This window comes from Sorangium sp. So ce145 (assembly GCF_051525985.1).
Taxonomy (GTDB): domain Bacteria; phylum Myxococcota_A; class Polyangia; order Polyangiales; family Polyangiaceae; genus Sorangium; species Sorangium cellulosum_B.
In genome coordinates, this window is the sequence record NZ_CP150315.1 from 11150521 (window position 1) to 11205898 (window position 55378).

Annotated in this window: 56 protein-coding genes, 1 tRNA gene and 1 pseudogene (2 of these 58 running past the window's edge); 21 read left to right on the plus strand and 37 right to left on the minus strand. The window is 70.2% G+C overall.

The window, feature by feature from the left end:
- On the minus strand, positions 1 to 424 hold the 5' portion of the coding sequence (locus WMF34_RS41470) for an ABC transporter ATP-binding protein (RefSeq protein WP_437991234.1). Its footprint begins 233 nt before the window's first position; only the first 424 of its 657 coding nucleotides appear in the window; it begins with the start codon at positions 422 to 424; its stop codon lies off the left edge, out of view.
- Positions 425 to 448: 24 nt separating this feature from the next.
- Entirely contained in the window at positions 449 to 1621 is a 1173-nt protein-coding gene (locus WMF34_RS41475; RefSeq protein WP_437991235.1) for a serine/threonine-protein kinase, read from the minus strand.
- Between the two features lie 755 nt (positions 1622 to 2376).
- On the opposite strand from WMF34_RS41475, the gene dnaN reads away from it, so the two are divergent.
- The 4 genes from dnaN (at position 2377) to clpB (ending at position 10516) form a co-directional block, all read left to right on the plus strand.
- Entirely contained in the window at positions 2377 to 3507 is a 1131-nt protein-coding gene (gene dnaN / locus WMF34_RS41480) for a DNA polymerase III subunit beta (protein WP_012240773.1), read from the plus strand.
- Positions 3504 to 4655: a DNA replication/repair protein RecF gene (gene recF / locus WMF34_RS41485; protein ID WP_437991236.1), complete on the plus strand. Its 1152-nt coding sequence runs from the start codon at positions 3504 to 3506 to the stop codon at positions 4653 to 4655. The genes dnaN and recF overlap by 4 nt, the downstream gene beginning before the upstream one ends.
- 437 nt (positions 4656 to 5092) lie before the next feature.
- The gene (gene gyrB / locus WMF34_RS41490; RefSeq protein ID WP_012240775.1) at positions 5093 to 7591 is read left to right on the plus strand and encodes a DNA topoisomerase (ATP-hydrolyzing) subunit B; all 2499 of its coding nucleotides are present in this window, start codon (positions 5093 to 5095) and stop codon (positions 7589 to 7591) included.
- Between the two features lie 315 nt (positions 7592 to 7906).
- Positions 7907 to 10516: an ATP-dependent chaperone ClpB gene (gene clpB / locus WMF34_RS41495; protein ID WP_012240776.1), complete on the plus strand. Its 2610-nt coding sequence runs from the start codon at positions 7907 to 7909 to the stop codon at positions 10514 to 10516.
- A gap of 33 nt (positions 10517 to 10549) precedes the next feature.
- Here the strand turns inward: clpB and WMF34_RS41500 are convergent, their stop codons facing one another.
- The 6 genes from WMF34_RS41500 to WMF34_RS41525 all read right to left on the minus strand — a co-directional run bounded on the left by WMF34_RS41500 (position 10550) and on the right by WMF34_RS41525 (position 18029).
- Complete coding sequence (locus WMF34_RS41500) at positions 10550 to 11791, minus strand: CinA family nicotinamide mononucleotide deamidase-related protein (RefSeq protein ID WP_437991237.1); 1242 nt, start codon at positions 11789 to 11791, stop codon at positions 10550 to 10552.
- 181 nt (positions 11792 to 11972) lie between these two features.
- Complete coding sequence (locus tag WMF34_RS41505; protein WP_437991238.1) at positions 11973 to 12845, minus strand: formylglycine-generating enzyme family protein; 873 nt, start codon at positions 12843 to 12845, stop codon at positions 11973 to 11975.
- A 30-nt stretch (positions 12846 to 12875) separates the two neighbouring features.
- Positions 12876 to 14369: a hypothetical protein gene (locus WMF34_RS41510; RefSeq protein ID WP_157907281.1), complete on the minus strand. Its 1494-nt coding sequence runs from the start codon at positions 14367 to 14369 to the stop codon at positions 12876 to 12878.
- Positions 14366 to 15169 carry a hypothetical protein gene (locus WMF34_RS41515; protein WP_437991239.1) on the minus strand — a complete coding sequence of 268 codons (804 nt, stop codon included), beginning with the start codon at positions 15167 to 15169 and terminating at the stop codon, positions 14366 to 14368. Before WMF34_RS41515 ends, WMF34_RS41510 begins: the two co-directional genes overlap by 4 nt.
- Positions 15166 to 15738 carry a cytochrome c-type biogenesis protein gene (locus WMF34_RS41520; protein ID WP_012240781.1) on the minus strand — a complete coding sequence of 191 codons (573 nt, stop codon included), beginning with the start codon at positions 15736 to 15738 and terminating at the stop codon, positions 15166 to 15168. Before WMF34_RS41520 ends, WMF34_RS41515 begins: the two co-directional genes overlap by 4 nt.
- Positions 15735 to 18029 (minus strand): heme lyase CcmF/NrfE family subunit, encoded by a 2295-nt coding sequence (locus tag WMF34_RS41525; protein WP_044967077.1) that lies wholly within the window; start codon positions 18027 to 18029, stop codon positions 15735 to 15737. Before WMF34_RS41525 ends, WMF34_RS41520 begins: the two co-directional genes overlap by 4 nt.
- 158 nt (positions 18030 to 18187) lie before the next feature.
- Between WMF34_RS41525 and WMF34_RS41530 the strand changes: the two genes are divergently transcribed.
- Positions 18188 to 19450: a LeuA family protein gene (locus tag WMF34_RS41530; RefSeq protein WP_012240783.1), complete on the plus strand. Its 1263-nt coding sequence runs from the start codon at positions 18188 to 18190 to the stop codon at positions 19448 to 19450.
- 88 nt (positions 19451 to 19538) lie between these two features.
- Positions 19539 to 22538 carry a carboxypeptidase regulatory-like domain-containing protein gene (locus tag WMF34_RS41535; protein ID WP_437991240.1) on the plus strand — a complete coding sequence of 1000 codons (3000 nt, stop codon included), beginning with the start codon at positions 19539 to 19541 and terminating at the stop codon, positions 22536 to 22538.
- A 39-nt stretch (positions 22539 to 22577) separates the two neighbouring features.
- Here the strand turns inward: WMF34_RS41535 and WMF34_RS41540 are convergent, their stop codons facing one another.
- Positions 22578 to 22970: a hypothetical protein gene (locus tag WMF34_RS41540; protein WP_157907282.1), complete on the minus strand. Its 393-nt coding sequence runs from the start codon at positions 22968 to 22970 to the stop codon at positions 22578 to 22580.
- Positions 22971 to 23187: 217 nt separating this feature from the next.
- On the opposite strand from WMF34_RS41540, the gene WMF34_RS41545 reads away from it, so the two are divergent.
- Both WMF34_RS41545 and WMF34_RS41550 read left to right on the plus strand, forming a co-directional pair.
- The gene (locus WMF34_RS41545) at positions 23188 to 23943 is read left to right on the plus strand and encodes an HAD family hydrolase (RefSeq protein ID WP_157907283.1); all 756 of its coding nucleotides are present in this window, start codon (positions 23188 to 23190) and stop codon (positions 23941 to 23943) included.
- Positions 23940 to 25244, plus strand: coding sequence for a hypothetical protein (locus WMF34_RS41550; protein ID WP_437991241.1), 1305 nt, complete (start codon positions 23940 to 23942; stop codon positions 25242 to 25244). Before WMF34_RS41545 ends, WMF34_RS41550 begins: the two co-directional genes overlap by 4 nt.
- A 36-nt stretch (positions 25245 to 25280) precedes the next feature.
- Here the strand turns inward: WMF34_RS41550 and WMF34_RS41555 are convergent, their stop codons facing one another.
- The gene (locus WMF34_RS41555; RefSeq protein ID WP_437991242.1) at positions 25281 to 25727 is read right to left on the minus strand and encodes an acyl-CoA thioesterase; all 447 of its coding nucleotides are present in this window, start codon (positions 25725 to 25727) and stop codon (positions 25281 to 25283) included.
- A gap of 151 nt (positions 25728 to 25878) precedes the next feature.
- Between WMF34_RS41555 and hpt the strand changes: the two genes are divergently transcribed.
- Positions 25879 to 26400 (plus strand): hypoxanthine phosphoribosyltransferase, encoded by a 522-nt coding sequence (gene hpt, locus WMF34_RS41560; RefSeq protein ID WP_157907284.1) that lies wholly within the window; start codon positions 25879 to 25881, stop codon positions 26398 to 26400.
- Positions 26397 to 26729 (plus strand): tetratricopeptide repeat protein, encoded by a 333-nt coding sequence (locus WMF34_RS41565; protein ID WP_437991243.1) that lies wholly within the window; start codon positions 26397 to 26399, stop codon positions 26727 to 26729. Before hpt ends, WMF34_RS41565 begins: the two co-directional genes overlap by 4 nt.
- 29 nt (positions 26730 to 26758) lie before the next feature.
- On the opposite strand, the gene WMF34_RS41570 is transcribed toward WMF34_RS41565, so the two are convergent.
- The 3 genes from WMF34_RS41570 to WMF34_RS41580 are packed head-to-tail and all read right to left on the minus strand — an operon-like array spanning position 26759 to position 29423.
- Entirely contained in the window at positions 26759 to 28147 is a 1389-nt protein-coding gene (locus WMF34_RS41570) for a replication-associated recombination protein A (RefSeq protein ID WP_437991244.1), read from the minus strand.
- The gene (locus WMF34_RS41575; RefSeq protein WP_012240792.1) at positions 28144 to 28728 is read right to left on the minus strand and encodes a TlpA family protein disulfide reductase; all 585 of its coding nucleotides are present in this window, start codon (positions 28726 to 28728) and stop codon (positions 28144 to 28146) included. Before WMF34_RS41575 ends, WMF34_RS41570 begins: the two co-directional genes overlap by 4 nt.
- Positions 28725 to 29423 (minus strand): YggS family pyridoxal phosphate-dependent enzyme, encoded by a 699-nt coding sequence (locus tag WMF34_RS41580; protein WP_080599161.1) that lies wholly within the window; start codon positions 29421 to 29423, stop codon positions 28725 to 28727. Before WMF34_RS41580 ends, WMF34_RS41575 begins: the two co-directional genes overlap by 4 nt.
- A gap of 213 nt (positions 29424 to 29636) precedes the next feature.
- On the opposite strand from WMF34_RS41580, the gene WMF34_RS41585 reads away from it, so the two are divergent.
- The gene (locus tag WMF34_RS41585) at positions 29637 to 30092 is read left to right on the plus strand and encodes a hypothetical protein (RefSeq protein WP_044967082.1); all 456 of its coding nucleotides are present in this window, start codon (positions 29637 to 29639) and stop codon (positions 30090 to 30092) included.
- A gap of 155 nt (positions 30093 to 30247) precedes the next feature.
- On the plus strand, positions 30248 to 30718 hold the full coding sequence (locus tag WMF34_RS41590) for a hypothetical protein (protein WP_012240795.1): 471 nt from the start codon (positions 30248 to 30250) through the stop codon (positions 30716 to 30718).
- Between the two features lie 65 nt (positions 30719 to 30783).
- Here the strand turns inward: WMF34_RS41590 and WMF34_RS41595 are convergent, their stop codons facing one another.
- Positions 30784 to 31287, minus strand: a complete 504-nt coding sequence (locus WMF34_RS41595) for a cyclic nucleotide-binding domain-containing protein (protein WP_012240796.1) — start codon at positions 31285 to 31287, stop codon at positions 30784 to 30786.
- Positions 31288 to 31459: 172 nt separating this feature from the next.
- Positions 31460 to 31894, minus strand: a complete 435-nt coding sequence (locus WMF34_RS41600) for a GNAT family N-acetyltransferase (RefSeq protein ID WP_012240797.1) — start codon at positions 31892 to 31894, stop codon at positions 31460 to 31462.
- A 175-nt stretch (positions 31895 to 32069) separates the two neighbouring features.
- On the opposite strand from WMF34_RS41600, the gene rpe reads away from it, so the two are divergent.
- The 3 genes from rpe to WMF34_RS41615 all read left to right on the plus strand — a co-directional run bounded on the left by rpe (position 32070) and on the right by WMF34_RS41615 (position 34623).
- Entirely contained in the window at positions 32070 to 32783 is a 714-nt protein-coding gene (gene rpe / locus WMF34_RS41605; protein ID WP_012240798.1) for a ribulose-phosphate 3-epimerase, read from the plus strand.
- Positions 32784 to 32848: 65 nt separating this feature from the next.
- A complete protein-coding gene (locus WMF34_RS41610; RefSeq protein WP_437991245.1) occupies positions 32849 to 34363 on the plus strand; it encodes a hypothetical protein in 1515 nt (504 codons plus the stop codon).
- Positions 34364 to 34536: 173 nt separating this feature from the next.
- Positions 34537 to 34623 (plus strand) — tRNA-Ser (locus WMF34_RS41615).
- 93 nt (positions 34624 to 34716) lie between these two features.
- Here the strand turns inward: WMF34_RS41615 and WMF34_RS41620 are convergent.
- The 4 genes from WMF34_RS41620 to WMF34_RS41635 form a co-directional block, all read right to left on the minus strand.
- A complete protein-coding gene (locus WMF34_RS41620) occupies positions 34717 to 35814 on the minus strand; it encodes a tyrosine-type recombinase/integrase (RefSeq protein ID WP_437991246.1) in 1098 nt (365 codons plus the stop codon).
- Positions 35815 to 35819: 5 nt separating this feature from the next.
- Positions 35820 to 36134, minus strand: coding sequence for a hypothetical protein (locus WMF34_RS41625; protein WP_437763438.1), 315 nt, complete (start codon positions 36132 to 36134; stop codon positions 35820 to 35822).
- Positions 36131 to 36454 (minus strand): hypothetical protein, encoded by a 324-nt coding sequence (locus WMF34_RS41630; RefSeq protein WP_437763437.1) that lies wholly within the window; start codon positions 36452 to 36454, stop codon positions 36131 to 36133. Before WMF34_RS41630 ends, WMF34_RS41625 begins: the two co-directional genes overlap by 4 nt.
- A gap of 91 nt (positions 36455 to 36545) precedes the next feature.
- Entirely contained in the window at positions 36546 to 37235 is a 690-nt protein-coding gene (locus WMF34_RS41635) for a hypothetical protein (protein ID WP_437994722.1), read from the minus strand.
- 425 nt (positions 37236 to 37660) lie between these two features.
- On the opposite strand from WMF34_RS41635, the gene WMF34_RS41640 reads away from it, so the two are divergent.
- Positions 37661 to 38083 (plus strand): hypothetical protein, encoded by a 423-nt coding sequence (locus tag WMF34_RS41640; RefSeq protein WP_437991247.1) that lies wholly within the window; start codon positions 37661 to 37663, stop codon positions 38081 to 38083.
- 89 nt (positions 38084 to 38172) lie between these two features.
- Here WMF34_RS41640 and WMF34_RS41645 read toward each other — a convergent pair whose 3' ends face one another.
- Positions 38173 to 38442, minus strand: coding sequence for a hypothetical protein (locus WMF34_RS41645; RefSeq protein WP_437991248.1), 270 nt, complete (start codon positions 38440 to 38442; stop codon positions 38173 to 38175).
- A 43-nt stretch (positions 38443 to 38485) separates the two neighbouring features.
- Between WMF34_RS41645 and WMF34_RS41650 the strand changes: the two genes are divergently transcribed.
- The 4 genes from WMF34_RS41650 (at position 38486) to WMF34_RS41665 (ending at position 40325) form a co-directional block, all read left to right on the plus strand.
- Positions 38486 to 38782: a hypothetical protein gene (locus WMF34_RS41650; protein ID WP_437991249.1), complete on the plus strand. Its 297-nt coding sequence runs from the start codon at positions 38486 to 38488 to the stop codon at positions 38780 to 38782.
- Positions 38772 to 39272, plus strand: a complete 501-nt coding sequence (locus WMF34_RS41655) for a hypothetical protein (protein WP_437991250.1) — start codon at positions 38772 to 38774, stop codon at positions 39270 to 39272. Before WMF34_RS41650 ends, WMF34_RS41655 begins: the two co-directional genes overlap by 11 nt.
- Positions 39273 to 39430: 158 nt before the next feature.
- Entirely contained in the window at positions 39431 to 39802 is a 372-nt protein-coding gene (locus WMF34_RS41660; protein WP_437991251.1) for a hypothetical protein, read from the plus strand.
- Between the two features lie 187 nt (positions 39803 to 39989).
- Positions 39990 to 40325, plus strand: coding sequence for a hypothetical protein (locus WMF34_RS41665; protein ID WP_437991252.1), 336 nt, complete (start codon positions 39990 to 39992; stop codon positions 40323 to 40325).
- 141 nt (positions 40326 to 40466) lie between these two features.
- On the opposite strand, the gene WMF34_RS41670 is transcribed toward WMF34_RS41665, so the two are convergent.
- The 10 genes from WMF34_RS41670 to WMF34_RS41715 all read right to left on the minus strand — a co-directional run bounded on the left by WMF34_RS41670 (position 40467) and on the right by WMF34_RS41715 (position 47209).
- Positions 40467 to 41072 (minus strand): LexA family protein, encoded by a 606-nt coding sequence (locus WMF34_RS41670; protein WP_437991253.1) that lies wholly within the window; start codon positions 41070 to 41072, stop codon positions 40467 to 40469.
- A gap of 92 nt (positions 41073 to 41164) precedes the next feature.
- Positions 41165 to 41404 carry a hypothetical protein gene (locus WMF34_RS41675; RefSeq protein WP_437991254.1) on the minus strand — a complete coding sequence of 80 codons (240 nt, stop codon included), beginning with the start codon at positions 41402 to 41404 and terminating at the stop codon, positions 41165 to 41167.
- A 9-nt stretch (positions 41405 to 41413) separates the two neighbouring features.
- Positions 41414 to 41932: a calcium-binding protein gene (locus tag WMF34_RS41680; protein ID WP_437991255.1), complete on the minus strand. Its 519-nt coding sequence runs from the start codon at positions 41930 to 41932 to the stop codon at positions 41414 to 41416.
- Positions 41933 to 42106: 174 nt separating this feature from the next.
- Positions 42107 to 43519, minus strand: coding sequence for a YecA family protein (locus WMF34_RS41685; RefSeq protein WP_437991256.1), 1413 nt, complete (start codon positions 43517 to 43519; stop codon positions 42107 to 42109).
- Between the two features lie 365 nt (positions 43520 to 43884).
- Positions 43885 to 44367: a hypothetical protein gene (locus tag WMF34_RS41690; protein WP_437991257.1), complete on the minus strand. Its 483-nt coding sequence runs from the start codon at positions 44365 to 44367 to the stop codon at positions 43885 to 43887.
- A gap of 860 nt (positions 44368 to 45227) precedes the next feature.
- Complete coding sequence (locus WMF34_RS41695) at positions 45228 to 45449, minus strand: hypothetical protein (protein WP_437991258.1); 222 nt, start codon at positions 45447 to 45449, stop codon at positions 45228 to 45230.
- An 88-nt stretch (positions 45450 to 45537) separates the two neighbouring features.
- Positions 45538 to 46119: a DNA sulfur modification protein DndB gene (locus WMF34_RS41700; RefSeq protein WP_437991259.1), complete on the minus strand. Its 582-nt coding sequence runs from the start codon at positions 46117 to 46119 to the stop codon at positions 45538 to 45540.
- Between the two features lie 75 nt (positions 46120 to 46194).
- Positions 46195 to 46428: a hypothetical protein gene (locus WMF34_RS41705; protein WP_437991260.1), complete on the minus strand. Its 234-nt coding sequence runs from the start codon at positions 46426 to 46428 to the stop codon at positions 46195 to 46197.
- Positions 46425 to 46724, minus strand: a complete 300-nt coding sequence (locus WMF34_RS41710) for a hypothetical protein (protein WP_437991261.1) — start codon at positions 46722 to 46724, stop codon at positions 46425 to 46427. The genes WMF34_RS41705 and WMF34_RS41710 overlap by 4 nt, the downstream gene beginning before the upstream one ends.
- Positions 46721 to 47209, minus strand: a complete 489-nt coding sequence (locus WMF34_RS41715; protein WP_437991262.1) for a DUF6884 domain-containing protein — start codon at positions 47207 to 47209, stop codon at positions 46721 to 46723. Before WMF34_RS41715 ends, WMF34_RS41710 begins: the two co-directional genes overlap by 4 nt.
- Positions 47210 to 47522: 313 nt before the next feature.
- Here WMF34_RS41715 and WMF34_RS41720 point away from each other — a divergent pair.
- Positions 47523 to 49075 (plus strand): IS3 family transposase gene (locus WMF34_RS41720; protein WP_437991263.1). Its coding sequence is split into 2 segments (ribosomal slippage): positions 47523 to 47991 and positions 47991 to 49075, totalling 1554 coding nucleotides; the frame shifts between segments, so codons are not numbered across the junction.
- A 37-nt stretch (positions 49076 to 49112) separates the two neighbouring features.
- On the opposite strand, the pseudogene WMF34_RS41725 reads toward WMF34_RS41720, so the two are convergent.
- The 7 genes and pseudogenes from WMF34_RS41725 to WMF34_RS41755 form a co-directional block, all read right to left on the minus strand.
- A pseudogene (locus WMF34_RS41725) lies at positions 49113 to 49915 on the minus strand (IS5 family transposase).
- 158 nt (positions 49916 to 50073) lie between these two features.
- Positions 50074 to 50361: a hypothetical protein gene (locus tag WMF34_RS41730; protein ID WP_437991264.1), complete on the minus strand. Its 288-nt coding sequence runs from the start codon at positions 50359 to 50361 to the stop codon at positions 50074 to 50076.
- A complete protein-coding gene (locus WMF34_RS41735; protein ID WP_437991265.1) occupies positions 50358 to 50756 on the minus strand; it encodes a hypothetical protein in 399 nt (132 codons plus the stop codon). The genes WMF34_RS41730 and WMF34_RS41735 overlap by 4 nt, the downstream gene beginning before the upstream one ends.
- Positions 50757 to 50894: 138 nt before the next feature.
- Entirely contained in the window at positions 50895 to 52460 is a 1566-nt protein-coding gene (locus WMF34_RS41740) for a YifB family Mg chelatase-like AAA ATPase (RefSeq protein ID WP_437991266.1), read from the minus strand.
- A gap of 153 nt (positions 52461 to 52613) precedes the next feature.
- A complete protein-coding gene (locus WMF34_RS41745) occupies positions 52614 to 52772 on the minus strand; it encodes a hypothetical protein (RefSeq protein ID WP_437796438.1) in 159 nt (52 codons plus the stop codon).
- Between the two features lie 1556 nt (positions 52773 to 54328).
- Positions 54329 to 54577 (minus strand): hypothetical protein, encoded by a 249-nt coding sequence (locus WMF34_RS41750; protein ID WP_437796437.1) that lies wholly within the window; start codon positions 54575 to 54577, stop codon positions 54329 to 54331.
- A gap of 4 nt (positions 54578 to 54581) precedes the next feature.
- On the minus strand, positions 54582 to 55378 hold the final stretch of the coding sequence (locus tag WMF34_RS41755) for a SpvB/TcaC N-terminal domain-containing protein (protein ID WP_437991267.1). 6316 nt of this gene lie beyond the right edge of the window; 797 of the gene's 7113 nt are visible here — the last part of the coding sequence; its start codon lies beyond the right edge, outside the window; its stop codon occupies positions 54582 to 54584.

Sequence of the window (55378 nt, forward strand, 5' to 3'; positions counted from 1 at the left end):
GTCGCTGGCCGCGCGAACACGTGCGGAGCGGCCTCAGCGCAAAGCTCCCGAGCTCGAAGCGCTCCTCCGCATGACGCCACGCCTCGTGCGCGTCGAGCCCGTGGAAGCCGGCCGCCAGCTCGACGTTCTGCCGACCGGAGAGGTCCGGGTACGCCAGCGACTCGTGGGACAGCCAGCCGATGGTGCCTCGCGCCGTCCCGACATCGTCGCCGAGCGGCTCGTAGTCCAGCGAGCCCGACGTGGGTCGGATCACGGTCCCGAGGATCCCGAGCAGCGTCGACTTGCCCGACCCGTTCGCCCCCTCGATGAGCGTCAATCGCCCCGCCTCGATCGTCGCGTTCACCCCACGCAACGCCGCCGTCGCTCCGTAGGTCTTCACGACGCCACGGGCCACCACGCGCTCGATCGTCCTCACAGCGCTCACCTCGCTCCTGCGCTCGCGTTCCCGTCAGCCCTTGTCGCCGCCTCGAGCGCGACCTTCGCCCTGGACGACCGTGGTGATGTCCTCCGGGAACGCTGGCGGATCAACGACAGTCGCCTCGGAATCGTCGGAGAGCTCCGCTTCCGCTTCGAGCGGGCTCAATGACGGAATCGTCGGTCGATCTTCCGACTCATCGTCCCGAGGCTGCCCGTCATCCGTCTCCGCGACCGGCTCGCTCGGTCTACGCGCAGCGCCGCCGCCGGACCGTTCGTCGACGACCTGCTGAACGGCAGCGCGCTCCAGTCGGCGCTTCTGTGCCACAGGCACCTGGTTCTTGAATCGCCGCAGCCCTTCCAGGAACTCCCGCGCGCTCTGGAATCGTTCATCCCGCGCCTTCGCCAGGGCGCGATCCACGAGGCGCGAGAGGCCGGGCGGAATCGTCGGATCGAGCTCCGTCACCGGCCGGTGCCACAGCGTGAGGATCTGGACGAGCAACGCATTGTGATTGCGGGCCACGAACGGGCGCTGGCCCGTCAGCGCCTCGTACAGGATCACGCCCGCAGCCCACAGATCGAGCCGGCGGTCAAGCTCCACGTCCCCCCGTGCCTGCTCGGGCGCCATGTAGTACGGCGTGCCCATCACCATGCCGGTGCGGATCGGATCCACCACCGACCCATCCATGCCCGAGGCCTGGGAGATGCCGAAATCGAGCAGCTTGGCCACCGGCAACATGCCGGCGCGCTCCGAGAGGAAGATGTTCTCTGGCTTCAGATCACGGTGGACGACCCCGCGATCATGTGCCGTCACCAGCGCCGAGAGCACCTGAAGCATGATGTCGACGAGCTCGTTCGGCGGAACGACACCACAGCGCTCGATCCGCTGCGCCAGCGTCTCCCCGTGGAGACGTTCCATGACGAGGTAGGGGCTGCCGTCAGGGAGCCACCCCATGTCGTACACTTCGCAGATGTTGGGATGACCGATCCGCCCGGCGACCCGCGCCTCGTGCTCCAGCCTCGAGATGGCCTCGCGCTTCTGGGTCTCCCGCGGATGCATCACCTTGACAGCGACCAGCCGCCCGATCTGGAGGTGCTCCGCCTCGTACACCGCGCCCATGCCGCCCTCCCCGATGATGGCGGTGACCGCGTACTTGTCGCCGATCACGTGGCCGAGCAGCGAGCGCCCGGAAGAGGTCGGGCTCACGCCGCGGCTCCCGGGCCACGGCGGCGTCCGCGAGCCCGCCACGGCAGACGACGGAGCGCGTGACGCGGAGGCCCGCTGCTCCGCGCCTGGCGCCAGCGCGCCGCGCACCGATGAGCTCGGCGCCATGCCCGCCGGCCACCTCAGCAGCGGCGGCGCCACCCTCGACGGAGGATGCGCCGGTGGCCGATGGATCGGCTGCAACGGAGCCACGCCAGCGCGAGCGCCCGCGCGGGAGGACGGCGGATCGCTCGGAGCCACGACCAGCCCGGTCGCGGGACATACGACCACCGCGAGATCGTGGTGGCTACCGCAGTGGATGCAGCGCACCGAACTCAAGTCCGTACAATTTGAAAACCTCCATCCAGGTGCTGCTCGAAACTGCACAGCGTATCGGGGAAGAGCACGCAGGCAACGCTCGGTTCCACATCACCCCGCACGCCCCCTGGGGGATCCTTGGGGATAACCCCGCCGGCAACCCTGGGGGCAAACCGGGGGAGATCGGCCATCCGCCAGCTCTCCCCTGTCCACCTACCCCTGAGGACGGTCCATTTACCCCAGGGCGTCCGCTTCTAACTCATTGGATTCGTTGCGCATTCTGAGTTATCCCCGCCCTCCACAGCGCCTACGACGAAGACGATGTCTTTATCTATCTATTTCATGGAAAGAAGAGGCGTTGCGCAAGGTCACGCGAGCGCTCATTTCCAGCGCACCCCCGGGCGATAACCCTGCTAAAGGGAGCAGCTCCGGAGTCGGCTATGGACCTTGTGATCCCCAAGAAAGATCTGCTTCGCCTCGTCGCGCGCTGCCAAGGCGTGGCGGACAAGAAGAGCGCGATGCCCGCGCTCGCCAACGTCCTGCTCGCCGCCGAGGGCAACGCGGTCCGCGTCGCCGCGACCGACCTGTACCTCGGCGTCACCGGCCAGACCCACGCGGACATCAAGACCGGCGGCACCGTCGCCGTCCCGGCCAGGGACCTGCTGGAGCGCGTGAAGGCCATGCCCGATGGCCCGATCCAGATCACCACCACCGAGGGCGCGCACACGTCGCTCAAGGCCGTGGGATCACCCCGGCGCTACACGCTCCCCGGGCTCCCCGGCTCGGAGTTCCCGCAGCTGCCCGCCCCGGCCGTGGACGCGCCCTCGCTGGAGCTCCCCGTCGAGCAGCTCGCGCTCCTGATCACCCGGACCCACTTCTCGATCTCCACCGACGAGACCCGCGCCCACGTGAACAGCGCCCTGTTCGAGTGGGCCGGCGATCGGGTCAGGATGGTGACCACCGACGGCCATCGCCTCTCCAAGATGGAGGCGACCGTGTCGGGGAGCTCCGCGACGGCCACCATGCTCATCCCGCTCAAGGCGATCACGGAGCTCCGCCGCCTCGCCGAGGAGGCGCGCGCCGAGAAGGAGACCCCGATGGTCGCCATCACCCAGAGCGGGCCGAACGCCTTCTTCAACATCGCCGGGATGCAGTTCTCGGTGAAGCTCGTCGACGCGCAGTTCCCGCCCTACCAGCAGGTCATCCCGTCCGTCACCGAGCGCTCGGTCCGCGCCCCCCGCGTGGCGTTCGCCGAGGCCCTGCGCGCCATCGCGCTCGCCGCCAACGACCGCACCGGCGGCGTCAAGCTGTCGATCGCGCCGGGGACGCTCCGGATCACCAGCGAGAGCCCCGACACCGGCGCCGGCTTCGACGAGGTGGCCGTCGACTACAGCGGACCCGAGGTCACCATCGGCTTCAACGCGAAGTACTTCCTCGACGTGCTCGCCTCGATCGACGACGAGGAGGTCATCCTCGGCATCTCCGGCGAGCTCGACCCCGCCGTGATCCGACCCGGTAGCGAGTCGAACCAGCAGAGCTACGTCGCCGTCATCATGCCGATGCGGATTTGAGCGCGCCCTCCGACGAGCCCGAGGGGTCCTCCCCGAGCCTCCTCCTCGAGCGGCTCCACATCCGCGAGTTCCGGAACCTCGGCCGCGTCGACGTCGAGCCCGCGCCCCGCATCAACGTGATCGCAGGCAACAACGGGCAGGGCAAGACGAGCCTGCTCGAGGCGATCTACTTCGCCGCGACCTCGAGGAGCTTCCGCACCCACCGGCTGGCCGAGCTGGTCCGCCACGGCGCCCCCATCGCGAGCGCGCGGGCGCGCTTCGTGGAGCGCCGGGACGCGCTGCAGCCGCTCGCGCGCGAGCAGACGGCCGCCGTGGAGCACAAGCGGTGCGTCGTGCGCATCGACGGCAACCGGCCCCCGAGCCTGGCGAGCTTCGCGACGCGATCGCCGGTCGTCGCCTTCCACGCGGAGGAGCTCGCGCTGTCCACCGGGCCCGCGAGCGCGCGGCGCACGCTGCTCGATCGCCTGGCGCTCTTCATGGACCCGCAGAGCGCCGACCACCGGGCCCGCTACGCGCAGGCGCTCCGCGCGCGCCACGAGCTGCTCCACCGCGGCGGGGGCGCGCAGGCCCAGGCGAGCGCCGAGCTCGACGCATTCGAGGCGCTCTGCGCCCTCCATGGCGCGGCGCTGACCCGCGCCCGCGAGGCCGCCGTCCAGGCGCTGGCGCCGGAGCTCACGCACGCCTTCGCCCGCATCGCCGCGCCCGACCTGACGCTGGCCGCGCGGTACGCGCCGGGCGGCGGCGGCGACGCCGAGCAGGCGCGCGAGGCCTTGCGCGAGCAGCGCCGCCGCGACGCGCACCGGCCGAGCGCGGGCTACGGCCCCCACCGAGACGACCTGCTGCTCGAGCTCGACGGCCACCCCGCCCGCGTGGTCGCCTCCCAGGGCCAGCACAGGGCCCTCACGCTCGCGCTCAAAGCGGCAGAAACCGCCGCCATCGCTTCCGTCCGGGGCGTAGAGCCCATCCTTTTGCTCGACGACGTGTCGAGCGAGCTCGATCCCGACCGGACCGCGGCGCTGTTCATGTTCCTCGGAATGGCGCGCGGACAGGTATTCCTGACGACCACGCGGCGCGATCTCATCGTCACGCCGGGCGTACCTTCCTCGGAGCGGCGCGATTTCCACGTCGAAGGCGGCGCGGTCGGCTGACATTCGTCGCGGGCGCGCCGGCTGCCGGACGCTGCGGCGCGCGGCGCTCGCGATGGACGAACGTCCGCCGACCGCGCCGCGACCGCCGTCAAACGCGTTGATCCCGGCCCCGGAGCGCGCGAGTTGGGATGCTCCGGACGCGCCCGCGACGGGCGCCGAAAATACGGTGTTACGAGCCTTCCGGACCCGGCGAAACGCTTGCCCGAGCCCCTGATTTCGGCTACATTTCCGCAGTCTTTACGGGGCATCGACGAGCGGTCCGCGCGTGAACGCTCATGGCCCCGGAATCGATCCGGCGCCGCGGCCGCGGCGCCCGGGTCTCACCAGACGAGCTGCCATCGAGCCGGCCCCTCCACTGCAAGAACTCCGGCAATCCGAGCGGCCTCCGCCGCTCTGCGCCCCCGGTGAGAGGCGGCGGGCGCGCCACCAGGACCGAGATGACGGAACCCACCCTGAGCCAGCCGACCGACCTCACCAAGGCGTCGTATGACGCCCACAGCATCACGGCGCTCGAAGGCCTTGAAGCGGTGCGAAAGCGACCCGGCATGTACATCGGCGATGTGCACGACGGATCGGGGCTCCACCACCTGGTCTGGGAGGCCGTCGACAACGCGGTCGACGAGCACCTCGCCGGCGCCTGCACGGAGATCAGGGTCACCGTCCACTTCGACGGCTCGGTGTCGATCGAGGACAACGGCCGCGGGATCCCGGTCGGAATGCACGCCAAGGGCGTGAGCGCGGCAGAGGTCGTCATGACCGTCCTCCACGCCGGCGGCAAGTTCGACAACTCCAGCTACAAGGTCTCTGCGGGCTTGCACGGCGTCGGCGTGAGCGCCGTGAACGCCGTCTCCGAGTGGCTGAAGCTCGAGATCAAGCGCGAAGGGAAGCTCTGGTTTCAGGAGTACGCCCGGGGCGTGCCGAAGGCGCCGCTCAAGGGGATCGGCGTGACGGACAAGACGGGGACGAAGCTCACCTTCAAGCCCGATCCGGTCGTCTTCAGCACGGTCGAGTTCAGCTTCGACGTGCTCGCGAGCCGCCTGCGCGAGCTCGCGTTCCTGAACGCCGGGCTCATCATCCACCTCCACGACCAGCGCCCCGACGGGAGAGCGGAGATCTACGAGTACAAGGGGGGCATCTCCGAGTTCGTGTCGCTGCTCAACAAGACCAAGGAGCCGATTCACGACGACGTGATCAGCTTCGTGTCGCAGCACGAGGTCGGCGCCGCAGGCGACGGCGCGAACGGCCGCGGCAGCGCCGCGACTCCGCCGGTCGGCGTGGAGGTCGCGCTGCAGTGGAATGGCTCCTATACGGAAGCCATCTTCTGTTACACGAACAACGTCCACAACAAGGATGGCGGCACCCACCTCACCGGGCTCCGCGCCGCGCTCACGAAGACGATCAACAACTACGGGAGCGCGCACAACCTCTTCAAGGAGCTGAAGCAGGGCCTGCAGGGCGAGGACGCGCGTGAGGGCCTGACGTGCGTGCTCAGCATCAAGCACCCGGACCCGTCGTTCGACTCGCAGACGAAATCCAAGCTCGTGTCGAGCGAGGTCAAGGGCATCGTCGAGGCCGCCGTCAGCGACAAGCTCGGGCAGTACTTCGAGGAGAACCCCCAGAGCGCGAAGAAGATCATCGAGAAGGCGGTCGTCGCGGCGAAGGCGCGCGAGGCGGCCCGCAAGGCCCGCGAGGTGATCCGCAAGGGCTCGCTCGACGTGACCTCGCTCTCCGGCAAGCTCGCCGACTGCCAGTCCAAGGACCCGGAGAAGAGCGAGATCTACATCGTCGAGGGCGAGAGCGCCGGCGGCAGCGCCAAGATGGGGCGCGACCGGCACTTCCAGGCGATCCTCCCGCTGAAGGGGAAGATCCTGAACGTCGAGCGTGCGCGGCTCGACCGCATGCTGAGCTCCGCCGAGGTCGGCACGCTGATCACCGCCCTCGGCTGCGGGATCAACGACGCCGGCGGCTTCGAGATCGACAAGCTCCGCTACCAGAAGATCATCCTGATGACGGACGCCGACGTCGACGGCTCCCACATCCGCACGCTGCTGCTGACCTTCTTCTTCCGGCAGATGCCGGAGATCATGGAGAAGGGGTACCTGTTCATCGCGCAGCCGCCGCTCTACCGCGTGCGCAAGGGCAAGCGGGACCTGTACCTGAAGGACCAGGGCGCCCTGGACGAGTTCCTCGTGGGCAACGCCGTGGACGGGCTCGAGATCGTCGCCAGCGGCGCCCAGTCGGGCATCGCGGGCCAGCCGCTCTACCGGCTGGCGCAGCGGCTGAAGCGGTTCCGCGCCGTGCTCTCCAACATCGACAAGCGCTGTGACGCGCGGATCGTGGCGGCGCTGCTGCGGTCCAGCGGGCTCGGGCGCGACGACCTGCGCGAGACCAAGAAGGTCGCCGCGGCCGCCGACGAGCTCCGCGCCTACCTGAAGCAGCGCTATCCGGACCTGTTCCCGCTCACGCTGTCGACGCCGCGGGACACGGAGCACGGGACGAGCCGGATCGAGGTCGTGCCGCGCCCGGGCGCGAGCGCGCGAAAGAGCGTCATCGACTGGGATCTCGTGAACTCGCCGGAGTACCAGGAAGCCTGGTCGATCGAGCAGGACCTCCGGTCCATCGGCGCGCCCCCGTACCGGGCGCGCACCTCGAGCGGCGAGGAGACCATCGAGAACGGAGAGTCGCTCGTCGATTACATCGAGGAGCGCGGCAAGAAGGGCATCTCGATCAGCCGCTACAAGGGCCTCGGCGAGATGAACGCCGACGAGCTCTGGGAGACGACGATGAACCCGGACGCTCGGACTCTCCTCCAGGTCCGCATCGACGATGCGGTGAAGACGGACGAGCTCTTCACGATCCTGATGGGGGATCAGGTCGAGCCGCGGCGCAACTTCATCGAGCAGAACGCGCTCAACGTGAAGAACCTCGATATCTGAGCCCGCGTCGCCCCGTCGCCGGCGCGCGGCTCCTGCGCGCCCGGCGCGGCTCCTGCGCCCGGGGGCGCGGCGCCCCGGCTCCGCGCCCGGGCGTGCGGTGCGTCGAGCTCCCCGCTCGAGGCGCACGGTCGGGGGTTGACACGGCGCTGCCGCTGCATCGCTCACCTGCCCTGTTCGCTCGGCACCCCTTCAGCGCCTCTTCGACGTCCCTTCAGCGTCCTTCAGCGCCCTTCAGCGCCCTTCTGCATTTTTGGCAAGCCGCTTGCCTGGCTGTCCCCTTGCTAGGCGGGTCACCCGCCTTAGCTTCGAGGGGCCATGAAAATCGAGCGAATGACGACGAAGGCCCAAGAGGCCATACGAGACGCTGTCGATTTCGGCAGTCGTCGGGGAAACCCCGAGCTCTATCCCGAGCACCTTGTGCGGGCGATCGTCAGCCAGGACGGCGGCGTCGGCGCGCCTCTGGTGCAGAAGGCAGGCGCCGATCCGGCGGGCGTGCTGCGCCTCCTCGACGCGAAGATCGACACCTATCCTCGCGTCAGCGGCGGCGCCGAGCCGAACCTGTCGAGGCGCGCGCTCACCGTCCTGCAGAAGGCCGAAGACGAGGCGAAGGCGCTCAAGGACGAGTACATCTCGACAGAGCACGTCCTGCTCGCCGGCATCAAGGCCGACAAGGAGATCCAATCGATCTTCGAGCGAGCGGGGCTCTCGTACGACAAGCTCCTCTCGTCGCTCGCGGCCGTGCGCGGCAATCAGCGCGTGACGGACCGGGACCCCGAGGGGAAGTTCCAGGCGCTCGAGAAGTACACACGGGATCTCACGAAGCTCGCTCGACAGGGCAAGATCGATCCGGTGATCGGCCGAGACGAGGAGATCCGGCGCGTCATCCAGGTGCTCTCGCGGCGCACCAAGAACAATCCGGTGCTCATCGGCGAGCCCGGCGTCGGCAAGACGGCGATCGTCGAGGGCATCGCGCAGCGCATCGTCGCGGGCGACGTGCCGGAGTCGCTCAAGGACAAGACCATCGCGGCGCTCGATCTCGCGGCCATGGTCGCAGGCTCGAAGTTCCGCGGGGAGTTCGAGGATCGGCTGAAGGCCGTGCTCAAGGAGATCGAGGGCTCGAACGGCCGCATCATCCTGTTCATCGACGAGCTCCACACGCTGGTGGGCGCCGGCGCGGCCGAGGGCGCCATGGACGCGGCCAACATGCTGAAGCCGGCGCTCGCGCGCGGCGAGCTCCGGTGCATCGGCGCGACCACGCTCGACGAGTACCGCAAGCGGATCGAGAAGGACGCGGCGCTGGAGCGGCGGTTCCAGCAGGTGCTCGTCACCCAGCCGAGCGTCGAGGACACGATCGCCATCCTGCGAGGCCTCAAGGAGAAGTACGAGGTCCACCACGGGATCCGCATCCAGGACGCGGCGCTCGTCGGGGCCGCCGTCCTGTCGAACCGGTACATCACCGAGCGCTTCTTGCCCGACAAGGCGATCGATCTGGTCGACGAGGCGGCGTCGAAGATCCGCATGGAGATCGACAGCCTGCCCACGCCGATCGATCAGGTCGAGCGCGATCTGCTCAAGCTGCAGATGGAGGAGCAGGCGCTCAAGCGCGAGAGCGACAAGGCGAGCAAGGTCCGCCTCGACGAGGTGCGGCGCGAGATCGCCGACCTCCAGGGGCAGCGCGACGCGATGCGGGCGCAGTGGATGCGCGAGAAGGAGCTGATCTCCGAGCTGCGCCGGCTCAAGCCGCAGATCGAGGAGCTCCGGCTCGAGGAGGAGCGGCTGAAGCGCGCCGGCGATCTCGGGCGCGCCGCGGAGATCCATTACGGCAAGATCCCGGAGATCGAGAAGAAGCTCGAGTCGATCCGCGCCACCCTCTCCCAGGTGCAGTCGAAGCAGAGCTACCTGAAGGAGGAGGTCACCGACGAGGACATCGCCGCGGTCGTCTCGAAATGGACCGGGATCCCCGTCTCCAAGATGCTCGAGAGCGAGATGCAGAAGCTGCTGCGCCTCGAGGAGGAGCTGCGCCGGCGCGTCGTCGGTCAGGAGGACGCGCTCCGCGCGGTGTCGAACGCCATCCGGCGCTCGAGGGCCGGCCTCGGCGACGAGCGCAGGCCGATCGGATCGTTCCTGTTCCTCGGGCCGACCGGCGTCGGCAAGACCGAGCTCGCGCGCGCGCTCGCCGAGATCCTCTTCGACGACGAGCGGGCCATGGTGCGGCTCGATATGAGCGAGTACGGGGAGCGCCACGCGGTGGCCCGGCTGATTGGCGCGCCGCCCGGGTACGTCGGCTACGAGGAGGGAGGCCAGCTCACGGAGCCGGTGCGCCGGCGGCCCTACAGCGTGGTGCTGTTCGACGAGATCGAGAAGGCCCACCCGGACATCTGGAACACGCTCCTCCAGGTGCTCGATGACGGACGCCTGACCGACGGCCAGGGGCACACGGTCGATTTCAAGAACACGATCATCATCCTGACGTCGAACCTCGGGACGCCGGCGGCCGCGGCGATCGAGGAGCGAGCGAACCTGCCGGCGGACGAGAAGGCCGAGCTCGTGAGGAGGGCCGTCATCGAGGAGGTGCGGAAGCACTTCCGCCCGGAGTTCTTGAATCGCCTCGACGATCTCATCGTGTTCCGGCGGCTGGCGCGCGAGCAGATGGAGCAGATCGTCGATATCCAGCTCGATCTGCTGCGAAAGCGCCTGGATCGACGCGGGCTGCTCTTCACCATCTCGTCGGAGGCGAAGGGCTACCTCATCGAGCAGGGGTGGGATCCGCAGTACGGCGCGAGGCCGCTGAAGCGCGCCATCCAGCGGAGCATCGAGGACGAGCTCGCGAAGCGGATCCTCGCCGGCGAGTTCAAGCAGGGAGACACGGTGCGGATCGAGCGCGGGGCCGGAGGGCTCACCTTCACGCGCGCAGCGCCGAACTGACGCTCGCCAGCCCGCGTCAGCGCTCGGCCTGCGTCAGCGCTCAGGGAGATTGCCGGCGATGCGGCGGAGGAGGTCCAGGACGGCGTAGGCGGCGCCGAGCTGGACCTCCTCGCGATCCCCCGAGAACACGCGGTCGCGCACGACGAGGCCGCCGGGGTGCGACACAGCCCAGTAGCAGAGGCCCACCGGCTTGGTCGCCGTGCCGCCCGTCGGGCCGGCGATGCCCGTCACGGAGATGGCGACGTCGACCTCGCAGAGGCGGCGGACGCCCTGCGCCATCTCGGCGGCGACCTCGGCCGATACGGCGCCGTGGCCACGCAAGGTGTCCTCCGCGACGCCGAGCAGCCGCGTCTTGGCGCTGTTCGCGTAGGTGACCGCGGCGCCAACCAGGTAGTCGCTCGCCGGATAACTGGTGAGCAGGTGGGAGATCAGACCGCCGGTGCACGACTCCGACACGGCGAGCCTCCAGCCACGGGCGCGCACGGAACGCCCGACCATCTCCGGGAAGGCGTCGCCCCCCTCCCCGTACACGGCGGTGCCGAGCCGCTCACGGACATCGGCCGTCGCCTTCAAGGCCAGATCGTGCGCCATCGACTGCGTGGCGGCGCGGGCGTGGACCTTCAGGTCGACCTCCGGGTAGTGCACCCGGTAGCCGAGCGTGATGCCGGGATGGGTCTCCTCCACGCCCTTCAGGAGCTCGCCCAGCGTGGACTCGGGAAGACCGTAGGTGCGGAGGCGGACCTGAAAGGTGTTGTTCGGCGCAGCCGGCCGCACGCGCGGCAGCACCTGCTCGGCGAACATGCTCTTCATCTCCCGCGGCACACCCGGGAGGAAGAACACGGTGGACTCGCCCAGGTGGATGCCGAAGCCGGGCGCGCTGCCGGAGGAGTTCGGGAGGATCTCCGACCCGGCGGGGACCTCGGCCTGCTTCTCGTGGCCCGCGTTCATCGTCTTGCCCCGGCTCTCGACGCGCCGGCGAATGGCGAGCAGCGTGCTCTCGTCGCGCACGAGGTCGGTGCCCATCGCACGGGCCGCGGCCTTCGCGGTGAGGTCGTCGGTCGTGGGGCCGAGGCCGCCGGTGGCGATCACCAGGCGGTGCGCGCTCGCGAGCTGGCGGACCGCGGCGACGATGCGATCGACGTCATCGTCGACGGTGCTGGATTCGCTGACCGTGAAGCCCGCTGCGGTGAGCTCGGCAGCGAGCCAGGCCTCGTTGGTGTTGATGATCTCGCCGCGGGTGAGCTCGGTCCCGATCGAGAGAAGCGCGACAGCCATTGGGACTTGGGACTCTAACTCCATCCGGCGCCGCCGGAGCGCGTTTCCGGATTGTTTTGCGGTCGGAAAGCGGGGTGGTTTTGTCCCCCTACCCCGTTTGTCCCCTCACGCCATTTGTCTCCCCATGCCATCCCTTCCCCCACCCGACCGCCCGCCGCCGAGCGGGGCGCGCTTGCGAGCGCTACGGTGGATAGACACACCGGAAGCCGAGATCCGGCGCTCGGGTGGATACCGGGACAAGGCGACGATTCCAGGTGCGGAGCGCCGCCGCGGCCCCATCCGTCCAGGATCCGCCGTGAGTTCCCGAGAGCTCGCCCTCGAGCGGATCAGCGGCCACCCACTCGGCAACATTGCCGGCCAGATCGAACACCCGACCGCCCGCGTGCACGGCGGCGCCGTCGGGGCGCGAGCCGGCGAGCTCGGGGCCCGTCGCGCCCCAGCCGCACGGGCCCGCTCGCAGGCCAAAGGCGGCGCGCCGGCAGACCGCGCCGGTGTCTCCCCACGGGTACCGCCGGCCCGCGTCGCCCGCCGCGGCGAAGGCGAGCTGATCGCGCGAGGGGAGCGCCCCGCCCGCGAAGGCGCAATACCGAGCCGACTCGGCCAGGGTGACGCCCGTGACGGGGACGCCGGGCTCGCCGCGCAGCGGGAGCGGGGCGCACGCGCCGGCCTCGACGCAAGCGGCGTAGCGCTGCTCGGTGATCTCGAACGCGTCGAGCGAGAACGCCGGGACGAAGACCGCGCGCGGGTCGACGATGCCCTGCGCCTCCCAGTCGCTTGGCCCGAGGCGCAGCGTCCCGGAGGTGATGCGGACGGCCGCGCCCGGCGCGACACAGCCAGCGGCGGTCACCGTGAGGCCGGCGCTGCATCGCCTCGGCGCGCCTGCGCAGCGGCCGGCGTCATCGAGGCGCTGGCCGTCGCCGCAACACCTCGGGCCGAGCGCGACCATCCCCGGCGCGCAGCGCGCCGGCGGCTCCGCGCGATGGAGCGCGAGCGCGACGATGGCGCCGATCAGGAGGGCCGCGCCCGCGGCGAGGCCGGCCTTCCACAGCGGCATCCGCCCGACGTCCGGTGCCGCCGCCACCCCTCAGGAGCGCGGCGATCCAGCGGCGTCGGCCTTGAGCGCGCCGGCCGCCTCGCGCGCGCCAGCGGCCTTCCCGCGCGCCGGCCTGGCCTCGATCATGGCCACGATGCGCGCGAGCGCGTCGAGGAGCGCCGCACGGACGCGATCGTACGTCTTCGGGCCGACGTCGCCCCGCTTCCGCGCGCGCTCGAGCTCGACGAACTCGTCGAGGAGCGCGTTCCGCGCCTCGAGCAGCTCCCGCCGCTCCTCGTCGTCGGGCCCGCGGTCCTGGTCGCGCCGCCGGACCAGGTTCAGCGCGGCCCCGCCGATCACGGTCGCGCCGGCCAGCACCAGCGCGATCCACCGGCCCACGCCGGGCGTGGGCAGACCGCCGAGCGTGATCTCGATGACCTTCATCCCGCCCTCCGTGCGGGTGCCCTGCATCTCGGTGATCAGGATCTTCTTCCCGTCCCGGTTCTGGGTGCGCTGGGCCGCGGGGAAGCCGGCGACGTTCAGCGTCATCGACTTCGACGCCTCGGCCATCACCCGCATCTGGGCGATGCGCGGCGGCAGCTCGATGCGGATCGTCTGGCGCTCTTCGTTATGGAGCGGGACCTGCCAGCGGAACTGCCCTTCGTGCCGGCCAGGGCTCACGGTGCCGCGCAGCGCCACGCCGGTGCCCTTGACCTCGTCGAAGCGCATCTCCTCGCCCATGCCTTCGGTCTTGTTGAAGGCCTTGTAGTCGCGCGGGAGCGCGAACGTCTCGTTGGGCAGCCAGGCGACGCGGCCGAGGTTGAAGACCTGGAACAGCTGCTCCACCGAGATCGAGTCTTGCTTGAGCTGGAGGTAGACGATGCCCTGCGTCCCGACCATCAGGCCGCTCACGTTCGGCGTGGCGTCGTAGATGTGGAGCACGGCCCGCTTCCCGGCCTCGGCGCTGAGCCCGAAATGCGGGATCGAGAACGTTCCGCCGTCGCGCTTGACCGAGATGCCGTAGCTCGTGCCGCCGGCGATCGCGAGGTTCTCGAGCCGGACGGTGCCCGCGTCGTCCGTCTCTCGGCTGATGCGCTCGCGCGAGTCGCCCTTCGCCACCGAGCTCTGCACGATGTCGACGTCGACGGAGATGCGAGGGACGGGGTTCCCATCCGCGTCCTGCACGGTGAGCACGAGGACGCCGGGCGGGAGCCCTCTGTCTTCCTGGACGGTGTCATCGGGCGCGTCGAACAGGCCCGTCAGCTGCTCCGAGGCGCGCCGGGAGGCCGCATCTGCCGCGGGAGGCTTCCCCACCGGCGGATGGCCCGAAGGCAGCCCCTGCCCCACCTCGGGATGCCCCGGCGGAAGCTCGCTCGCAGCGTCGGGCGCGCCCGCGTCCGCCGCCCCCGCGGCGGGCTGCGCCGGAGCGGCCTTGTCCGCCGTGGGCTGCGCCGACGCCGCCGGCTGCGCCTGCACCGCCTGCGCGGCGGTGATGCTCAGCGAGGCGATCGCGGCGAGCGCGGTACACCCGGTCCAGCGCATCACGAGGCCCTCCTGCGGTCGTTCTCATCCTCATCGACGGTGGCCGCGGCGTCGTCCGTCGCAGCCGGGTCGTCCTGAGGCGCGGCGAGCGCGCGCTTCGTCCCGCACTTCTTGCAAAACACCGCGTCTTCGTCGTTCAGCGTGCCGCACTCCCCGCACGCCACGCCCTGCGTCGCCGCGGGCTCCGCCGTCGCCGCGGGCTCCGCCGTCGCCGCGGGTTCCGCCGTCGCCGCGGGCTCCGCCGTCGCCGCGGCCTCGTCCGGCTCCCTGGGCGCGCCGTCGTCCTGGAGCCCGGCGCGCCGGAGGTGCCTCGCCACGAGCGCCGCGACCTGCTCGCGCCGCGGCTGCGCGTCGGCGTCCAGCAGGCGGAGAAGCCGCTTCGCCTCGGCGCGGTACTTCGCGACGAGCTCGGCGTAGTCCTCGTCGCTGATCTTCCCGACGCTCCGCTCGAACTCGAGGTCCTTGAGCGCGCGCAGGACGGCCTGCTTCTGCTCCTCCTCCGCGCGCGGCGCGCCGATCGCGTACGCGTCGGCGCCGCTCAGCGGCGTCTCCCCGATCAGCACGCGGAGGCTCGCCCAGAAGATGGCGATGACGGCGACGAGCGCGCCGCCCGCGAGCACGAGGATCGCCGCGGGTGGCCCGGCGACGAGCCCCGCGACGCCGGCGCCGACGAGCGCCGCGAGCGGCGCCCCGAAGCGGGCGTAGTGCACGATCTGCCGCTCCAGCGGCGAGTCAGTACCCCGGGTCACGGTCTCGTCGGCCGTGGCCGAGGTGGCGCTTTTGGCGGGCTGTTCGGCGCTCATTCGCGGTCTTCGCGGTCCAGGCTCTTGAGCTCCTCGTCGAGCTTGTCGTCGTAATCGTCACGGGCGCCGGGGACAACGCCCTTCGGGGATGGCTGCTGGCCGGCGGCGCCCGCCTCGTCGCTGCGCCGCTTCCATCGGCGGAGCGTCGCGACGACGATGCCCGCGCCGACCACGATGGCGCCGAGCGGGAGGAGGTAGAGCAGCCGCTGGCTCCCCTTGTTCGGCGGCACGGCCAGCGCCTCCGCCCCGTAGCGCTCGGCGTAGGCGGCCTGGATGGCCTCGATCGACAGCCCCGACGCGAGCGCCGCGCGGAGCTGGTCGCGGCGCTCGTGCGCGGTGCCGCACGTGCACGTCCCGAGGGTCTCGCGCGGGCAGCCGCACGTGCAGATCAGGCTCCAGAAGAGCTTGCGCTCGATGTCGTTCGCGATGCCGACGACGCCGGAGCGCTGCATCCCCTCGCCGAGCTGCTGCCCGTGGGCGAACTCCGGCGAGCGCAGCAGGACGACGAGGGCGAGGGCGCCCGCGACGAGGAGGGTGATGCCTTGGATGAGTCTTCGCGTGCGGCTCATTCGAACGCTGGCTGCCTCGATTCGGCAGCGGTCGGGAGGATGGCACCGATCGCGGGCGACCGCCCGGAATCAAGCGACGCGCCGGAGCCCGGGGCGCGGACGTCGCCGTCCGCCGCGCCGGGCGCGACCAAGACAGGCCGCCCGAGCCCCTCCTGGACGGGGTGCCCGTAGGCCTGCGACGGGCCGCCGGCGAGCAGGAAGGCGAACACGACCGACGCGGTGACGGACCCCGCCGCCCGCACATAACCGAACGCGCCGGCCTCCTCGAGCGCGATGTCGGGCCACATCGCGACGAGGGCCCCCAGGATGAGGATGCCCGCGCCGAACCACATGAACGAGATCAGGTTGTTCACGTGCATCTGGAACGAAGCGACCTTCGTCTGGGGGTTCGCCATCCCGATGATCACGTAGAGGTCGTTCTTCACGGTGATGTGCCGCGCGACCTCGGTCGAAGGCGCCTCCGGGGACGCTTTGTAGATGAACTTCGCCGGGCTGATCCGGCCGATCGGCGTGCCGTGGCGCTCGACGTCGAGGTCGGCGAAGACCATCCGCTTCTCGCTGTCGACCTCCATGCGCGGGCCCGCGTAGGTGAGGCGGTACTCCTCGATCTGCACGGACTCGCCCGGGTGGAGGCTTATCTCCTTGTCGACGCCCCACGCGCGGCCGGCGAACCCGAGGAACATCACCGAGATGCCGACGTGCACGATGTAGCCGCCGTAGCGGCGCCGCGACCTGGCGATCAGGTTGTAGAAGGAGGTGAAGAGCGGCTCTTTCCCGCGCTTCTGCCGCGCCGCGATGCCGCGGGCGAACTCCTGGACGACCACGGCGATGTTGAACGCGGCGATGGCCACCGTGAAGAAGGGGTAGGTCGACGCGAGCTTCGCGAGCGCGTCGCCGAGCTGGCCGGGGTAGATCGGGTCCACGGCGACGAACGGGGCGAAGCCCACCCTCTTCCCGAGCGTCAGGTGGAGCGCCGCCGTGACGACCGTGACCAGCACCGGCCAGCGGAAGCTCTTCCGGAAGAGCTCCGGCGACGTCTTCCGCCACCCGAGCAGCGGCGCGACGCCCATGAGCAGGAAGACCACGAGCGCGACCGGGGGCAGCCACATGTTGTAGAAGGTCGGCCCGAGCGTCGACTTCTGGTCGAGCAGCCACTCGCTGATGCGCGGCCACACCGTCGCGACCGCGATGAAGATCATGATGCTGAAGAGGCCCCAGTTGTTGAAGAGGAACGCGGCCTCGCGCGACAGCATCGACTCGAACTGCCCGTCGCTGCGCAGCCGCGGCAGGCGGTAGACGATGAGCGCGGTGCACGTGGCCACGATCACGGCCATGAAGCCGACGAACCAGATGCCGATGCCGGACTGGGCGAACGAGTGGACGCTCGCGATGAGGCCGGACCGCGTGAGCCAGGTGCCGAAGATGGTGAGGAAGAACGTCCCGCAGATGAGCGAGACGTTCCACACCTTCAGCATGCCGCGGCGCTCCTGGATCATCGTCGAGTGGACGTAGGCGCTCGCGGTGAGCCACGGGAGGAACGCGGCGTTCTCGACCGGATCCCAGGCCCACGGGCCGCCCCAGCCGAGCTCCTCGTAAGCCCACAGCATGCCGAGCACGTTGCCGATGGAGAGGAACAGCCAGGAGAAGAGCATCCACTTGCGCGTCGCGACGATCCACTCGCTGTCGAGCCGGCCCGTGGCGAGCGCGGCGATCGCGAACGCGAACGGGACCGCCGCGCTCGTGAAGCCGATGTAGAGGCTCGGCGGGTGGATGATCATGTAGAAGTTGCGCAGCTGGTAGTTCAGCCCGTTGCCGTCGAGCGGGGCGCCCGCCACGCTCGTCCGGAACGGGTTCACCGCGAAGATCATCAGCGCGGCGAAGAAGATCAGGACGCTCATCAGCGTCGCGATGACGTAGGGCTGGAGCTCCAGGTACCGGCGCTGCAGCCAGACGACGCAGGCGCCCGAGAAGAGCGCGGTCAGGAACATCCACCAGAGCAGCGAGCCGTCCTGCCCGCCCCAGAGCGCCGCGATGAGGTACGGCGTGCTCATGGAGCGGTCGCTGTACTGCGCGACGTAGGCGATCCGGAAATCGTGGCTGACGAAGGCGTACGCCAGCACGAGCACCGCGAGGCCGACCAGCGCGATCGTGCCGTACGCGCCGAGCCGCGCGGCCTGGAGCAGCCGCGGCCGCCCGCGCGCCGACGCGAGCCCGACGGCGAACGTATACGCCGCGGTCACCAGAATGGCGTAAAGGACGCCGGTCCCGAACTCAGGTAGGGATTGCCACATCGTCGTGGGCGCAAGCTTAGGCTTGCCGGGCGCGCAGGGCCAGCGCACCGCAGCGCGCCACCGATCGCCCGCCTTCACCTGCGCCGTGCGTCATGTCGAGCGCCCCGGAAAAGCTTCGCCTGAGGCCCGGCGTCGAGCGCGGCGCACTATAATAATGCATGGCGATCGCTGCCTCCGGTAACCGCCCGACCGAGCTGATCTACGACTGGAACGAGGTGGGTCGCGTCGGGCGGGTCATCCCGGAGAACATCGGCTTCTTCGACGAGACCCTGCGCGACGGCCTGCAGAACCCCTCGGTCGCCGATCCGAACATCGAGAGCAAGCTCAAGCTGCTCCACCTGATGGCCAAGATCGGTATCCAGATCGCCGACGTCGGCCTGCCCGGCAGCTCGCAGCGGGCGTTCGAGGACGTGCTCCGGATGTGCAGGGAGGTGGCCGACAACAACCTGCCGCTCCGCATCGCCTGCGCAGGCCGCACGGTCGTCTCGGACATCACGCCCATGATCGAGATCTCCCAGCGCGCCGGGATCCCCGTGGAGATCTACGCCTTCATCGGATCGAGCCCGATCCGCCAGCTCGCGGAGGCGTGGGACGTCGAGCTCATCGCGCAGCGGAGCGCCGCGGCGATCGACGCGGGCGTGAAGGCCGGGCTCCCGGTCGCCTACGTCACGGAGGACACGACGCGCTCGCGCCCCGAGGTGCTGGCGACGCTCTTCAAGGTCGCCATCGATCACGGCGCGACCCGGCTGTGCCTGTGCGATACCGTCGGGCACGCGACGCCGGACGGGGTTCGCAACCTCATCAACTTCACGCGGGCCATCGTCGCGGGGGCCGGGGCGTCGGTCGGCATCGACTGGCACGGCCACAACGATCGCGGCCTCGCGCTCGAGAACGCGATCTGGGCGCTCCAGTTCGGCGCGGACCGGGTGCACGGCACCGCCCTCGGGATCGGCGAGCGGGTCGGCAACGCCGCGATGGAGCTCATCCTGCTCAACATGAAGCTCCTCGGCCTCCTCGAGCACCAGGACCTCACCCACCTCCTCGAGTACTGCACGACGGCGGCGCAGGCGGTCGGCTGGGAGGTGCCCATCAATTATCCCCTGGTCGGACGGGACGCCTTCCGCACGGCGACCGGCGTGCACGCGGCGGCCATCATCAAGGCCGAGTCGAAGGGCGACTCCTGGATGGCCGACCGGATCTACTCCGGCGTCCCCGCCGGCATGTTCGGGCGAAAGCAGGAGATCTGCGTGGGCTACATGTCCGGGGCCTCCAACGTGAACTACTGGCTCCGGCAGCGGAAGATCGAGCCCTCGAAGGAGCTCGTCGACGCCATCCTGGCGAAGGCCAAGGCCACGGATCACATCCTGTCCGAGGAGGAGATCCAGGCCGTGATCGAGCTGCACCGCGGCCGCCCGGCCTGATCTCGGGACACCGGCGCGGCGCCGCGGGATCCGGGAACGGCGGCGGGACGTTCGGCGTTTTCACGGATCCGGAGTAGAAATCCAGGCCGTGGCCGAGCAGGACAAGCAACCCGCAGCGGAACAGGACGAGCGACCCGCAGCGGAAGCCGACCGGGCCGATCGCCGGTCGCGGCTCGATGCCGTCCTGGCCGCGATCGCCGCGCTGGTCTGCTTCCTCGCCGCGACCACGCTGCGCGATCTGGGGCCGCGGTTCCTGCCGCGGGCGCCGATCCCGGCGCCGCCGGTGCCCGCGTGGGTGGAAGGGCGCGCGGCAGAGCTCACCGCCACCGTGCGCGACGAGCAGGGGCGCCCGCTGAAGGACGCCGCCGTGCGCGTCTTCGCCATGCGCGAGGACCGCGCCTACTTCGCGGGCGAGCTGAAGACCGATCCCTCGGGCGAGGCTCGCTTCGCCGGGCTGCCGTCCGGGGAGGCATGGATCATGGCGTACGGCGCGGAGCGGGCCCGCGCCTCGACCCGCGTCGCGCTCGAGCCAGGCCCCCGCGCCGTCGAGCTCGTGCTGCGGCCCGCAAAGGTGCTGGACGTGCTGGTCGTCGACGAGGCCGAGCGCCCGATCGACGGCGCCGAGGTGACGGTCGCGACCGCCGATCCCCTCCCCTTCGTGGCGACCACCGCCGAAGGCGGCCGCGCGCGGTTCGATCGGCTCGGGGCGGCGCCCTACGTCGTCCGCGCGTCGGCGCTCGGCTTCGAGGACACCGTGCGGACGGGCATCGTGCCCGGGCCGGCGCCGCTCAGGCTCCGCATGGATCGGCTCGGCGCCCTCACGGTCCGCGTGGTGGACGCGGAGGGGCAGCCGGCCGACGGCGCGACCGTGCTCGCCGCCGGCACCGGGCTCTGGCCAGCGCGCAGCACGACCACCGACGCGACGGGCGCCGCGCGGATCGCCGGGCTCCGCGACGGGGTGTACGACCTCAAGGCCCGGCGCGGCGCCGCCGTGAGCGCGACCGCGCTGGCCGTGCCCGTGAGGCGCGGCGAGGGCAAGGAGGTGAAGCTCGTCCTCGGGCCCGGCCGCCACGTGCGGCTCCTCGTGACCGACGGCGACGGCGAGGACGCGCCGCCCGTGAAGGGCGCGAACGTCGTGCTCGTCGAGCAGGGCCTGTCGGCGTTCCCGCTGCACGGCCGCACGGGCGACGACGGGTCCGTGACGCTCGGGCCCATCGCGCCGGGATACGCGAGCGCCTCGGCCCTTTCGGCCGGCTTCGTGCCGAGGAACGCCGTGCAGGTCGACGCGGGCGCCACCGAGGTGCGCATCCCTCTGCTCCGCGGCGGCGCGCTCGTGGGTGAGGTCGTCGACGACCGCGGCTACCCGGTCCCGGGCGCGACGATCGAGGTCGTGGGCGCCGACGCCGAGGGGATGCCCATCGACGAGACCACCGCGATGTCCGAGTTCAGGGACGAGCACTTCGAGCGCGCCCTGCCCGGCCCGGCGCCGCTGATCCCCGCGGGCGAGCTCGGGGTCATGCCGGGCCCCATCCCGGACCTGCCGCGTGGCGACGCGGTCCTGCCGGCCGCCTCGGTGCGCTCGGGCGAGCCGTGGGTCACGCGCGCCGACGGCACGTTCCGGGCCGAGCCCGTCACCCCCGGGCGCGTCCACGCCATCGTGCGGCACCCGGAGTACGTCGAGACGCCCAGCGAGATCGTGACCCTGCAGCCGGGCGGCGAGGCCCACGTGCGCGTGGTGATGCGCCAGGGCGGCCTGCTCGAGGGCCGCGTCCTCGAGGAGGACCGCAAGCCGGTCGCCGGCGCGCGCGTGGAGCTGGCCGCGACCGCCGGCTCGCTCGAGCGGGTGACGTACTCCGCGGACGACGGCACGTTCGCCTTCGCCGCGGTCCCCGACGAGGTGCTCGTCTCGGTCTCCCGGGCCGAGTCGCCCGGCGACGTCGTGGCGCGGCTCGTCGTCGAGGTGCCGGAGCGCGATCGCAAGGAGATCGAGGTCGTCCTCCCGAAGGTGCGCGAGGCGGTGGCCATCCACGTCGCCGACGATCGCGGCTACCCGCTCGATCGCGTGGAGGTGCGCGTGCTCTCGCTCGACGTGGCCGTCCCGCTCCGCAAGACGCTGTTCACGGACGACGACGGCGACGCGCTGCTGCCCGACGCCGCCGGTTTGCCGCTCCGGCTCAGCCTCGTGCGCTCCGGCAAGTCCCCGCGCGTCGAGCAGGTCGGCGCCGCGCCGAAGGAGCTGCGGCTCGAGATGGGCGCCGCCCTCAAGGCGACCGGCACCGTGACCGGGCGCGGCGGGCGGGAGCGGCTCGAGGGCGCGCGGATCACGCTGTTCTCGACGACCGGGCCGCGCCGCGCCACGAGCGACGCGGAGGGCGCCTTCACGCTCACCGACCTCGCGCCGGGCCAGTTCCGCGTGACGCTGAGCCGCGACGGGTACGCGCCGGCGACGCTGCGGGTCACGATCGCCGGCGATCCCGATCGCCCGACGGACCTCGGGCGCATCGACCTGTCCGAGGCGGGAGAGGTCGCCGGCCAGGTCGTCGATCAGCGCGGGGACGCGGTGGCGGGGGCCCGCGTCGCGCGCGACCGCGTGCCGACGTACCTGCCGCTCGGCCCGCTGCCGCCGGGCGTGGTGACCACCGACCGCGACGGGCGGTTCCAGCTCGGCGGGCTGCCCGAGGGCACGGCGATCATCGAGGCGTACAGCGCGGATCTCGGGCGCGCCGAGTCGCAGCCGGTGCAGGTCCGGGCCGGCAGGACGACCGAGCGCGTGAGGATCGCGCTGCCAGGAGACGGCGCGCGGCAAGACCCGAAGGGCGCAGGGAGCCTGGCGGTGACGCTCGGCGAGGAGCGAAGGACCGTGACCGTGGTGTCGGTGCCCCCGGCGAGCGAGGCCGAGGAAGCCGGCATCGAGCCCGGCGATCGGCTCCTGTCCGTGAACGGCGTCGAGGTGCGCTCCATCGAGGAAGCGCGGCGGCGGCTCACCGGGCCGCTCTCGGAGGATGTCGTGGTGCTGCTCGCGCGGGACGGCGATCGCGGCGAGGCGCGGTGGCTCACGCGGGTGCGGAGGGAGCGGGTGCGGCGATAGACGGCCGGGCGCTCGCTCCAGCCGGGGCGCCGGCCGAGCTCAGTTCTTCGCCTTGGTCAGCACGATGGTGCGGCCGTCGCCGATCTCCCAGCGCAGCGTCTGATCCGAGGCGAAGCGAAACGCCGCCTCATCGAGCCCGCCCTCGGGGCGGAGGAACGCGACGGTCATCTGATCGCCGTCCGCCTTCGTCACCTTGAAGGTGCCGCTGCGCGGCGTCTCCGCGGGCACGGTCACCGTCACCTTGCTGCCGTTGAACTCGAGCGCCGTTCCCTTCACCCATCCGGTTGCCTTGGTGAGCTGATCCACAGGGGCGTTCTCGATGGCATCGCCATACCAGCGCCCCTGCAGGCGATCACGAGGGGTCTTCGAGCAACCCACCACGGCGGTCGTCGCCATCGCCAGGGCCAGAGCGGTCTTGATGCGGTTCTGCATGGGCCTTCCTTCGGAGCCTCGAGGGGTCCCGATTTGGAAAATCCTACGAAGAGCGGAACGAATAGGCCAACAATGTAGGATATTTCGGCACACTTACGCAGGATCGCAGGCTCCGGCGAGGGGGTTGGCGCCGCGGCTTCTGGGGAGGGCGAGTTCGCGCTACGGTTCCGGCCCGAGGAGCCGCGCGGACGGTGCGCGTTTCCGCGGCGCGACGACCTTGAGCACGCTGTTTCACGAGAAGCGCCTCGTCCCTCTCGAGCGGACGCGGCTCCTGAGATCCATCGTCGAGCGCGCGGCCGATCGGTCGGAGGGGCCCCCCGTGATCGTCTTCGATCTGGACGGCACCCTCATGGACAACCGGCCGCGGGTGGTCGCGATCCTCCATGAGCTGGCGGAGGAATGGCGCCGCAAGCACCCGCACGCCGCCGCCCTCCTCGAGTGCGCGTCGCCCGACGGCATCGTGTACGGGTTCCAGGACAACCTGCGGCGGCTCGGCATCGACGACGAGGCGCTCCACCTGCACGCGTTCGATTTCTGGAGGGCCCGCTTCTTCAACGATCCGCACATCCGGCACGACGTCGAGGTGCCGGGCGCGAGCCAGTACGCGCGCGACTGCCACGCGGCGGGGGCGACCCTCGTGTACCTCACCGGCCGCGACCTGCCGAAGATGGCGCTCGGCTCGTTCGCGAGCCTGCGCGACCTCGGCTTCCCCATCGGGGTCATCGGCACGGAGCTCGTCGTGAAGCCGAGGTTCGAGATGCCCGACACCGAGTTCAAGCGGAGCGTCGCGCCGCAGCTCACGCGGCTCGGGCGGGTCATCGCGGTGTTCGACAACGAGGCGGCCAACTGCAACCTGCTCCTCGGCTGCCACCCCCGCTGCACCGCGGTCTTCCTGGACACGCAGTGCGCACCCGACCCGCCGCCGCTCGACGCGCGCGTGCGCGTCATCCACACGTTCGAGCTGGAGCCGTGATCGCCGCGCGCGTCGCCGCGGCCTCCCTGCTGATCGCCGCCGCCGGGTGCGAGCCGTCGCGCCAAGCGCCCGTCGATCCCGTGGACGCCGGCGCGAGCCCGAACGCGAAGATCCTCCCCGCGCCGCTCGCGAACGAGACGCCGGACCTGCTCGACGCCTCCGCCGCCGAGGCGACCGCGAAGATCATCGCCGACGACTACGGCCGGCTCATCATGTCCGAGGCGAGCCCGCAGTCGCCGCTGCCGCTCTCGCCCGCCACCCCCCTGCCGGACGACGCGCTCTCGCCCCGCGAGCTCCCCGGCGTGATGCTCGAGGCGGCGTTCCGCTTCCGTGACGTGCCGCAGCCCCCGAAGGCGCCCGAGGTGGCGGCCTCCGGGATCCACGCGGCGCAGAAGCTCACCGAGCTGACGTGGAAGGTCGAGCTCGCGGAGACGGGCCGGATGCGGGTCCAGTTCACGTCGCGCGCGCTCCCGTTGCCCGCGGGCTCCGAGCTCCGCGCGCGCCACGACGTGTACGGCGAGGTGCTGCTCTGGCCGTCCCTGACCCAGTACCGGGTCGTGCCGCCGGGGGCGCTCCGCACGCTCCTCGGCGAGCGGCGCGTCGACGTGACGCCGCTGTCGACGGGCTCGGCGCGTCCTGTCGGAGACGGCAAGCGGCTCGGGACGGACGTCCGCAAGGTCGAGGTGCACGGCAGCCTCGGCGCGCTGTACGTCGAGCTCGGCAGGGTCCCCGAGGCCGGCGACGGGGGGCCGCTGCTCTGCCGGGCGCTGCTGGAGATCCTCGGCGTGGATCCGAAGTCGCCCGAGTGCGTGGCCGGCGAGGTGCCGCTCTACGCGAGTTATGCCTGGCAAGGCGGCGGCGGCGTCGCGCTCGAGGTCACGTCGATCGCCCGGCGAACGGACCTGATCTCGACCGACATGCTCATGCCGCCCCCGAGCGCCGCGTACGCCGCCGCCGGGCTCCCGTCGGCGCAGGGCGGCGTCTTCCTGACGCGCGACGAGCTCGCGGCCATCCGAGAAGAGCCGCTCCAGCTGCCCGCGAGCGTCGACCCGGGCGCGCCCGGCGAAGGGTTCGTCGCGGTGAACCAGACCGACGAGCTGCTCTACCTGCTCGTCGACGGGATCCCCGCGGTCGCCGTGCCTCCGGCGAGCGAGCGCTACGTGATCGGGCCCCTGCGCGGGCGCTACGTCGTCCAGTGGCGCACGTTCCTGGGCGAGCGCATCGAGCCGCCGCAGACGGTCGAGATGCCGGCGCGCATCGTGCGCAGCGGGGCCGAGGCCGGGGCGGCGGACGGCGGCTGAAGCGGGGCGGCGGAAGCGAGGACGGTGTCCCCTGCCCTAGCGCTCGGCCGTCGTCTCGGGGCTCGCCAGGAGCTGGACGATGTCGTCCGGGATCCGCGTCAGCGTCAGGTTCGAGCCCAGGCACGCGAGGAGGATGTCGCCGTCGCAGATGACGTCCTCGCCCCGGAGGATCCGGTAGCTGAAGCGCGCGGTGACGCGCTGGACCTCGCGGCAGGTCGTCTCGACCACGAGGTCGTCGCCGAACCGCGCGGCCTGGCGGTACTTGATCCGCAGCTCCGCGACGGCGAGGTGAAGGTCGCGCCGCACCATCTCCTCGTAGGAGAGGCCGCGGCGCTTCAGCCAGTCGATGCGGCCGGCCTCCAGGTAGATGACGTAGTTCGCGTGGTGGACGATGCCCATGAGATCCGTCTCGCAGAAGCGGACGGCCAGGGGCGTGCGCGAGGTGAGGTGCGGGGGCGCGTCAGGCAGAGAAGGGAGCGGCATCGCGGGCGGCGCAGAGACTAACCCAGTTTCGACCCGGGCAGCAGCAGAGCGGCCGCGCGACATCAGCGGCATGACATGGGATCGCAGCGCGCGGCGACGGAGGGCCCGCCTGGGCGCTGGTGGCGCGGGCGCCGCGATGTTAGCGGGCACCATGGCGAATGTCCGGACGCTCCTGTCCGCCGAACAGATCGGCGCTCGCGTGCGCGACCTCGGCGCGCAGATCACCCGGGACTACGCGGAGCGCCGGCTCGTGCTCGTCTCCGTGCTCAAGGGGAGCTTCGTGTTCACCGCCGACATCGCGCGCCACATCGACCTGCCGGTGCGCATCGAGTTCCTCGGCGTGCGCAGCTACGGCGAGGGCACGGCCTCGACCGGCGTCGTCCAGATCACGCAGGACCTCACCCGCCCGATCGAGGGCGAGGACATCCTCCTCATCGAGGACATCGTGGATACGGGCCTCACGATCTCGCACCTGCTCCAGCTCTTCCGAACGAGGATGCCGAACAGCGTGAAGGTCTGCGCGCTCCTGCACAAGCCGGCGCGCGCGCGGGTCGAGGTGCCCATCGACTACCTGGGCTTCACGATCGAGGACAAATTCGTGGTCGGCTACGGGCTCGACTGGGCCGAGCGCTATCGGAACCTGCCGTTCATCGGGGTTGTGGAGGCGACGTGAGCAAGCGGCTGCTGATGCTCGAGAAGATGACCCGGGATGGGTCGAAGGATCCGTTCCACTGGTACGCGCTCGCGCTGGAGTACGCGGGCCAGGGCCGCCACGACGACGCGCTCGCCACGTTCGGCGCGCTCCGGGCGATCGATCCGGCGTACGTGCCGATGTACCTCATGTGCGGGACGATGCTGGTGAAGGCAGGCCGCCTCGACGAGGGGCGCGCCTGGCTGGTCGACGGCATCGGGGCCGCGCGCAGCAAGGGAGATCAGCACGCGTTGAGCGAGCTCCAGCAGGCGCTCGCCGGCGCGGGCGGCGACGACGACGACGACGCGTGACGCCGTGACGGCTGGGCCGGCGCCGCGCCTCAGCCGCCCTCGCCCTCGCCCTCGCCGCGGATCCGGCGGAGGCGCTCGCCGATGGTCCGCTCGTAGCCGCGATCGGTCGGCTCGTAGAACCGGCTGCCGGCGAGCGGCTCCGGGAGGTAGGCCTCGCCCAGCGCGACGCCGCCCGGCTCGTCGTGCGCGTAGCGGTAGCCTTCGCCGTAGCCCTCGTCGCGCATCAGCCGCGTGACCGCGTTGCGCAGCGTGAGCGGGACCGGGAGCGCGCCGTGCTCGCGCACGGCGGCCTGCGCCGCGTGCCACGCGGTCTTGCAGGCGTTCGATTTCGGGGCCGTGGCGAGGTAGAGCGCCGCCTGCGTGAGCGGGTAGAGCCCCTCCGGCATCCCCATGCGCCGGAACGCGGCGTCCGCGGCGACGGCGATCTCCAGCGCGCGCGGGTCGGCGTTGCCGATGTCCTCGGACGCGAAGATCATCATCCGGCGCAGCAGGAAGAGCGGGTCGTCGCCGGCCTCGATCATGCGCATCAGCCAGTAGATGGCGGCGTCGGGATCGGAGCCGCGCATCGACTTGATGAAGGCGCTGATGACGTTGTAGTGCTCCTCGCCGGCCTTGTCGTAGAGCAGCGTCTTGTGCTCGCTCGCGCCGGCGATGAGCTCGCGCGTGATCGTGGGGGCGCCCGCGCGCCCCGCCTCGTCCGCGGCGATCTCCAGCGTGGTGAGCGCCCTGCGCGCGTCGCCCTGCGCGAGCGCCGCGATCGCGGAGAGCGCGTCGTCGTCGGCGGCGATCGCGCCGGCGAGCCCGGCGGGCGACTCGAGGGCGCGGCGCAGGAGCTCGACGAGCTCCGAGGCGCCGAGGCCCTGGAGCCGGAAGACCTTGCACCGGGAGAGCAGCGGCGCGTTGACAGCGAACGAGGGGTTCTCGGTGGTCGCCCCGATGAGCGTGATCGTCCCGTCCTCGACGTGCGGGAGGAAGGCGTCCTGCTGGGCCTTGTTGAAGCGGTGGATCTCGTCGACGAACAGGATCGTCCGCTTGCCCTCGTAGGAGCGCGCGGCGCGCGCCTGGGCGAGGATCTCGCGGAGCTCCGGCACGCCGCCCAGCACGGCGTTGAAGGGGACGAAGCGGGCGTTCGTCGTGTGCGCGACGACGCGCGCCAGCGTGGTCTTTCCGGCGCCCGGCGGGCCCCACAGGATCATGGAGGGGATCCGGTCGGCCGCGATCGCGCGCGCGAGCAGCTTGCCCTCGCCGAGGAGGTGGCCCTGGCCGATCATGTCCTCGAGCGAGCGCGGGCGCATGCGCTCGGCGAGGGGGACCGTGGCCTTGAGCTCCGGCTCCCGCTGCCGGGCGGCGTCGAAGAGCGTCGGCTCGTCGCCCGCGGGCCGCCGTCGCGCGCCGCCGCCGCCCCGGGTCGCGCTCATTCGAAGACCGACCGCGCGCCCGCGGGGCGCTCCGAGAGGAGGACCTCGACGGCGCGGCGCGCGCTCGCCGGATCGTGCCCGACCCAGCGCACGGTGCCCGCGCCGTCGACCACGAACGTGAGGGGGACCTGCGCGACGCCGTAGGTCCCGGAGAGCCGCTGATCGAGATCCGCGACGATGGGGAACGTCGCGCCGAGCTCGTGGGCGGCGGCCTCCGCGGCGGCCTCCGAGTCGTCGACGTTCACGCCGATCACGGCCACCCCGTCCGCCTTGCGGTCGCGCCAGAGCCGGTCGAGCGCCGGCATGGTCCGGCTGCACGACGCGCACCAGGACGCCCAGAAGTCGATCACGGTGACCCGCGTCCTGCGCGTGCCGGGCACGCCGACGGTGACCGCGGCCGTGGACTCCGCGTGGAACTCCGGCGCGGTGCTGCCGACGAGCGGGTGGCGCACCGACGCGGGCATCGCGCCCGGCCCGCACCCGAGCGCGAGCAGCGCGCACGCAGCCAGCGTGGCGCCGCGCGCGACGCCGCCGCCACGGAGGGCCGCGCCGAGGCGCGACGCGGCGGACGTCGCCGTCATCCGCGGGCTCCGAAGATGGCGGTGCCGACGCGGATCCACGTCGCGCCTTCCGCGATGGCCGCCTCGAAATCGTGCGACATGCCCATCGAGAGCTCGGGCAGCACGGCCCGGCCGCCGTGCGCGTCGCGCAGGGCGCGCAGCTGCGCGAAGAACGGCGCGACGTCGTTCGGGTCCTCGAGGAACGGCGCGATGGTCATGAGGCCGATCGGCCGAAGGTGAGCGCACCGGGCGATCGCGGCGAGGAGCGGCGCGAAATCGCCGGAGGCGCAGCCGCCCTTCGAGGCTTCGCCGCCGACGTTCACCTCGATCAGGACGTCGAGGGTGCGGTTGAGCGCGGCCGCGCGCCGATCGAGCTCCACGGCGAGCTCCTCCCGGTCGACCGACTGCACGACGTGCGCGACGCGCGCGACGAGCTTCGCCTTGTTCCTCTGGAGCTGGCCGATGGCGTGCCACACGAGCCCGTCGAGATCGGCGAGCGCCTCGGCCTTTTCGACGAGCTCCTGCGCGTAGTTCTCGCCGAAATCGCGCTGCCCGGCGGCGTAGGCGGCGCGGATGGCCTCCGCGGGCTTGCCCTTCGACACGGCGATGAGCCGGACCTCCTCTGGCCCGCGCCCTGCCCGCGCGGCGGCGCTCGCTATCCGGTGCCGCACCTCGTCGAGCCGCGGCGCGACGTTCCCCAGGTCTTCCGAAATCACGCCGCACGATACCGCGAGCTGCCGCCGTGGACACCAGGGGGACACCCGCAGCGGGCGGCCTGTGCAGGTCGTGGCGCGGGGGGAAGTGCCGGATCCAACCGCCCGAGCGGCGTGCCAGAGTGTGCCTGAGCACCGCGTCGACGGCGGACCGATCGAAGCGCTTTCAGGCTATTTTCACGTGGCATGTTGATTGCCATACTCGGCGTACCCGCCATGCGAAGCCTGCTGTTCCTCACCCTGCTCCTCGCGGTTGGATGCTCGTTCAACCCGCAGCCTGAACCGCCGTTCGATGACAGGGATCCGTATCCCTCCGGGTCGTCGTCGAGCGGTGCGGCGGTCGGCAGCTCAGGCTCGGGTGGCACGGGCGCCGGCAACACGGCGGCAGCGACCAGCGCTGGCAGCGGGGAGACCACGGGCGCGGGCGGCAGTGGCGATGGGGGCGCGGCGAGCGGCCAGGGTGGCGCGGGCGGCCAGGGCGGCGGGGGCGGCCCGGATGGCGCGGGCGGCCAGGGCGGCGCGGGCGGCGCGGATGGCGCGGGTGGCCAGGGCGGTGCGGGCGGCCAGGGCGGCGCGGGCGGCGCGGATGGCCAGGGCGGCCAGGGCGGCGCGGGCGGCGAGCCCTGCGGTGTGGGCGGCGCTGGAGGCGCTGGAACGGTGGAATGCGGCTGAAGGAGCACGCGGCCCGGGCCTGACGGCGGCGTCGACCCGGCGGTAAGAGCGAGCGAGAAGCAGCCGACGGATCGCGCTCGACGCAGCGCTCCCGCGGACGAGAGCGCCGCACAAGCGGGCAGGGAGGGGCGCAGGGTGCTATGAGGAGGGAGCTTATGCGCCAGCTTGTCGTCCTTGTGTTCGGGGTCGTCCTTGCGGGCTGTGTGTTCAATCCACAACCGGAGCCTCCCTCTGAGGGGGGCATCGGGTGCGGTGATTGCGACGACATGGGCGCGACCGGCGCAGGAGGGGGCGTCGCCGCCGGTGATCCCGGCGAAGACGACGGCGCGGGCGGCGGTGGCCTCCTGCCACCCGACGCGGCCGGTTCGAGCGGCGCCGTTTCGACTGGGGCCGGTAACAGCACCGGCACAACCAGCACCGGGGGCGAACAGGCGAACCCTGCCGGCGGTGGTGGTGCGGGCGGCGCGGGTGGCAAAGCCGACGACGGTGGTGCGGGCGCCGCAGGCGGCGAAGGCGGCGCCGGTGGCGACGCCGGCAGCGGTGGTGCAGGTGGCGCGGGTGGCGACGCCGGCGGCGCGGGCGGCGAAGCCGGCGCTGGTGGAGCGATCGGCCCAGACGGCGGATGAGGCGACCGGTGGACCCGGCGCCCGCGGGCAGAGCGCTCGGCGCCGACTGACGCGGCGGCGCCGGCTCAGATCCCGGGTCGCCGCGGCCGCGCGTACTCGTCGAGCATGTTCGCTACCAGCTCGGCGAGAAGGCTGTCCGCCACGCGAAGGCGGCGCGACATCTCGCGCGCGATGTTCAGCACCAGCAGCGTGTACGACTTGAGATCGCGCCGGTAGAGGGTGTCGAGATCGTGCGCGGTGACGCGCAGCAAGCGCGACGGGGCGATCGCCCGGACGGTCGCCGAGCGAGGCATCACGTCGAGGATCGACATCTCGCCGAACCAGTCGTTCGGCCCGAGGACCGCGACGCGCGCCTCGACGTCGCGCTTCGACCGCTTGAGCACTTCCATCTCCCCCGAGAGCAGCACGAACATCTCGCGGCCGCTGTCGCCCTCGCGAAAGGCGACGGCGCCCGGCTCCAGATCGAGCAGCTCCAGCGTGTCGGCGAGGCCCTGGAGGACGTGATCGCCCAGGCCTCCGAACAGCCCGATCTCGCGCAGCTGCGTGATCAGCGAAGGGTTAGGGCTCACCTGGATGCACCGAGGGCGCCCGCGGCGACCGTCCTGTCGGCTGACCCGACAACGCCTACCACCACGTCGCGAACATGCTCGCCTTCTCGCATCGCTCCACCTCGCGGTCCCGAGCAGATGTACCCCGTCGAGCGCGTACGCCGCAACACGCGCGTGCTCCGCGCGATCCGCGCTAGAGGTCCTTCGTGAACACGATCCGCGGACGCCCAGGCCCGGCGTAGTCCTCGACCTCGGCCGCCGACCAGCCGACCGCGGCGTGGAAGCGCACCGAGCCCTCGTTGCCCAGCGTCGTGATCGCCTTGAGCTGCCGGCAGCCCTCGCGGCGGCAGTCCTCCTCGAACGCCGCGTAGAGCATCCTGCCGACGCCGCGGCGGCGATAGTCCGGGTGAATGCCGACGAGGTGCACGTACCCGACCGCCGCGTCCGGGCACCTGAACCCGAGCAGGAAACCGACGAGCAGCCCGCGATCCTCGACGACGCGCGCGAGCCTGCCGAGCTCGTAGAAGAAGATCGGGTGCGCGAGCGCGCTGGTTGGGCCTGCCCACCACCGATCGATCTCACCCACGATCCGGTCGTAGTCGGGCTTCGTCAGCGGCCGTGTCTCCATGCATCACCTCACTCGAACGGTTCGGATCCCCAGCCTTCGATCTGCAGCGTCCGCGCGCACGACACGAACGCTTCGCGAAGACATGCGCAGCCTAGCAGCCGCGCCGGCCTCCCCGTAAGCGCGCTCGTGGGATGCTCGGCTAGCCGCCGCGCGTCACGCCTGCTAGCGCTACCCTGTGCGTCACGACAAAATCATCGTCGCTCCGTCGATCCTGTCGGCTGACTTCGGTCGTCTCGCGGAGGAAGTACGAGCCGCTGAGGCCGCTGGCGCCGACTGGATCCACGTCGACGTGATGGATGGCCGGTTTGTGCCAAACATCACGATCGGGCCGCTCGTCGTCCGCGCGGTTCGCGCCGCGACGCGTCTTCCCCTCGATGTCCACCTGATGATCGTCGAGCCCGAGCGCTACGTCGCGGAGTTCGCGGCCGCCGGCGCCGATCGCATCTCGGTCCACGTCGAGGCGTCGCCTCACCTGCACCGGACGCTCCAGCAGATCAGGGACGCAGGCGCGAGCCCCGGCGTCGTGCTGAACCCCCACACCCCGGAGGAGTCGATCCGGCACGTGATGGCGGACATCGATCTGGTGCTTGTGATGAGCGTCAACCCCGGGTTCGGCGGCCAGCGGTTCATCCCGGAGGCGCTCACCAAGCTGCGGACCCTGCGCCAGACGATCGACCAGGCAGGCCTGGACATCGCGCTCGAGGTCGACGGCGGCGTCGCCCCGTCGACCGCCGGGCAGGTCATCGCCGCCGGGGCGCGGGCGCTCGTCGCGGGCTCGGCGGTGTTCGGCGCGGTGGCGCGGGGCGAGGATCTGCCGTTCGACGTGCGCGTCGCGCGGTATGCCGAGGCGATCGGCGCGCTCCGCGCGCCCGCCAGGGAGCCGTCGTGACCCGGCGCGTCGAGGACGCTGCCGCGGCGGGTCGGGCGCGCTGTGCGATGGGAGCGATGGACGCGATGGGCGCGACGTTGAAGCGCGGCCGCTGGCGCGGTGCGGCGTTTGCGGCGGTGGCGGCGCTCGCGGCGGCGCCGGTTGGTGGGGTTGGGCTGGTCGGGTTGGTCGGGGCGGCGGTGCTCGCCGGGTGCGCGCCGACGGCCGCGCCTGCGGCGCCGCCGCGAGCGCAGGCCTCGGCTGCGACGCTCCCTGCGGCGTCAGCCGCGCCTCGACCGGCCGGGGGCGCAGGCCCGGTGGATGCGGGCGAGCTCGACGAGGACGCGGCTCGCCTGACCGACGGCGAGATCGCGCGCGTGCTCGCCCGCGTGGCGAAGGCGCGGGGCCTGCCGGTGCGCCGCGAGGTGCGGAGCCGCGTGCTCGCCCGGGGGCAGATCCTGGAGCGGGTCCGCGCGCACGTGGAGCGAGAGATCCCCGAGGGCGTGCTCGATCATCAGCGCGAGGTGCTCGCGGCGCTCGAGCTCATCCCGGCCGACTACGACTTCACCGCCGGGATGTACCGCCTGCTCGAGGGCCGCATCGCGGGCTTCTACGAGCCGGAGGACGCGACGATGTACCTCGTCGACGATCTCAGCGAGGCCGAGGCCGAGGAGACGCTGGCGCACGAGCTCGTCCACGCGCTCCAGGACCAGAGCTTCTCGCTGGGGAGGCTGCTCGACTTCAAGCTCGGCGACAGCGATCGCCTGGCGGCCACACACGCGCTCGTCGAGGGCGAGGCGATGAGCGCGATGTTCGACGTGCTGGTCGGCTCGGCGTTCCAGGTCGACGAGTCGATGCTCCGGAGGCTCGTGGCGATGTCGACGGCGCTGTCGTCCGTGGGCGACACGCCGCTCGTGCTGCAGGAGTCGCTGGGGGCCCCGTACACGGACGGCTTCGCGTTCGTGCAGGCGCTGCGCCGGGACGGCGGGTGGGCGTCGGTGGATGCGGTCTGGCGCGCGCTGCCGGAGACCACCGAGCAGCTGCTCCATCCCGAGAAGCTCGCCGCGCGCGAGCCCGCCGTCGCGGTGGCGGTCCCGACGGCCGCGGCGCTCGGCCCGGGGTTCCGTGTGGTCTTCGACGATGTGATGGGCGAGCAGGCGCTGCGCATCGCGTTCGGGGCGTATGCCCACCGCGATGCGGCGATCGGCGCGGCGGCTGGATGGGGCGGGGATCGGTTCGCGGTGGTGCGGCGGGACGACCCGGAAGACCCGTCGCGGAGAGAGTTCGCGCTCGCGTGGCGGCTGCGGTTCGACAGCGCGGGCGACGCGGTAGAGGCGGGGAAGGTGATCGAGCGGCGCTTTGGGAAGGCGTGCAGGCAGCGGCCGTCGCTCGGGCCGATCGCGTGGACGGCGCGAGGGAGCGACGTGGCGATCGTGGCAGGGCCTTACGCGAGGCGCGGGGGAGGCGGGGGAGGGGAGGTCAGCGCGACGGCGACGTGCGCAGGGGCGGGGAAGTGGCTCGCGGAGGTGATGAAGGGCGGGGTGGGGGGACAGGGCGCCGGGGCGGGGGCGGCAGCGGCGGCGGTGGGAAGGGAGAAGTAAGGGGCAGGGGCGAAGGACGCTCGAGGCAGCGGGAGATGCCGGTGAGGGCGGAAGCGGCGGGGCTGGAGAGCTCAGGGGTTGCCCGGAGCAGGGCAGGGTAGAGGTGCGGGTCTCAGGGCGGCGTTGACAGGGGGCGGTAGAAGAGGCAGAAAAGCGAGTCGTTCTGGATGTTTGGAGGAGTGGCCGAGCGGTCGAAGGCAGCGGTTTTGAAAACCGCCGTTGGGGCAACTCAACCAGGGGTTCGAATCCCTTCTCCTCCGCTGAAACCATTGAGGATTTCGTCGAGGAGCTCGGGCGCTCCCTGGTGAGCCTCGCGGGTCCATTCACACGCCATTCACACGGCGACGCCGAGGCTACGCCGACCGCCGCGTGAAGACCTGCACCGCGTCCTTCTTCAGGTTGTCGTTGGTGTGCGCGTAGCGCTGGGTGACCGAGAGGTGCAGGTGGCCGGCGAGCTGCTGCACCGTCGGAGCCGAGGCGCCGCCCTTGAAGCACTCCGTGATGAAGAAGTGCCGCAGGGCGTGGAGCCGGGTGGCCGGCACCTGCGCCTTGGCGAGCGCACGCTTGAAGGCGTGCCGCAGGCCGCCCTCGGTCCACGGCGTCCCCTTGCTCGAGGGGGCCACCGGGGCCTTGGGCTTGTGCGGCCTCTTGCTGGCCTCGACGAGGATCTCCTTCAGCGCGGGCGCGATGGGGATGCCCCGCTCGTGCCCGGACTTCGGCGCGACCACCTGACCGCAGGTGATGGCCTGCCGAACGAAGAGCAGGCCGGTGTCCAGGTTCACGTCGCACCAGCGGAGGCCGCGCACCTCGCCGGCACGTAGGCCGGCGTAGGCTGCGAGCGCGATCGCAGGACGGACGTGCGGAGGCGCCGCGGCCACCACGGCGTCGACCATCTCGGGCGAGGGCGGCTCGTACACCTTCGACTTGACCCGGTTCAGCCTGGGGAAGTCCGGCTTCTTGTCGTGGTGGCCGAGCTCGACCGCGTTGCCGATGATCGTGCGCAGCGGGATGACGATGTTGTTCCGCGTCGACGCCGAGAGGCTCTCCCGCGCGAGCTCGAGGTCGAACGCCGTCACCACCGCCTTGTCGATCTTGCTGAGCGGCCACGATCCGAAGCGCGGCAGCAGGTACGCGTCGACGTTCTTCATGTACCCGATGTGCGTCGAGGGCTTGAGCTTCGGCGCGAGCGTCGCCTTGTACAGCTCGACGGCCTCGCCGAAGGTCATCTCCGGCTTCGGCGGCTTGAGCTCCGTCTCGTCCACCTGATCGGGGAGGTAGCCCTTCTCCGCGATGGTGACGAGCAGCCGCCGCTCTTCCTTCCGCGCACCGTCGGCAGTCTGCAGGGTAGCGTTCCTGAAGTACCGCTTCTTCTCGCCGGTGCGCGCGTCCTTGTACGAAAAGTCAATGATCCAGGGGCCCCTGGGGCGCCGTCGGTCTCGCCGCACGGTCATGCCGGTCAGCTCCTTTCCGGCCGGACCGCGTGCCTGGGACGAGGCGAAGAAGTAGCACATGGGGCGCCGTCGTTCTTGTCGTCGCTCCCGGCGTCGGCGAGCCACGCGGCGCTGAGCTTCACGCGCCAGCGGCCCGAGAACTTACGGGCGCGGACGCCGTCGATGTTCGCCTCCAGCGCCCCGTCGGGACCGCGGACGACATGGCGCTCGATGCTCCGGCGGAGCGCGTCTGGCGACTTGCCGAGGAACTCGGCCGCGGTTCTGATGCAGACCCAGCCCCGCAGACCCGGGAGGGTGCTGGCGGACGAGTTGCTGCTCACGGCGACCTCCGCGAGCCCGTCGAGCGTTCCGCCTGGCTCGTCGTGACCGAGTCGTCTCCCTGCGGCGCCGCGCTGCCGACCAGGTGGATCGCGTCCTTAGGCTCCTCGCTCTTGGCGCGGAGGTTCGGCGAGGCGAGGCCGGCGCGCACGAGAGCGATGGTGCCGCGGCGGACGCTGAGGCCGGCGAGCGCCCGGCCCAGCGCTTGGCGCGACACGCTCAGCTCGGCCAGGACGGCGCGCTCGCCGAGCTCCTCGATGAGGGCGTGCAGCGTACGCCGTTCCTCGGCCGAAAGGCCGATATCCTTTGCCCCTTGGCTCATGCTCTCGAAGCTAGCGACCGGGGGTTCGCGAGCTACGGAACAGTCCGCGTGCGAACTGTTCCGTGAGATGCCACACAGATCCCGGCAGGGCTTACTCAGGCTCGTCGCCCGCGTTGTCCTCTCCGTCGGAGGGCGGCGCGCTCACGTAACCCGAGTTCACCCTCTTCAGACGTAGCGGCGCCCGCTCCGCTGCCCTCGCCATCCGCCGCAACTCCTGCTCGATCGCACCGCCGACGGTCATGCCAGTCGTGAAGTCGACCTCCTCGCCGTCGGTCATCAGGATGCTCAAGATCGCGAGCTCGCGGTTCGAGAGCTCCCGGCCGTAGGGGAGATCCTCGGGCAGCTTCCCGAACGCGTTCGGCTTGGCGAAGTTCATGGTCCAGGCGAGCCAGTGCCGCCTGTCGGGCGGCCTCTCATAGTCCTCCCGGACATCGTTCATGAGCGACTGGAGGAAGTGGCGACGCTGCTTCACGAGCTTGTTGACCCTGTAAGCGTAGAAGAGCCCGTAGTCCGGCCGCCTCGACTCGATCCCAGCGCTCTCGAAGAACTTCAGGGCCTTGGCCGCGGCCTTCCGGAACTCGTACATCACGCTCCAGGCTTCCGCCTCGACCTTCCATCGCTGGGTGAGGGCCTCGACGCGAGCCACGCGACCGGCGTTCCAGGGATGACCGAACGCCTTCTCGTACTCGCTCTCGCACTGCGGAAGGAGCTGCGCGAGGAGCTTCTCCTTGTTGGAGAACCGCTCCCGCCTGTTCTTCCGTGTGGCTCGCTTCGGGCTCATCGTGCTTGAGCCGTAGCTTACGCGCGGCCGCCCCTTGATGGCTCCCGTTCGGTCGTCAATCTCGTGGACCTTGCGAGCTGCGCTGCCGCGCACGGGCGTGGCACGATCCGGGGCTCCAGTGAGCGCAAGCTTATCGCGCTCAGGCTAGCGAAAGAGACGCTCGACACCGGCCACCGTCTGGGCCCGTTCATGCACATCGTTCAGTCCGTGGGACGCGGGCTGGGGGGCCGCAAGTAGTACAAGGACGTCAAGGACGACCTGACGAAGTAGCCTTGGAAACAAGGTGATTCCAGAACATCGCCGATCTGCATCGTTGTGGTTGCCGCCGTGGTGCTCCAGGGGGGTTCCCTTTCTGCAGACTATTGTGACCAAATCACGCAGCTGAAGCTGTCAGCGGAGGCGGCTTCCACCAAGGAGGAGTAGCAATGGAACAGGTCGAAACCAAGACTCTCACGACGGACACGAAGACCCCGTTCGGGGCATATGACCAAGCGCTCACCAGGGCCGCCGAGCTGGCGACCGGCACGCACCTGTCCACCGACGCCGTGGCGAGGATGAATGCGAGCGGCGGCGGCTCGCTCATCGACGCCGTGGCGAGGATGAACGCGAGTGGCGGCGACTCTCTCACCGAGGCGTTCGAGAGATGCCGTGCGGCGCCTCCGAGCCGCATGGCCCACGGTGTGGAGGCTGCGGTCGCGCCCGCTGCTCATCCGAGCCTGCCGGCGCCGCTCACACCGGCTTCTCCTGCACCCGATCCGAGGGCGCTCGAGATCCTCCACAAATGCGCTGATGCGGCCGAGCGGGTCCACCGCACGGGGCGCTACGCCGCCGCTGTCCAGGCGCCCTGAGCAGGAATCACCTCTCGAGTACCGAGCTGCGGGGCGCGTCATGCCGATGCCTCCGCAGCGAGGGCGCTTCGACCCGATGACCGACAATCTCAGGCAGGGCCCGCGAGGATCATCACGATGAGCCAGAGGCTACCGCCGAACAGGCGCCGCGTAACCAAGGGCGCGTCACGCTCGAAGTTGGAACCTTCCGAGCGCGGCCAGCGGGGTCGGCGTGATCCGGCTCTCGAAGCCTTGCTCTCGAGCCGGGCGGTACCCAACCATGCGGCCAGCGGTCCGGGGAACATGCCCGGCACCGTCGCCCATGGCGAGCCCGCTGCGAGCACCGCCTCGGGGCTGACGCCGGCTACGATCTCGCCCACTGCCGATCCTTTCGCCCAGCGCCGGGACGAGGTCAGGGCGCTCTTGCTCGCCTCGGCCCCACGCCCGAGCGCCGCCGAGACGCTCCTGTACGACGTCGCCAGCCGCGAGCTTGCGATCTACGTCGAGCTGTCCGAAGCGCAGGAGCAGCTGGCACGCGAGCTCCGCGAAGCCGTGAGCGGCGACGTGCGCGGGGTGCTTGGCATCAGCAAGGTGCTCCGCGAGGTCACCCAAGTCGCGGGTGCCATCGGACGCCGTGTCGAGCACGTGCTCACGACCGCCACCTCCCTCCGAGCCCAGCGCAGGTTCCTCGAGCTTCAAGGGAGGCGCGATGAGACTTGATGCGCCCCTTGCCCGACTTGGCGAACTGCGGATCGAGGACGTGCGGCGCGTGCTGGGCGACGAGATCTGGAAGGTCAACCACGTCGACGTCTGCGTCCTGGCACCGCCGGGAGGCGTACCGGCGGCGCAGCGGGTGTCGCTCGGGCGCAAGAGGAGCGGTCGAGGCGATCACCTCGCGGTGCTGTGCCCTTCCTGTGGCCGGCCGAAGGAGATCCTCTACGCCGACGGCCACGGCGGGCTCAGCTGCTCCATCTGCTCGAGGAGGCGGACCCGGGAGCAGCGGGAGGTGCGCACGACCGCGTGGAAGCTCGGCGGACGGGAAGAGGATCGCCTCCTGCGGCTGCTTCAACGTGACGGTCTCCCCTCGGCCGGACTGGATCGTGCTCGCGCGCTGGCCGAGGAGATCGTGCGCGGTGACCGCGATCGGTTCGATGCGCTCCGCCCGCGGATCGAGGCGGCCTTGAAGTTCCGGGAGGTACGAGCCCGATGACGAAGCCGCCCGAGACCACCACCGAGAGCGCCCCGTCCGAGGCGACCCCGAGCTCGACAGAAACCTCCCGGGCAAGGGCGCCATCACGGCGCCGACGCCGTGAGCAATCGAAGGTGAGCGGGCGTGCGCAAAGGACCACGTCGGTGAAGGAGCTGCTCGTGGAGATCGAGCGGCTTCAGCACCGGGTCGTCGTGCTCGACGAGCTGGCCGAGCAGGCGCAGACGCTGTTCATCGGCGACGGCGACATCCGGCCGAAGTACCTCGTCGGAGCCGAAGGCGGCATCGCTGTCGCGGTACGCGTCGAGGTGGTCGAGATGATCCAGGCGGAGCTCCGGCGCGCTGGAGATCGCACGCGTGAGCAGCTGGAGCGCCGTCTGGCGGCCACGCTCTCCGCGCCGGAAAGTGAACCGGTGCCGTCTATCCACGAGGGCATCTCCGCGGGCGCATACAGTCCGGAGGACGAGGGAGTCCTGGCGCAGCTCATGTCGCGTCTCGTATCGAATCGAGCGGCGATGGCGCGATCGCGGTGATCGGTTCGACGAAGACGAAGGGTGCCCTCCCGACAGCCAGCTCCTCAGCTCCCGCTGCATACCGGTGCGCGGTAATGCTCGAGCCCCCATGGATTCAAGGGCCACCGGCCCGGCGTGCGGCCTTCCCAGTCCATCATCTCGGATGAGAAGCGCGCTCTCTCGCGGTCGAGCACCGAGGAGGCACCCCGTGGACCGTGTGGACTACTTCCGCGCCGTGGCCGACGAGACCACGACGAGGTTCCTGTCGGTCGAGCTGCAGCACACGCCGATCTCCCTGACCGGCAACCTGGATGGCATCGCGCGGGTGATCCAGGGCGGTGAGAGCGGTCCCATAGCGAGGAGCACGGCGCTGTCGCTCGAGCAGTTCAACCAGCGGCGGGCGCGGGCGTTTGATGTGGCGTGGGCGCGGCAGCTCCGCGAGGAGTGCCGCCGCGAGAAGGTCGCCTACTTCTTGAAGCAGCTCGGCTCCGCGCCCGTCGAGAACAACCGGCCGATGAAGCTGGACAAGCATGGCGGAGACTGAAAGGAGTGGTCCGACGATCTACGCGTGCGTCAGATGCCGAACGTCGCCTGCCCGGCGCTCCCCGCTGACACCCCGCAGGCGGTGAGCGCAAGGAGCACAACCCGCTCAAGTAATGCGGCGCGCTGACCGCACCCGCCCGCTTCATCCATGCCCGTCCTCGGGCTCGAGCAGCTCCCGGAACCTCGCAGCGTCTTCCTCGGGATCCCCCTCTTCGTCGTGCTCGCTGCACAGGCGCAGGTACTCCTTCTCAGCGATGTCGAGCACTCGCTCCCGCACGAGTCGCGCGCTCCGAGGCGCGATGCCGGCCTCGCGAACCATCTTCTCGACCGCGTCCGCCGCGGCGGCGATCATCGGCAAGCTGTTCGCGTCGTCGATTCCGATATCGATCGCCCGCGCGAGCATGATCTTCACCACCTCGCGCCCCATCTGCTCCACGATCATCGCACGCTCCCGAGGATCATCGGTCGAGCCGGCAACGCTCCGTCCACGTGGGCCCGGCTCGCCGCCGTCGAGCGGCGGCAGCTCCGCTGCCGGGACGAGCACCCGTATCGAGCGGGCCACGCCGGGCTCCCGCGTGATCAGCCCCCGTTGCTCCAAGGCGAGGATCATCCGGTGCACGGACGGGGGGCTCACCCGGAAGTACTGCTGCATCTCCGCCTCGGAGGGCGCGTGCCCGTGGACGGCCGTGTAGGTGTGCAGGAAGGCCAGGTACCGGCCCTGTGTCTCGGTGAAGCGCGGCTTCTTCATGATGTGACGCGGGCGCCCTCAGTAACAGGTGAATATTTCGCGGGGGGCGAGGTCGCCATGCGGTGAAACGAGTTCCCGTTCCGGCGCCGGCGTCAACGTCTGCCGCACCTTTTCGAGCGGCATTGACCGCTCTGCTCGACCCTTTCGGCGAGCCGACCGATCGACTGCGCGTTTAACGGCTCTTCCGGCGGCTGACCCGCTGCGCCTTCCGCTGGGCCTTTTTCGGGCGAGTCGGCAAGGCGTTGCATGAGCAGGGCCTCGAACTCCCCCGCAACATCCTCGTCAAGCTCGCCCTGCTTGTTGGTCAGGGGGCGATGGATGTCGAACGTCATGGGCGCGGTCTACCGTCCCGCCCTCAGCCGCCAACCAGCCGGCAGCCGTGTGACGCCGCCCGCCGCGATGAAGCGCAGCACGGTTGCTCTCCCGTTGGGGGTTCCAACACCGCGCTGGTAGAAGCGATACGCCTCGATCCACTCGAACCCATCCGGGGGAGACTTCGGCAGCGGCAGGTCCACCACCGGAATGCGCTGCACCAGCGCGCCGCGCTTGCAGATGGCGACGATCTCGTCCGCGTCGTTGAAGTCGACGCCAGTGACCTGAACCGGCACGCCGAGCACGTCCGTCTCGAAGGGGACCCCGAGGTGCTCCTGGATCATCGTAAGAAAACCGACGCGCTGCTCCTCCTCGTTGTACGCATCGACGGTGGCCTCCTCGATGAGCTTCCTGAGGCGCGCGGTGCCGACCTTCGGCCTGGTCCCTTGCGCCGGCCTGCGCCGGGTGGCTACCACGAGCTCGCTCGCAGCGGACTTCTTCGCGGTGCTCCTTGCCGCGGCTAGTTTCTTCGTGGTTCGCGTGGCCATGGTGCACCTCCTCGCGAGAGCCTGCACGCCAAGCTGCCGGGCTGCCACTGTGCCGTGAACGCCGCCGACACGGCGCGCTCTTCCTCGGCGCAATGTCCATCTCCCGGTCGTGCCCGCCTCACCCCGTGCAGCCCGCTCCACCGCCGCCACGAGGACGCATGTCACACGCGGCACCTACTTCCCGCAGCACCTCTTGAACTTCCGTCCGCTGCCGCAAGTGCAGGGATCTTGCCGCCCGATCGACGCTGCGTGTGCGCCGGGCTTGCGCCCTGCCTGCTCTGCCTTCAGCAGCGGATCGAGCACCAGCCACGTGTTGGCCGGTGTCCACGGCTGGTGTAGCGCCTCAGCGAGCTCGCCCGGCAAGTAGAACTGCTCCGGCGTGCCGCGAGCCGTGGCTGCGATGAGGTGCAGCGATACCAGCAGCTTCTTCCCGTCCGTGATTCCATCGGTCCAGGACATCAGCGGCAGTGTACGGACGAGCTCTTCCTGGATCGGATCGTCAAGTCGCTCGGCACCCGGATCGAAGTAGCTCTCGCCGATGCGGCGGACCACCGCCTCGAGCTCCTCGGCGGGCGCTTCAAGGAGCTGGGCGGTGACCTCGCAGCAGAGCTGCACATCGCGGCCCATCACCTCCCGGATCCGCTTGGCCTGCGGCGTACGGGCGGTGCTGGGTGCCGCGTGAAGCGCGTTCACGATCTCGGCGCGGGTGTTCTTCGCCCGGGTCCCGATCGCGAGGAGCGCGAACAGCGTGTCGAGCAGCTCGAAGAAGCTCACGTCCTCCGCGAGTGCCCGCTTGTAGTCGGGCAGCATGAGCTTGCCGAGGCGCGCCGCCGCCCACGCGCCCTTGAGGATGAACGTGACGACGCCCGTCCCGGTGAGGGGATAGCTGAACGCGGCCCGCGCTCCCTTGTACTGGTCGGTGAGCGACACGTACTGCTCCCGGTCGGCGGTGATCGCGCCCAGGAGGGCCATGTGCCCCGCGGCGTGCAGGAGGTTCCAGTACGCGTGAAGGACCTCCTCGTCCTGGGCCCGGCGGCTGCGACGCGTCCGGAGCATGGGCCCCTGCAGCGAGAGCTCCCGCCCCATGGCCAGGTAGAGGTCGAGGAACACCGGGCCGAGGAGCGGCTCCCAGGCCGCGACCGCGAGGAAGTTCTCCCGGCTCACCGAGTCGGACGCGACGAGGAGTCGCCGCAGCAGGCGCGCGTGCCCTCGCTCTCCGCCGAGTTGCTTCGCCAGGTCCATCCGCTCCCGGAGCCGGGCGACCTTCCGGGAGATCGCGTCGAGCTCGCCGCGCTTCACGACGGGGAGGTCTCCGGCCCGCATGCCCCGACCGAGGCACGTGACGAAGTGGCCGCTGCGCGTGACGACCAGGAACGGGCCCTGCACGGGGTCGTCGAGCGAGATCGCCACCCGCTCCACGCGCTCCGGCAGCGTGGTGGCGTCGAGCACAGTGCGGAGCAACTCCGGGTCGCGGTAGAGCTCGAGCGCGAGATCCACCTCGTTGCGCGGCAGACGATCGAGGCGTGACAGGAAGTGCTCCGCGTGTTGCACGCCGGCCTGGGTACCCGCGCAGACAGGGAGGGACAAGTCCGCCACGTCCACCGCGACCTGGCACGCCCGAGGTCCAGCCGCTGGCTGCCGGCGCTGGCTACCGACATGGATCCCGACGCGTAGTTCGCAGCCGCTCACGCAAGACACCTCAAGGCGGACGCTCGAGCCGATGACGACGAGTACGCCGCCCGTCAGGAGTTGGTCGAGGTAGTCCACGGGCCGGCGCTCCGTGAAGCCCGCCCAGAACGTCACCTTGACGAGTACGCAGAGGCCGCCCGCTTCGTCGATGCCAGCGCAGCACGGATCAGCCGAGGAGATGGGTGCGGCCTGTTTTTTCTAGCCCGGGCGCGCTGGTGGACGGCATTGTCCTTCGCCCCCGGAGTGGGGTACATGCCCAAGCGTTAGCGACCGTACCTCCGCCATCCTCGGCGACGCCGCCTCCGCGGCATGTCCACGCGTCGCGCTACTTCTGGAAGATGTCGCCAGGTCTTGCCCTGGTCGATGTTCCGGATGCTCTTCGCGTCCACGCCGAAGTCGAAGGCGATGATCCTCGGGCTCACGCCTTGATCGAGCAGCGTGCAGATCTTCCGGACCTGCTCCTCGTTGAGCTGAGCCCGCGGGTTGTTGACCCCGGAGGTGCCGCGCAGCGGTGAGGCCGGGGGAAGAGCAGCGCGATCGAGCTGTTCGAGCCGCGATGCGTCCGCGTCGTGCGGCTTGGGCTTCGTCCCCTCGTACAAGTGCTGCGGGTTGACGCACGACTTCTTGCCGCACGAGTGCAGCACCATCCCGGCGGGAGGGCGGCTGTGATCGATCTCGAACATGTGCCGGTGGGCCATGACGATGCGGCGGCCGATCCGGAAGACGCCGTAGCCGCGATCGTTCACCGCTCCCAACCAATACCAGCACTGGTCGCCGCCGCCCTCGGGGACGAGCTTGCTGAATCTCGCAAAGGATGAGGCGCGTTCGTCCTGCGAAGTAGGAGATGATCGCCGGGCGTAGTGGCTGGGCTTCTTGTGCTTCACCGTCGTCCCACTGAAGTTTGACTACCGCCGCGCGCCTTCGGACGGTGGAAGTTACGGCAAGTACAACGTCAGGGGGGAGAGGTAAGTGTTCTTACGGACCGGGAAGACATGCGCCTCGAACGCTGGGGGAGATGGTCGAGCGACGAGGAGCTGGATCGAAGCCGTAGGGCTCGGAATCTTTCTATTGGGAGTCTATGTTGAGTAGATATTTTTACGTAAATTCAACGGCATGGGTGATCTGTACCCGATCCATGGATCCATACTCAACACCGTGTCCTAATTGCAAAAAAATGCGGTGCGTAGGGCCTCAGGCTCGGACAGCGTTACCCACTCACACGTGCCTGACGGCGCCGCCTTCATGACCGGCGCCAGCCCGAACGTCTTCGCGTAGAAGTTGTCCTTCAGGGCCCGCCGGTGGAGTGCCTCCCGAAGGTGGTGGCCAAGATGTCCCGCTTCTTGTGCGGGGTCTGCCCAAGATCGAGGAGATCGTCATCGACTCCACGGCGCCCACCGCGAACTACACGGAGAAGGACAAGGCGTAGATCCCTCGCAGCGTTCCGCAGTGCGCGGGTCCGTTGTTCTACTTCCGCGAGATGGTCCGCTTGCCCGCTGAGATCGAAGACTACAAGCGCGGAGGTAGAAGAAGATCGGCCCCGCGGTGTGCTCGTCCAGGCGCTCGGTAGCGCGAGACGGACGCGGAGCCGATCGATCGCTACTTCTCTTCACCGTCCGGCGCCCGGCGCAACCTCTTCAGGCTGCTGGCGCCAGCGCTCGGCGAGGAACCGCTCGATCTCCACCACGCTCGCGTCGCGGGCGTCCGCCAGGTACTGGAGCTCGACGGTGACGGGGTGCGAATCGCGGTTCTTGAGCACCTTGAGGAGAGTAGGCGCCGTCGGGGCGGTGCGTCTGTCGGTGAGCTTGGCGAAGAGTGGGGCCTCGTGCACCGCCGCCTTCGCCAGGCTCGCGAACTCGTCCCAGTGGTCCTAGAGGAGCGAGAGCGAGCCGTTCGGGCGGACGCCGAACCGGTGGAGGTCAGCGTACTTCTGCTGTGCCTTCGCGAACCCGCCGTCGACGAACAAGACGACCGAGATCGAAGACGACCGAGATCGTTTCGTTGCCGAGACCGTCCCCCTTCTTGGCGCTGTCCTCGCGGATGGCCTGCTCGCTCGCGGCCCGACGGTGCTGGCCATCCAGGAGGGTGACCGGCATCGACCGAGGGATGTAGAGCCTGCCGGCGCACGACTTGTCGGCCGCCGGCTCGAAGCGGGGCAGCCCGTCGACGGCGCCGACCAGGGACGAAAAGGTGTAGTCGTTCGGGTTGCCGAGGATGTACGCCGCGATTCTCGGCACCCGCGCCATGCTCAGCGCCTGCTGCACCCGAAGCTCAAGCGGCATCTTCGCGATGGGCGCCAAGCGACCGGGCAGCTCGCGCAGCTTGACCAGCACGACGTAGTACTCGTGTCTGGCCTGGACGCCACGGATGGCGGGCAGCACCCAGTGGTCGGACGGTTGATCGTTCGTGGGGAGCCCGGCCGACTGCGGTACCTCAGCGGCGCCGGCCACGGGCAGTACGCGTCTCGCGACGCCGGTCGTCTTCTTCGACGGCTTCTTCATCGCGTACCTCTCGTTGTTGTAGTTGTCGCGCCAGCTGGCGGGCCCGAGGTTCCTCGAGCCCACCAGGAGCGCGGTTCAGTGGAGCGCCAGCCGCTGATGGAGGCGCTCGATGGCCTCACGCCACGACCCGACGAACCCGCAGCCCTTGAAGAGGGCATGGGTCGGGATCACGGACATGGTTACGCGCGGGTTGAACCAGACGACGCGCTCGTCATCGTCCCCCTGCCAGAGTCTTCCGCCGTGCTCGCGGGCGTACATCACGGCGTTGTCGAACGTGTCGAACTCAATGACCCGGGCTCCCTCGATCATCGCGCTCCCCACGAGTGGACAGGACGCGCTCGCTCTGCCGCGGCGCCCTCGAGCGAGTCGAGTTCGACCGACGCCATGGTGATGTACCAGTGCGCCCGGCAACCCTGGCAGAGCCGATCGGTGTCGTAGGCCCAGAGCGGGCGCAGGTTCTTCCGGGACTTCCGCGCCTGCTCTTTCTTGATGCACGAGACCGGCCCGGTGCACCGGAGCGCCTCGGACTTGTTCGTGCTTTCGGCGACCTGCCGCACCCGCTCCGCCAAGGTGGCGAGCTCCTTCGCGCGTGCTCTCGGCGTCATCGCGCACCTCTCGAGGCCCGCTCGTCGGTCCGGGCGGCCGGGGTGTTCGCCCTGAGCCACTTCACCCGCGAGCCGCAGCCGGCGATGCCGTGCAGGGGCTCCTCCGGCCGTGGCAGGTTGTGCCAGTGCGCTCCGTGCACGAGCGCGCCGGCGTACAACGTACCGGCGAGGATCACGAGCTGGGGCGACAGCTCGAACGACGGCAGGATCTGCCCGACCGTGCGCACGCCCCAGTCCTCCCGCTCGCGCTTGTTGTACAGTCGCAGGCTCCGATCGTACGGGCGGATCACCGCCTTCGGTGCGACCGCGCCGTAGAACGCCGACACGATGAGCACCGCGTCGCAGCTCTTCTCGGCAAAGTCGTACGCGGCCCGGAAGAGCGCCGAAGTGTAGAGCTCGCGCGCTGGCGCCGGCTGCATCTGCTTCGAGGCCGAGCAGCCCACGAGCGCAACGCGCGGGGCGCCCGGCTTCTTCTCCGTGAACATGGACCTCTCCCATCGCGCCGCGGAGCGGCGCGTGTGGAAGCGCGCCCGAGGGAAGCTCCCCTAGGCGCGCCACGTTGATGCTTCAGAAGAGCGCCGGCCCCGCTCCACGCGGCGGAAGAGCCTCGACGGTGAGCAGGTGCCGATCGGCGACTTCTTCTTCGGTTGCGCCGACGACCCGGACGCTGCTGTAGCCCTCGATTTCCTTGCGGCGGACGATGACGCGTTCCCTCCGTGTCAGAGGAGTTGTCGCCCGGTCTGATCCGCTTACGGAGGATCAGGTCACCGTTGTCGGGGAGCGGAGACAGGCTTTGAGGTGAGAGAGTACTCAGAATCCTTCAAAAGAAAAATCGTCCAGCGGCTTCTCGCTCCAGGAGGACCGACGGCGGTGGCGCTGTCCGCCGAGACGGGGGTGCATCAGACGACGCTCTCGCGCTGGCTTCGCGATGCTCGTAGCCTGGCGCCGATGTCCGACGACGCCCGCCGCTCCGCCGCTCCGCCCCCTGCCGTCGCTCGCCGCCCCGAGGACTGGACCCCGGAGCAGAAGCTGCGCGCGATGACGGAGGCGGCGGGGCTCTCCGAGCGCGATCTCGGCGAGTATCTCCGCCGCGAGGGGCTGCACGAGGCGCAGCTCGCCGAGTGGCGCAAGGCCGCGCTGGAGGCGCTGGGCGGGCCGGCGAAGGCAGGTCACAGCCCGGCCCCGTCACGGCGCGTTCGGGAGCTGGAGAGGCAGCTGCGGCGCAAGGATAAGGCGTTGGCCGAGGCGGCGGCGCTGCTGGTATTGCAAAAAAAAGTCCAAGCCATTTGGGGGGACGGGGACGACGACACGGATCCGGAGACCGACAGGTGACGCTCGGGCTCATCGACGAGGCCGTGCAGGCCGGCGCCACGCTCGAGGCGGCCTGCAGCGCGCTCGGGCTCAGCGCGCGGACCGTGGCCCGCTGGCGAGCAGAGGCCGGCGGCGAGGACGGCCGAGCCGGACCGCGTCACGCCCCGGTGCACAAGCTGACCGACGTGGAACGGCGGCGCATCGTCGAGACGGCCAACAGCCCCGAGTTCCGCAACCTCTCGCCGAAGCAGATCGTCCCGCGTCTGGCCGATCGTGGCGTCTACATCGCTTCGGAGTCGAGCTTCTACCGCGTCCTGCGCGAGCAGGGGCTGCTGGCGCACCGCAATCCGGCTCGACCGGCGAGCGCCCATCGTCCTCGCGAGTTCGTCGCCAAACGACCCAATCAGGTGTGGTGCTGGGATATCACCTACCTGAAGAGCGCGGTGCGCGGAGCGTTCTACTTCCTGTACCTGGTGGTGGACGTCTACAGCCGCAAGATTGTCGGCTGGTCGGTCGAGGCCGAGGAGTCGATGCTCGCTGCCGCTCGCCTTGTCGAGCAGACCTGTGGCCGCGAAAACGTGGGCTCCGGCTGCCTGGTGCTGCACGCGGACAACGGCGGCCCGATGAAGGGCTCGACCATGCTCGCCACCCTCCAGCGCCTCGGCGTCGTGCCCTCCTTCAGCCGCCCTCGCGTCAGCGACGACAACCCCTACGCCGAGGCCCTGTTCCGCACGCTCAAGTACCGGCCCGAGTACCCACGACGCCCGTTCGCCACGGTGGAGCAGGCGCGCCACTGGGTCGAGCGCTTCGTCGCCTGGTACAACAGCGAGCACCTGCACAGCAGCATCCGCTTCGTCACGCCCGACGATCGCCACCGCGGTCGCGACGGCGCGTTGCTCGCCGCCCGCCACGCCCTCTACCAGCGGGCCCGCCGCAGGACGCCCCTGCGCTGGACCGGTCAGACTCGCAACTGGACACCGATCGGCCCCGTGACCCTCAACCCCCACACCCACGATGCCAAAGCACTCATGAGGACCTGACCGATTCACTGGACAACTATCTTGACACTTAGAGCACCTAACAAAAGCCGGTCCGGACGTAACTGAGGCAGATCAGGCAGACGGAGAGCTTGAGGAACCCACGGTGGATGTCAGCCCGCCGCTCGTAGCGTACGGTCAGGCGCCGGAAGCGACGCAGCCATGCGATCGTCCGTTCGACGACCCATCGATAACGGCCGAGCTTCTCCGACGACTCGATACCCTTGCGAGCAATGCGGGGTACGATGTGGCGCAGATGGCAAGCCAAGCGCAGGGCCGGGTCGTCGTATGCCTTGTCGGCGTGCAGCTTCTTGGGGCGGCGACGCGGTCGGCCGCAAGGACGCGCGATCGGCGGCACCGCATCGACCATGGGGGTGAACATCTTCGAGTCATGGACGTTGGCCGGCGTCATCTCGACGGCGAGGGGGATGCCACTCTGATCGACCAGGAGGTGATATTTCGAGCCCGCCCGGCCGCGATCCGTGGGGTTCGGGCCGGTCTCTTGGCCCCCCTTTTTGCCGGAACCAAGGAGGCATCCAGCGCAGCACGATTCCAGTTGATCTTGTCGGCGCCGCCGAGTTCATCAAGCAATGCCTCGTGGAGCCGATCCCACACGCCGGCCTGCTGCCAATCGCGCAATCTGCGCCAGCACGTCATTCCGCTGCAGCCGAGCTCTTGCGGAAGATATTCCCAAGGGATCCCTGTCTTGAGCACAAACAAGATCCCCGTCAGGGCGGTCCGATCAGGCGTACGCGGCCGGCCGCCCTGCGGCTTCGGCTCCGTTTTCGGCAATAGAGGTTCGACTCGTTCCCAGAGTTCGTCCCGCACCAACAGCTTGCCCATGCTGTATTCTGCCGCACGTTCCGCATCGCTCAAGCGAGCGGGCAAACGAGCGGCGTCAGCGGGGTAATGTTAGGTGCTCTTACCGCGTTCGCCCGCTTCCGTGATGAGGTGCACCGCGCCGCCCAGTGCCGTCTCGATGCGGATGACGCGCAGCACCTTCACCGCGACCCCCTCGACGAAGAGCGCCGGCCTTGTTGCTCCTGCTCGCGCAGGCGCAGGCCGACCATCTTCGCGACCGCCTCGGCGCCCGCGTTGTCGACGGCCCGGATGAGCACGTCCTTCTCCGGCCGGGAGACGGAGACGCCGAGGAACAGCACCCCGTCCATCCGTCGAGCCTCTCGGATGAGCCCCACCACGGCGACGTCACCCCGGACGTGCGCCAGGTTGACGAAGATCGTGCCATCCGCTCCGACGGCGAACGGCGCCTGCGCGACCTTCCGGTTCACGAGGACGGTCCCGCGCCCGTGATCCAGGACTTCTGCGAAACGGCTCGTGCGAGCGACAGGAAGAAGTCCACGACCTCGTGGAGCAAGGGGAAGGGCGGCGGGCCGATCTCCTCGAACGGGTCTGGGATGTCGAGCACGCGCCCGTCCGGGCACCCGAGCATCAGGGCGTCGATCCAGTGATCCGTCTCGGCGAGCGGCACCACCCAGTAGCCGACGAGGCCGAGGTCAGCGAGCAGGTCCTGGTAGGACTTCATCATCGTGATCGCGAACTGGTGGTAGTAGCCCCACTGCGGGTCCGCGGCCGTGCATGCCCGAAGGAGCCTCCGGGTGAGGCAACGGCGAACGCGGTCCAGGACCGGCGGCGGCACGGTCTTCTTCTTCGCGAGTCTCAGCATTCAACCCTCCAACGAAGAAGACGGCGCGCAGGTGTACCTGCACGCCGCCTTCGGGCTTTTTTGTTGCTCACCAAAGCCGAGGCGATCTGCGCTGCTGTCGCGGGCCGGTTCCCTCCGGCCGCCGACGTGCTCGGCAGATCAGGCCGGGGGAGTGGCCGCGGGGCCCCGAGGCGGGAGCAGCACCGCATGCACCGCCTCTGCGATGTGCGCGGCCCAAACGCCGTCGCTCCCGTCGAGGTCCGCGATGGTGCGCGCGACCCGGAGCACGCGGCTGTAGGCCGCCGCGGAGAGGCCCAGCCCCTCGATGGTCTCGGCGCGGACACGAGCCCCGGCCGCGTCCGGTGTCGCGAGCTGCTCGAGCTCCCGAGAGGAGAGCTGGGCGTTGGTCCGCGCTGTCGCGCCGGTACGTGCTCGCTCCTCCTGCGCAGCGCGAGCCGCGATGACGCGCTTCTGCACCTCGCACGAGGGCTCGTCCTTCGATCTGTTCTGGAGCGCGGCGACGTCGACCGGCGGAAGCGCCATCTGAACATCGAAGCGGTCGAAGAGCGGGTCGCTCAGCCTCGCCCGGTAGGCGCGCAGGCGCTCCGGGGAGCAGACGCAGCGCCGCGCGTAGTCCCCCGCGAACCCGCAGGGGCACGGGTTGATGGCGGCGACGACGAGCGTCTGCGCCGGGAAGGTCGTGTGCGTGCGTCCCCGGGCGAGGGTGACGCGGCCCTCGGCCAAGGGCTGCCGCAGGGTCTCCAAGACGCTGCTCCGGAACTCGAGCAACTCATCGAGGAAGAGCACCCCGTGGTGGGCCAGGGAGACCTCGCCGGGCCGCACCGGCTCACCGCCACCCACGAGGCCAGCTCCGCTCACCGTGTGATGGGGCGCGCGGAAGGGACGCGCCCCTATCAAGCCCACCTCCGGCATGAGCAGCCCGGCCACCGAGTAGACGGAGGTGACCTGGGTCGCCTCCTCGAACGAGAGGGGTGGCAAGATCCCCGGCATTCGCCGCGCGAGCATGGTCTTCCCGGACCCGGGCGAGCCCATGAGCAGGAGGTGATGTCCGCCCGCCGCGGCGATCTCCAGCGCCCGCCGCGCGGCATGCATCCCACGAAGGTCGCCCAGATCCGGCGCTGCTGCCGGGGGCACGATCGGGAAGGGCGGTGGCTCCCCCGCGCTCTCCAGGGGGGCGCCCTCGCGGAGGTGGCGCGCGAGCTCGTCCAGGTTGTTCGCCACGAGCACTTGGATCCCGGGCGCGCTCGCGGCCTCCCGGGCGTTCGCCCTGGCGACGATCGCTCGGGTGATGCCGTGGGCGATGGCCCCGCGCAGGCTCGGGAGCACGCCACGCACGGGCCGGATCGCGCCGCCGAACGAGAGCTCGCCGAGGACTACCGTGTCCTTCAACGCCTGCGTGGAGATCTGCCCCAGGGCGGCGAGGATGGTGAGGGCCATCGGCACGTCGAACGTTCCGCTCCTCGCGACTTCCTCCGGTCCAACACGGACGGAGACCCCGTGCTGGTGGAGATCCACGTTGAGCTGCTGCAGGGCGGCGAGGACCCGGACGCGGGTCTCCCTCTGGCGTGCTTCGCTGAGGCCGGTGATCTCGAAGTAGGCTGGCGTCTCTGTGATCGTTGTTCCGATGTGAACGATGTGCGCGTCGAGACCGCTCAGCGACACCGAAAGCGCGTCGGCATACGGCGCGTTCTTGGACTGCTTCATATTTCGACTCCGAAAAAGCCAGAGCGGCGCACGGAACGTCCCGCACACTGTCTGGGGCTGCTGCTCTGGTTGTGGTTTACGGGCGAGTGCTCCGCGTGCCCTTGAGCGCCTCTGCGGCCATCGCTCCGAGGAGGAGCCCGGCGACGCGCTCCACTACGACGACGGCCAGATTGCCTTCGAGGTGGCCGTCCCACGCAGGCCGGCGACGGCCGTTGCGGCGCCCTTCTTCGTCGCGCCCGTGGTGAGCACGCGGATGATGTACGGGACAGCGGCATCGGGGCTCTGAGGACCGAAACTGGACACGTTGGACATGAGGCCTCCTGTGCGCCCGAGCGGGCGAGGTGAGACAAGAACGGAGATGGATGAAGGGCAGACGCGGGCTCATGGATCAGCCCGCGAAGCGAACGGGTTCAGCTCATGCAGGCGAGGATCACCTGCGCGATCATCGTCAAAACGGCCGCCGTGATGCGTAGCGCCTTGATGAAGAACTTGGTGTTGTTCATGCGTGTAGTGCCTCCGCGAAGGAGCTCTCCTTCACAGCTCTTATTCCTGCACTTCGCGGCGTATTGCCTCACGGTGACGAGAGGCGCGACGGTCGCGCCGTTCACATGACGACAATGCGAACTGGTGCAGAGCGAGCTACCACGGCAGGGGACCCGTCACTCTTCCTGTTGGCTCGCGAGGCGCCCGTGTGGTCGGTTCGGCCAGGAGCGGCGAACGCATGCACGGCGGCAATTTACGCGGGACGCGCGCCGGGCAAAGTGCCGGCGCGATGAGCGCCGCGGATCTATCCTGTCACCATCGTGATCCGTCTGAGCCGCGAAAGTCTCTTCCGTGCGGACGTCACCGCGTTGGAGCGGCTCACTAAGTGGCTCGGTTTGCCGGAGCCAAGGCGGTGGCATACGGAGCGCGAACGCAAGGCGAAGATCGTTGAGTCAATCGACCGGCACGAGAAGCGGCTCGCCAAGTGGAGAGCCAAGGCCGCGGGGGTCAAGATGGGTGGGCGGTAACTTTCTCCGGCACCGACAACGGGCGGCTGGTCGCCCCCGTCTTGGCATCGCGTGCCCGCTCTGCGGGCCGCGGCTCGCCCCAGGGGCCGCGGAGAGCCGATGAACTGAGCATCGCCATCTTCTCCTAGGTGGCCCAGGACGAGCGACGGCAGATCGCTTCCCGGTGTCGAGCTGGCCAGGAGCGTGCCCGCCGGCAGGGCAAGCACGTCGCCCGTTCCCGAGCGATCGTGGATCTCGCTAAGGCCATCGAGCTTCGTGCCCAGGGCCTCTCCCTCCGGAAGACGGCCGAGAAGCTCGGCGTGTGGTCCTCGGTCCTCCATCGGGCGCTTCGAGCCCATGACGGAGGCGTCCCAGAAGTTTCGCTCGAAACCGGCTGCTCGATGCGCTGATTTCCCGGGAGATCCGAGGGGTCGATCAGGGGAACGCGGTGTGCCAAATGCTTCAGCTTCTGGAACACCGCCGCTGGGAACCTCTCCATTAGCCGCTCCGGGCGTTCACCATCGCCATCTTCGGCCCGCTTAAACCGGCGTATGGACATCTTTCGATGGCGAGGCTCAACACCAACAATGCCGGGCTGTCGAAGGGGCTCGACGCCGCGATACCCGGCGGATGATGCAGGTAGCTAGTACAACGCCCGGTATTTCAACGGGGAGCGACCCCATCAGGGCATACGACAGAAGATCCCGGCAGGCAGCGACCAGCCGGACAACTCGAATGGCCGCATCGTCAAGACACCCGCGCTCGGAGGGCTCCATCACACCTATCGTCGAGCGGCTTGACTCTGCGAAACTCCGACGGATGGCGCAGGTGGCCAGCACAAACCTGGGTTCGATTCAGCTTTTGTTCGATTCAGCTTTTTCATTCATGCTCAGCGCTCGAATGCCTCGCAAAGAGTCCCTCGAGCGCATCGCCGGCGAGGATTTTACCGGTACTCGTGAAAACCTCGACCTCCACACCTCTGTCGGAAAAGAACTCGACCTCCCACCGTTCGCCCGGCACCGCCACGAGCACCATGATCGACTCATCTCGGTTGTGTGCGAGGGTGTAGCTGATATGGCCAGCATCCAGCCGCTGCAGAAAGGAGAGCAACTCGTTCATCGCGTCCATTGCATTACCTATCAAACCGCTTGTCCGTGAGGAGTTTCCTGATGGTCCGGTACCCCGGTACATCCCGTTCGGCTTTCCTCGAGATGTCCGCCCAGCTTTCCTTGCGCACGTCGTTCCAGTTCGGTGAACCTTTTTCGAGCGGGGCTTGCGTAATGCTGCCCTTCTTTTCCTTCAAGATCTGCTCGACCGTCTTACCAGCATATTTGTGAGGCGGACGAGCCGGCCGTGCAGGAGCGGCGGGCTGTCCGGGAGCAGCGGGCTGCCCAGGAGCGTCATGCGGCGCCGGAGCATTCGGCGCTGCCGGTGCCGGGGGTGGCGGCGGGAGCGCCGGTGCCGGGGGTGACGGCGCCGGGGGCGGCGGTGCCGGAGGCGCCGGTGCCGGGGGTGGCGGCGGGGGCGCCGGTGCCGGGGGCGCCGGTGCCGGGGGTGACGGCGCCGGGGGTGGCAGCGGAGGCGCCGGTGCCGGGGGTGGCGGCGGGCCAGACGAGCCTGCTGCTTGCGGTGCAGGCGGACGAGCGGAAAGGTGCTGCAGGACCGGAAACGCAGCGTATTGGCGTGGCTGGCCGAATGGGTTTCCGAACCCACTCACGGACGCCGCCGCCTTCGCATAGAGGTACATAAGACCCGCGTAGGCGCCCGCGAGCGAAACGTCTGCTAAGGCGAGCGGAGCCACGACGAACCCCGATCCAGTTACAGGAGCAGCGGTCGCCATTGGTCCAGAAGCCGCCCCTGTTGCCAGGCGAACACCAGAACGCGGAGCCTCCTCTATCACCTCCTCCGCAATCTTCTTGGCTGCTTGGT

Excerpts from the sequence above, each read along its gene's own strand:
- WMF34_RS41735 (WP_437991265.1), bottom strand. The coding sequence starts at position 50,756 with ATGCTGAGACTCGCGAAGAAGAAGACCGTGCCGCCGCCGGTCCTGGAC.
- WMF34_RS41750 (WP_437796437.1), bottom strand. The coding sequence starts at position 54,577 with ATGGACGCGATGAACGAGTTGCTCTCCTTTCTGCAGCGGCTGGATGCT.
- WMF34_RS41630 (WP_437763437.1), bottom strand. The coding sequence starts at position 36,454 with ATGAGCCAAGGGGCAAAGGATATCGGCCTTTCGGCCGAGGAACGGCGT.
- WMF34_RS41575 (WP_012240792.1), bottom strand. The coding sequence starts at position 28,728 with ATGACGGCGACGTCCGCCGCGTCGCGCCTCGGCGCGGCCCTCCGTGGC.
- clpB (WP_012240776.1), top strand. The coding sequence starts at position 7,907 with ATGAAAATCGAGCGAATGACGACGAAGGCCCAAGAGGCCATACGAGAC.
- WMF34_RS41740 (WP_437991266.1), bottom strand. The coding sequence starts at position 52,460 with ATGAAGCAGTCCAAGAACGCGCCGTATGCCGACGCGCTTTCGGTGTCG.
- WMF34_RS41505 (WP_437991238.1), bottom strand. The coding sequence starts at position 12,845 with ATGCCGCTGTGGAAGGCCGGCCTCGCCGCGGGCGCGGCCCTCCTGATC.
- WMF34_RS41600 (WP_012240797.1), bottom strand. The coding sequence starts at position 31,894 with ATGGAGACACGGCCGCTGACGAAGCCCGACTACGACCGGATCGTGGGT.
- WMF34_RS41540 (WP_157907282.1), bottom strand. The coding sequence starts at position 22,970 with ATGCAGAACCGCATCAAGACCGCTCTGGCCCTGGCGATGGCGACGACC.
- WMF34_RS41715 (WP_437991262.1), bottom strand. The coding sequence starts at position 47,209 with ATGTTCACGGAGAAGAAGCCGGGCGCCCCGCGCGTTGCGCTCGTGGGC.
- WMF34_RS41525 (WP_044967077.1), bottom strand. The coding sequence starts at position 18,029 with ATGTGGCAATCCCTACCTGAGTTCGGGACCGGCGTCCTTTACGCCATT.
- WMF34_RS41745 (WP_437796438.1), bottom strand. The coding sequence starts at position 52,772 with ATGTCCAACGTGTCCAGTTTCGGTCCTCAGAGCCCCGATGCCGCTGTC.
- WMF34_RS41705 (WP_437991260.1), bottom strand. The coding sequence starts at position 46,428 with ATGATCGAGGGAGCCCGGGTCATTGAGTTCGACACGTTCGACAACGCC.
- WMF34_RS41655 (WP_437991250.1), top strand. The coding sequence starts at position 38,772 with ATGAGACTTGATGCGCCCCTTGCCCGACTTGGCGAACTGCGGATCGAG.
- WMF34_RS41570 (WP_437991244.1), bottom strand. The coding sequence starts at position 28,147 with ATGAGCGCGACCCGGGGCGGCGGCGGCGCGCGACGGCGGCCCGCGGGC.
- WMF34_RS41585 (WP_044967082.1), top strand. The coding sequence starts at position 29,637 with ATGCGAAGCCTGCTGTTCCTCACCCTGCTCCTCGCGGTTGGATGCTCG.
- WMF34_RS41710 (WP_437991261.1), bottom strand. The coding sequence starts at position 46,724 with ATGACGCCGAGAGCACGCGCGAAGGAGCTCGCCACCTTGGCGGAGCGG.
- WMF34_RS41680 (WP_437991255.1), bottom strand. The coding sequence starts at position 41,932 with ATGGCCACGCGAACCACGAAGAAACTAGCCGCGGCAAGGAGCACCGCG.
- WMF34_RS41515 (WP_437991239.1), bottom strand. The coding sequence starts at position 15,169 with ATGAGCGCCGAACAGCCCGCCAAAAGCGCCACCTCGGCCACGGCCGAC.
- gyrB (WP_012240775.1), top strand. The coding sequence starts at position 5,093 with ATGACGGAACCCACCCTGAGCCAGCCGACCGACCTCACCAAGGCGTCG.
- WMF34_RS41590 (WP_012240795.1), top strand. The coding sequence starts at position 30,248 with ATGCGCCAGCTTGTCGTCCTTGTGTTCGGGGTCGTCCTTGCGGGCTGT.
- hpt (WP_157907284.1), top strand. The coding sequence starts at position 25,879 with ATGGCGAATGTCCGGACGCTCCTGTCCGCCGAACAGATCGGCGCTCGC.
- WMF34_RS41530 (WP_012240783.1), top strand. The coding sequence starts at position 18,188 with ATGGCGATCGCTGCCTCCGGTAACCGCCCGACCGAGCTGATCTACGAC.
- WMF34_RS41675 (WP_437991254.1), bottom strand. The coding sequence starts at position 41,404 with ATGACGTTCGACATCCATCGCCCCCTGACCAACAAGCAGGGCGAGCTT.
- WMF34_RS41640 (WP_437991247.1), top strand. The coding sequence starts at position 37,661 with ATGGAACAGGTCGAAACCAAGACTCTCACGACGGACACGAAGACCCCG.
- WMF34_RS41635 (WP_437994722.1), bottom strand. The coding sequence starts at position 37,235 with ATGAGCCCGAAGCGAGCCACACGGAAGAACAGGCGGGAGCGGTTCTCC.
- WMF34_RS41670 (WP_437991253.1), bottom strand. The coding sequence starts at position 41,072 with ATGAAGAAGCCGCGCTTCACCGAGACACAGGGCCGGTACCTGGCCTTC.
- WMF34_RS41500 (WP_437991237.1), bottom strand. The coding sequence starts at position 11,791 with ATGGCTGTCGCGCTTCTCTCGATCGGGACCGAGCTCACCCGCGGCGAG.
- WMF34_RS41620 (WP_437991246.1), bottom strand. The coding sequence starts at position 35,814 with ATGACCGTGCGGCGAGACCGACGGCGCCCCAGGGGCCCCTGGATCATT.
- dnaN (WP_012240773.1), top strand. The coding sequence starts at position 2,377 with ATGGACCTTGTGATCCCCAAGAAAGATCTGCTTCGCCTCGTCGCGCGC.
- WMF34_RS41555 (WP_437991242.1), bottom strand. The coding sequence starts at position 25,727 with ATGCCGCTCCCTTCTCTGCCTGACGCGCCCCCGCACCTCACCTCGCGC.
- WMF34_RS41610 (WP_437991245.1), top strand. The coding sequence starts at position 32,849 with ATGGGCGCGACGTTGAAGCGCGGCCGCTGGCGCGGTGCGGCGTTTGCG.
- WMF34_RS41520 (WP_012240781.1), bottom strand. The coding sequence starts at position 15,738 with ATGAGCCGCACGCGAAGACTCATCCAAGGCATCACCCTCCTCGTCGCG.
- WMF34_RS41700 (WP_437991259.1), bottom strand. The coding sequence starts at position 46,119 with ATGAAGAAGCCGTCGAAGAAGACGACCGGCGTCGCGAGACGCGTACTG.